Origin of the sequence: Pseudophaeobacter profundi (genome assembly GCF_029697505.1) — a bacterium.
Taxonomy (GTDB): domain Bacteria; phylum Pseudomonadota; class Alphaproteobacteria; order Rhodobacterales; family Rhodobacteraceae; genus Pseudophaeobacter; species Pseudophaeobacter profundi.
On the sequence record NZ_JARJEF010000016.1, the window covers coordinates 1 to 54,194 of the forward strand.

General features: G+C 58.6%; 43 protein-coding genes, 4 tRNA genes and 1 riboswitch. Of the genes, 15 read left to right on the forward strand and 32 right to left on the reverse strand.

The annotated features are described in order from the left end of the window. Nucleotides 1-224: hypothetical protein (locus tag P2081_RS18385; RefSeq protein ID WP_278924263.1), on the reverse strand; the 224-nt coding region annotated here is incomplete at its 3' end. A 436-nt stretch (nucleotides 225-660) separates the two neighbouring features. Here P2081_RS18385 and P2081_RS18390 point away from each other — a divergent pair. The 4 genes from P2081_RS18390 to P2081_RS18405 all read left to right on the forward strand — a co-directional run bounded on the left by P2081_RS18390 (nucleotide 661) and on the right by P2081_RS18405 (nucleotide 3,900). Beyond that, on the forward strand, nucleotides 661-1,203 hold the full coding sequence (locus tag P2081_RS18390) for an AAA family ATPase (protein WP_278924264.1): 543 nt from the start codon (nucleotides 661-663) through the stop codon (nucleotides 1,201-1,203). 711 nt (nucleotides 1,204-1,914) lie between these two features. Then, nucleotides 1,915-2,376: a DUF2852 domain-containing protein gene (locus tag P2081_RS18395; RefSeq protein WP_278924265.1), complete on the forward strand. Its 462-nt coding sequence runs from the start codon at nucleotides 1,915-1,917 to the stop codon at nucleotides 2,374-2,376. A gap of 92 nt (nucleotides 2,377-2,468) precedes the next feature. Beyond that, nucleotides 2,469-2,900 (forward strand): RDD family protein, encoded by a 432-nt coding sequence (locus P2081_RS18400; RefSeq protein WP_278924266.1) that lies wholly within the window; start codon nucleotides 2,469-2,471, stop codon nucleotides 2,898-2,900. A gap of 175 nt (nucleotides 2,901-3,075) precedes the next feature. Continuing rightward, entirely contained in the window at nucleotides 3,076-3,900 is an 825-nt protein-coding gene (locus tag P2081_RS18405) for an arginyltransferase (protein WP_278924267.1), read from the forward strand. Nucleotides 3,901-4,100: 200 nt separating this feature from the next. Here the strand turns inward: P2081_RS18405 and P2081_RS18410 are convergent, their stop codons facing one another. The 3 genes from P2081_RS18410 to P2081_RS18420 form a co-directional block, all read right to left on the reverse strand. Further along, nucleotides 4,101-6,455, reverse strand: coding sequence for a TRAP transporter large permease (locus P2081_RS18410; RefSeq protein WP_278924268.1), 2,355 nt, complete (start codon nucleotides 6,453-6,455; stop codon nucleotides 4,101-4,103). 17 nt (nucleotides 6,456-6,472) lie between these two features. Continuing rightward, on the reverse strand, nucleotides 6,473-7,399 hold the full coding sequence (locus P2081_RS18415; RefSeq protein WP_278924269.1) for a TRAP transporter small permease subunit: 927 nt from the start codon (nucleotides 7,397-7,399) through the stop codon (nucleotides 6,473-6,475). A gap of 154 nt (nucleotides 7,400-7,553) precedes the next feature. Beyond that, nucleotides 7,554-8,636 (reverse strand): TRAP transporter substrate-binding protein, encoded by a 1,083-nt coding sequence (locus P2081_RS18420; RefSeq protein WP_278924270.1) that lies wholly within the window; start codon nucleotides 8,634-8,636, stop codon nucleotides 7,554-7,556. 249 nt (nucleotides 8,637-8,885) lie between these two features. Here P2081_RS18420 and P2081_RS18425 point away from each other — a divergent pair, with 249 nt between their 5' ends. The 4 genes from P2081_RS18425 to ilvN all read left to right on the forward strand — a co-directional run bounded on the left by P2081_RS18425 (nucleotide 8,886) and on the right by ilvN (nucleotide 13,797). Then, a complete protein-coding gene (locus P2081_RS18425) occupies nucleotides 8,886-10,322 on the forward strand; it encodes a cache domain-containing protein (RefSeq protein ID WP_278924271.1) in 1,437 nt (478 codons plus the stop codon). Nucleotides 10,323-10,394: 72 nt separating this feature from the next. Beyond that, nucleotides 10,395-11,039: a response regulator transcription factor gene (locus P2081_RS18430; protein WP_278924272.1), complete on the forward strand. Its 645-nt coding sequence runs from the start codon at nucleotides 10,395-10,397 to the stop codon at nucleotides 11,037-11,039. A 331-nt stretch (nucleotides 11,040-11,370) separates the two neighbouring features. After that, nucleotides 11,371-13,122 carry an acetolactate synthase 3 large subunit gene (locus P2081_RS18435; RefSeq protein WP_278924273.1) on the forward strand — a complete coding sequence of 584 codons (1,752 nt, stop codon included), beginning with the start codon at nucleotides 11,371-11,373 and terminating at the stop codon, nucleotides 13,120-13,122. Nucleotides 13,123-13,236: 114 nt separating this feature from the next. Beyond that, nucleotides 13,237-13,797, forward strand: coding sequence for an acetolactate synthase small subunit (gene ilvN, locus P2081_RS18440; RefSeq protein ID WP_278924274.1), 561 nt, complete (start codon nucleotides 13,237-13,239; stop codon nucleotides 13,795-13,797). Between the two features lie 108 nt (nucleotides 13,798-13,905). On the opposite strand, the gene P2081_RS18445 is transcribed toward ilvN, so the two are convergent. Next, complete coding sequence (locus P2081_RS18445; RefSeq protein WP_278924275.1) at nucleotides 13,906-14,346, reverse strand: hypothetical protein; 441 nt, start codon at nucleotides 14,344-14,346, stop codon at nucleotides 13,906-13,908. A 254-nt stretch (nucleotides 14,347-14,600) separates the two neighbouring features. Between P2081_RS18445 and P2081_RS18450 the strand changes: the two genes are divergently transcribed. Then, nucleotides 14,601-15,359, forward strand: coding sequence for a helix-turn-helix domain-containing protein (locus P2081_RS18450; protein ID WP_278924304.1), 759 nt, complete (start codon nucleotides 14,601-14,603; stop codon nucleotides 15,357-15,359). 40 nt (nucleotides 15,360-15,399) lie between these two features. On the opposite strand, the gene P2081_RS18455 is transcribed toward P2081_RS18450, so the two are convergent. The 6 genes from P2081_RS18455 to P2081_RS18480 form a co-directional block, all read right to left on the reverse strand. Then, on the reverse strand, nucleotides 15,400-16,164 hold the full coding sequence (locus tag P2081_RS18455) for a DUF2189 domain-containing protein (protein WP_278924276.1): 765 nt from the start codon (nucleotides 16,162-16,164) through the stop codon (nucleotides 15,400-15,402). A gap of 62 nt (nucleotides 16,165-16,226) precedes the next feature. Further along, nucleotides 16,227-17,639: an amidase gene (locus tag P2081_RS18460; RefSeq protein WP_278924277.1), complete on the reverse strand. Its 1,413-nt coding sequence runs from the start codon at nucleotides 17,637-17,639 to the stop codon at nucleotides 16,227-16,229. A gap of 233 nt (nucleotides 17,640-17,872) precedes the next feature. Beyond that, complete coding sequence (gene prfB / locus P2081_RS18465) at nucleotides 17,873-18,997, reverse strand: peptide chain release factor 2 (RefSeq protein WP_278924278.1); 1,125 nt, start codon at nucleotides 18,995-18,997, stop codon at nucleotides 17,873-17,875. Nucleotides 18,998-19,449: 452 nt separating this feature from the next. Next, complete coding sequence (locus P2081_RS18470; protein WP_278924279.1) at nucleotides 19,450-21,954, reverse strand: penicillin-binding protein 1A; 2,505 nt, start codon at nucleotides 21,952-21,954, stop codon at nucleotides 19,450-19,452. Nucleotides 21,955-22,093: 139 nt separating this feature from the next. Continuing rightward, nucleotides 22,094-23,293, reverse strand: coding sequence for an N-acetylmuramoyl-L-alanine amidase (locus P2081_RS18475; protein ID WP_417701026.1), 1,200 nt, complete (start codon nucleotides 23,291-23,293; stop codon nucleotides 22,094-22,096). Between the two features lie 165 nt (nucleotides 23,294-23,458). Continuing rightward, entirely contained in the window at nucleotides 23,459-24,604 is a 1,146-nt protein-coding gene (locus tag P2081_RS18480; RefSeq protein ID WP_278924281.1) for a pyridoxal phosphate-dependent aminotransferase, read from the reverse strand. Here P2081_RS18480 and P2081_RS18485 point away from each other — a divergent pair. Both P2081_RS18485 and P2081_RS18490 read left to right on the forward strand, forming a co-directional pair. Continuing rightward, nucleotides 24,603-25,979, forward strand: coding sequence for a M48 family metalloprotease (locus tag P2081_RS18485; RefSeq protein WP_278924282.1), 1,377 nt, complete (start codon nucleotides 24,603-24,605; stop codon nucleotides 25,977-25,979). The genes P2081_RS18480 and P2081_RS18485 overlap by 2 nt on opposite strands. Next, nucleotides 25,976-26,746, forward strand: a complete 771-nt coding sequence (locus tag P2081_RS18490) for a DsbA family protein (RefSeq protein WP_278924283.1) — start codon at nucleotides 25,976-25,978, stop codon at nucleotides 26,744-26,746. Before P2081_RS18485 ends, P2081_RS18490 begins: the two co-directional genes overlap by 4 nt. A 115-nt stretch (nucleotides 26,747-26,861) precedes the next feature. On the opposite strand, the gene ispG is transcribed toward P2081_RS18490, so the two are convergent. The 3 genes from ispG to hemA form a co-directional block, all read right to left on the reverse strand. Next, the gene (gene ispG / locus P2081_RS18495; protein WP_278924284.1) at nucleotides 26,862-27,992 is read right to left on the reverse strand and encodes a flavodoxin-dependent (E)-4-hydroxy-3-methylbut-2-enyl-diphosphate synthase; all 1,131 of its coding nucleotides are present in this window, start codon (nucleotides 27,990-27,992) and stop codon (nucleotides 26,862-26,864) included. A gap of 256 nt (nucleotides 27,993-28,248) precedes the next feature. Beyond that, entirely contained in the window at nucleotides 28,249-29,472 is a 1,224-nt protein-coding gene (locus P2081_RS18500) for a helix-turn-helix domain-containing protein (protein ID WP_278924285.1), read from the reverse strand. 131 nt (nucleotides 29,473-29,603) lie between these two features. After that, nucleotides 29,604-30,827 (reverse strand): 5-aminolevulinate synthase, encoded by a 1,224-nt coding sequence (gene hemA / locus P2081_RS18505; protein ID WP_278924305.1) that lies wholly within the window; start codon nucleotides 30,825-30,827, stop codon nucleotides 29,604-29,606. Nucleotides 30,828-31,250: 423 nt separating this feature from the next. On the opposite strand from hemA, the gene P2081_RS18510 reads away from it, so the two are divergent. Both P2081_RS18510 and P2081_RS18515 read left to right on the forward strand, forming a co-directional pair. Continuing rightward, the gene (locus P2081_RS18510; protein WP_278924286.1) at nucleotides 31,251-32,639 is read left to right on the forward strand and encodes a M20/M25/M40 family metallo-hydrolase; all 1,389 of its coding nucleotides are present in this window, start codon (nucleotides 31,251-31,253) and stop codon (nucleotides 32,637-32,639) included. A 196-nt stretch (nucleotides 32,640-32,835) separates the two neighbouring features. Continuing rightward, complete coding sequence (locus tag P2081_RS18515) at nucleotides 32,836-33,057, forward strand: hypothetical protein (RefSeq protein ID WP_278924287.1); 222 nt, start codon at nucleotides 32,836-32,838, stop codon at nucleotides 33,055-33,057. Between the two features lie 171 nt (nucleotides 33,058-33,228). Here the strand turns inward: P2081_RS18515 and P2081_RS18520 are convergent. The 6 genes from P2081_RS18520 to P2081_RS18545 form a co-directional block, all read right to left on the reverse strand. Further along, nucleotides 33,229-33,305: transfer RNA gene (locus tag P2081_RS18520), tRNA-Asp, on the reverse strand. A gap of 42 nt (nucleotides 33,306-33,347) precedes the next feature. Then, nucleotides 33,348-33,424, reverse strand: a tRNA-Asp gene (locus P2081_RS18525). Between the two features lie 80 nt (nucleotides 33,425-33,504). Continuing rightward, nucleotides 33,505-33,581 (reverse strand) — tRNA-Asp (locus tag P2081_RS18530). A gap of 269 nt (nucleotides 33,582-33,850) precedes the next feature. Then, nucleotides 33,851-34,594 (reverse strand): hypothetical protein, encoded by a 744-nt coding sequence (locus P2081_RS18535; protein WP_278924288.1) that lies wholly within the window; start codon nucleotides 34,592-34,594, stop codon nucleotides 33,851-33,853. Between the two features lie 447 nt (nucleotides 34,595-35,041). Continuing rightward, nucleotides 35,042-35,117, reverse strand: a tRNA-Val gene (locus P2081_RS18540). 73 nt (nucleotides 35,118-35,190) lie between these two features. Further along, entirely contained in the window at nucleotides 35,191-35,763 is a 573-nt protein-coding gene (locus P2081_RS18545) for a histidine phosphatase family protein (RefSeq protein WP_278924289.1), read from the reverse strand. Nucleotides 35,764-35,982: 219 nt separating this feature from the next. On the opposite strand from P2081_RS18545, the gene P2081_RS18550 reads away from it, so the two are divergent. Continuing rightward, entirely contained in the window at nucleotides 35,983-36,630 is a 648-nt protein-coding gene (locus P2081_RS18550) for a glutathione S-transferase (RefSeq protein ID WP_278924290.1), read from the forward strand. Here P2081_RS18550 and P2081_RS18555 read toward each other — a convergent pair. Continuing rightward, nucleotides 36,620-37,186 (reverse strand): TetR/AcrR family transcriptional regulator, encoded by a 567-nt coding sequence (locus P2081_RS18555; protein WP_278924291.1) that lies wholly within the window; start codon nucleotides 37,184-37,186, stop codon nucleotides 36,620-36,622. The two genes, P2081_RS18550 and P2081_RS18555, sit on opposite strands and share 11 nt — an antisense overlap. A gap of 163 nt (nucleotides 37,187-37,349) precedes the next feature. On the opposite strand from P2081_RS18555, the gene P2081_RS18560 reads away from it, so the two are divergent. After that, a complete protein-coding gene (locus P2081_RS18560; RefSeq protein WP_278924292.1) occupies nucleotides 37,350-37,934 on the forward strand; it encodes an NAD(P)H-dependent oxidoreductase in 585 nt (194 codons plus the stop codon). Nucleotides 37,935-38,022: 88 nt separating this feature from the next. Here the strand turns inward: P2081_RS18560 and P2081_RS18565 are convergent, their stop codons facing one another. The 11 genes from P2081_RS18565 to metZ all read right to left on the reverse strand — a co-directional run bounded on the left by P2081_RS18565 (nucleotide 38,023) and on the right by metZ (nucleotide 53,557). Beyond that, nucleotides 38,023-39,648: an AMP-binding protein gene (locus tag P2081_RS18565; RefSeq protein ID WP_278924293.1), complete on the reverse strand. Its 1,626-nt coding sequence runs from the start codon at nucleotides 39,646-39,648 to the stop codon at nucleotides 38,023-38,025. Between the two features lies 1 nt (nucleotide 39,649). After that, complete coding sequence (locus tag P2081_RS18570; RefSeq protein ID WP_278924294.1) at nucleotides 39,650-40,810, reverse strand: acyl-CoA dehydrogenase family protein; 1,161 nt, start codon at nucleotides 40,808-40,810, stop codon at nucleotides 39,650-39,652. Nucleotides 40,811-40,892: 82 nt separating this feature from the next. After that, on the reverse strand, nucleotides 40,893-41,696 hold the full coding sequence (locus P2081_RS18575; RefSeq protein WP_278924295.1) for an enoyl-CoA hydratase family protein: 804 nt from the start codon (nucleotides 41,694-41,696) through the stop codon (nucleotides 40,893-40,895). After that, complete coding sequence (locus tag P2081_RS18580; protein WP_278924296.1) at nucleotides 41,693-42,154, reverse strand: MarR family winged helix-turn-helix transcriptional regulator; 462 nt, start codon at nucleotides 42,152-42,154, stop codon at nucleotides 41,693-41,695. Before P2081_RS18580 ends, P2081_RS18575 begins: the two co-directional genes overlap by 4 nt. Continuing rightward, nucleotides 42,151-42,906, reverse strand: a complete 756-nt coding sequence (locus P2081_RS18585) for an SDR family NAD(P)-dependent oxidoreductase (RefSeq protein ID WP_278924297.1) — start codon at nucleotides 42,904-42,906, stop codon at nucleotides 42,151-42,153. Before P2081_RS18585 ends, P2081_RS18580 begins: the two co-directional genes overlap by 4 nt. Continuing rightward, nucleotides 42,903-45,197 carry a bifunctional salicylyl-CoA 5-hydroxylase/oxidoreductase gene (locus P2081_RS18590; protein ID WP_278924298.1) on the reverse strand — a complete coding sequence of 765 codons (2,295 nt, stop codon included), beginning with the start codon at nucleotides 45,195-45,197 and terminating at the stop codon, nucleotides 42,903-42,905. The genes P2081_RS18585 and P2081_RS18590 overlap by 4 nt, the downstream gene beginning before the upstream one ends. Nucleotides 45,198-45,799: 602 nt before the next feature. Next, on the reverse strand, nucleotides 45,800-48,040 hold the full coding sequence (gene ptsP, locus P2081_RS18595; RefSeq protein ID WP_278924299.1) for a phosphoenolpyruvate--protein phosphotransferase: 2,241 nt from the start codon (nucleotides 48,038-48,040) through the stop codon (nucleotides 45,800-45,802). A 40-nt stretch (nucleotides 48,041-48,080) separates the two neighbouring features. Continuing rightward, nucleotides 48,081-49,319, reverse strand: a complete 1,239-nt coding sequence (locus P2081_RS18600) for an aspartate kinase (protein WP_278924300.1) — start codon at nucleotides 49,317-49,319, stop codon at nucleotides 48,081-48,083. 116 nt (nucleotides 49,320-49,435) lie between these two features. Continuing rightward, entirely contained in the window at nucleotides 49,436-50,884 is a 1,449-nt protein-coding gene (locus P2081_RS18605) for a TrkH family potassium uptake protein (RefSeq protein WP_278924301.1), read from the reverse strand. A gap of 184 nt (nucleotides 50,885-51,068) precedes the next feature. After that, nucleotides 51,069-52,172 (reverse strand): GTP cyclohydrolase FolE2, encoded by a 1,104-nt coding sequence (gene folE2, locus P2081_RS18610; protein WP_278924302.1) that lies wholly within the window; start codon nucleotides 52,170-52,172, stop codon nucleotides 51,069-51,071. Between the two features lie 194 nt (nucleotides 52,173-52,366). Further along, nucleotides 52,367-53,557 (reverse strand): O-succinylhomoserine sulfhydrylase, encoded by a 1,191-nt coding sequence (metZ, locus tag P2081_RS18615; RefSeq protein ID WP_278924303.1) that lies wholly within the window; start codon nucleotides 53,555-53,557, stop codon nucleotides 52,367-52,369. Nucleotides 53,558-53,617: 60 nt separating this feature from the next. Next, a riboswitch (SAM riboswitch) is annotated at nucleotides 53,618-53,696 on the reverse strand. Nucleotides 53,697-54,194: the final 498 nt, after the last annotated feature.

Consider the following 54,194-nt stretch of genomic DNA (forward strand, 5'->3'; position numbering starts at 1 on the left):
TGGCCGGAAAACGGCCCTTCTGGATTGCGACGTGCGGACTCGATTATTCTCTCAATCCAGCTATCATCTGTTTCATCTACAACCTGCGCCCAAGCTTGTTTAAGGAAAAGGTATCTATGAAGTTGCGGTATCTTCTCTTGAATTTGCGAACTGGCCCATTGTTCTGGTCGTTGCGCTCCTAATGCTCGAAAAAGTTCGGTGAGCTGGTGGTCTTGATCAGCCATATTTATGTTCTCCAGCAGAGGTCAAAATCTGGTATCACGTTGTCATTGAAAGACATTCTTCACAACACCAAAGGAGCCTTTTGTTCGAGCCGCGGCATTGGTTGTTTTGGGCTCACTGCCGACATTGATGGCAAAAAGCCGCATTTGACAGCTTGAATGTCCGCTTCCGAGAAGTCGAGACGCAATTTGTGCATGTGCAGCAATGAGAGTCAGCCTCCCTTCGCACTGGTCCGCTTTGGGCTGGCTGATGTTAGCTGGCGGTTGGGACCAGGTGAGGTGTCACTGCGACCCCAGTGCCGCAGCGCCGCAATGCGGCAGTGAGCACATTGCAGACCATCGCTGTTGACGCTAACCTGTAACCGCGCACATCAATAAAAGAGCCAGCATGGTCGGTGGTCTGCGCCTCCAGTCCCTTATCCAAGAGTTAGGATGGCACATGTGTGACCATATGTTTGTCATAACCGGTGGTCCTGGTTCCGGCAAAAGCACTCTGATCGACGCCCTGCACAGCAAGGGATTTGCGTCAATGCCTGAGGCTGGGCGTGCGATTATTCGCGACCAGGTCCAGATTGGTGGAACCGCATTGCCTTGGGCAGACAGAGCCATGTTTGCCGAACTCATGCTCGGATGGGAGTTGCGGTCGTGGCACGAAGCATCTGCGTTGGAAGGACCGGTCCTCATGGACAGAGGAGTTGCTGATGTCGTTGGCTATTTGACGCTTTGTAGCCTTCCTACTCCCGACCATGTGGAGGCCGCCGCGAAAAAATATCGCTACAACAGCACAGTCTTCATCACCCCATATTGGGAAGCCATTTTCTGTCAGGACGCCGAACGCAAGCAGGATCGAGAGGAAGCTGAAGCAACTGGCCGGGTCATGGCTGATACTTATGCCCGTTTCGGCTACCAACTTGTCGAACTTCCCAAGGTGTCAGTCGAAGAACGCGTTGCTTTCGTCGTGGATCACCTAAACGAGGAATGATCGCTCCGTCCGCGTCTGGACCGTTCGACCGTGATTTTAGGCTGCTCTTGCGGCGAAGGGCGGCTTTTCCCTGTGCGCCTGCGGCATAGACCTTCAGTCATGCCGCCAAATCCCGCGACTTTGCAAAGGTCGCTATCTGCGCTTCGCTGACATCGTTCCAGGCGCAGCATCGCCTGAGCCAACTGAGCGACTCGAAGGTCCGCTCTTCGGAACCGATTTGCGGCTGCAGCAGAGCCTTCGCTGCGCCTGGTTCGGATGTCGCGATTGGGCTGATTACAGTCACATCCAGGCCCGTTTGAAATGGGCCTTTCAAACTGCCTTTAACGCCCCATTTGAAACGGCCTTGCAAAGCCTCAGGTCAGTGCGCTAGCGGGGCGCGCGGGGCTATCTGCTGCCCAAAATCGTTTGCTGCAAATATCTATGTCCAAAGTTGCAGAAATCCGTGTCCCGCTACAGCGGGGCTATCTGCTGCCCAAAATCATTTGCTGCAAATATCTATGTCCAAATTTGCAAAAATCCGTGTCCCGCTACAGTCCCGCTACAAACATATAATGAATTAAATCAGAACCTTACTCGCATTATGTAAAAAAGATTTACATAGACCCTTGAAGCCAGCCCACCCAGATCCGATATGCAGTAATGTGAAAGGCATTTACATCGTGCCAAACACGACAAGCCCGGTCGCAAGACCGCATAACCTGGAGACGGAACATGACAGCTATTACCTCCCCCACCCCGCCCCACAGTCAGCAGGGGTGGTTCACTCGTAGCGAGGCCTGGTTGGACCAAAAAGGCAAAGGTGCCTGGATTGCCGCCATGGTGCTTGGCTTTGTCTTTTTCTGGCCAATCGGCCTTGCCCTGCTTTTCTACATGATCTGGAGCAAACGTATGTTCAACAAATCCTGCCGTAGCCGTAGCCGCAAAGCCTGGGCCAGCCATGGAATGTCGGCAATGAAACCCTCTGGCAACTCGGCCTTTGATGCCTACAAGGAAGACACGCTGCGTCGGCTGGAGCAGGAGCAGCATGACTTTGAGAGCTTTATGCAGCGCTTGCGTGATGCCAAGGACAAGGCTGAATTCGACCAGTTCATGGACGAACGCAGCGAAATGCCCGAAACTGCCTCCGAGACCGGTGAGAACGACGAAAACGATCACGCCGCCAAGGCCCACTAGGGCCGACCGCTGGCTCTCGATCTGCGCACCAAGGCCCAAAGGGGCGGTGCGCGGGTCAATCCCTACCCTGAAACAACCTTGAAAGACCGCTCATGACCGCCCTGCCCGATCCCGATTACCAGGCTGAATTCTATGCTTCTGTTGCCCCCAAACGATTGGTCGCCTGGGTCATCGACAGTATCCTTATTTTCGGGCTTTGCCTTATTACCGTCCTCTTGACGGCCTTTGTCGGCCTGTTCATCTGGCCGCTGCTTTATCTGGTTATTGGCTTTGTTTACCGCGCCGTGACCATCGCCAATGGCTCTGCCACCCTGGGGATGCGCTTTGCCGGGATCGAACTGCGCGCCCTGAACGGGCGGCGTCTGGATGCCGGGCAAGCAACGCTGCATACAACCGGCTATTCGCTGTCCTTGGCCATTCCGGTCTTGCAGGTGATTTCGGTGATAATGATGCTGACCACCGCGCGCGGCCAGGGGCTGAGCGATTCTCTCCTCGGGACTGTCATGATCAACCGCCGCGCCTGAGCGCGGGCAGAGGCCCGACAAAAGGAGCCGCGGGCGCCTGATTTGACCGCCTGGGATAACGCGGCAGCGGCCCGGCCTTAACCTTGTCTCAATGCAGGCTTGCACAGGGCTGGGCCATTGATATCCTGTACGGGCCTCTTATGATCAAGAAAACCCTCTGCACAACAAGGCCCAGATGCGCCATACACTTCCAATTGCTCCTCAGTTCTATGTTACTGCGCCGCAGCCCTGCCCCTATCTGGAAAACCGGATGGAGCGGAAGCTGTTCACGTCGTTGCAGGGGGATGGCGCCGAGCAATTGAACAACAGCCTGTCACAACAGGGGTTTCGCCGCTCGCAGAATGTGCTTTATCGGCCCTCCTGTTCCGAGTGTTCAGCCTGTATGTCAGCGCGGATCGATACCAGCGCCTTTACCATGACCCGCAGCCAAAAGCGCGTTTTGAAACGCAACGCCAACCTGCAGCGGCGCGCCACCTCGCCCTGGGCGACAGAGGACCAGTACAGCCTGTTTCGCCGCTATCTGGACAGCCGCCATTCCGATGGCGGCATGGCGGATATGGATGTCTTTGAATATGCCGCGATGATTGAGGAAACGCCGATCCGCACCCGCGTTATAGAATATAGCGAACCGCAGTTCAGCGAACTTGTTGCGGTGTCTTTGACGGATGTGCTCGAAGATGGGCTGAGCATGGTCTATTCCTTTTACAACCCGGATCAGCCGCAGAATTCGATTGGCACCTATATGATCCTTGATCATATCAGGATCGCGCAGGAAAGTGGCCTGCCCTATGTCTATCTTGGCTACTGGGTGCCGGGCAGCAGCAAGATGGCCTATAAGGAAAAATTTTCAGGCCTTGAGATCTATCATCAAGGCAGCTGGAAACAGATGCAGGATCCTACTGATTTTACCGAAAGCACCCATCCGCTGTCGGCAGATCCCATTGCCGAACAGGTGGCCAATATCCAGTTGCCGCAATCCCCGCTGCACCGCAGTCGCTAACCCGCCTCGCCTGGCGGCTGGCCTGCTATATCCTCCCCCCTAGACCTAATGTTGGCTGGCTGCGTCCGCTCGGGCGGCGCTGGGGTGCCTGTACCGCTCAGTAGTGCGGTATGCGGCGCGAACCTCAGGCGGGTCTCCGTCGGCATAGAAAAAGGGCCCCTTTCGGGGCCCTTTTGGGTCATGTCACACATGCCGACAGGTTAGTTCGGGATCAAAGCCGGCACGATGGTCACGATCGAAGGGAAGAACCACAGGATCGCCAGACCCGCCACCTGGATCAGCACGAAGGGCAGAACCCCGCGATAGATATGCCCCGTCGTCACCTCTTTGGGTGCCACCCCGCGCAGATAGAACAGCGCAAAGCCAAAGGGTGGGGTCAGGAAGGAGGTCTGCAGGTTCACCGCCACCATGATCGTCACCCATTTGGGGTCAAAAGACCCGCCATAGATTACCGGCCCGACAATTGGGATCACGATGTAGATGATCTCAAGGAAGTCGAGCACGAACCCAAGGAAGAACAGCACCAGCATAACGATCAGGAAGACCGTCAGCTCGTTGTCAAAGCTCTTCAGGAACTGCTGGATATAGTGTTCACCACCAAATGAAATCACCACCAGGTTGAGCAGCTGAGAGCCGATCAGAATGGTGAAGACCATGGAGGTCACCTTGGCAGTTTCCCGCACCACTGGGGTCAGCACGCCACCTTTGAACAACACCCAGCAGCCATAAAGCAGACCAAAGAGCGCATAAAGATAGGCACCATAGGCAAAGAAGAAGGCAATCCAGCTTTCAAAGCTGACATTTTCCTGATTGATCCGCAGATCAAAGTTCACCCCGATCAGGATTGCAATCATCACCGCAAAGGTCGCCCAGATGATGATCTTGCCGGAACGCCCCTCATCCTGCAGGCGACGATAGGCCGCCAGCATGATCGCCCCACCGGCCCCAAGCGCCGCTGCCGGCGTCGGGTTGGTAATGCCACCCAGGATAGACCCCAGCACCGCAACAATCAGAACCAGCGGTGGGAAAACCACCCGGATCAGGTCATTGCGGGCACATCGCGCCGCTGCTTCACGGGCGCCATAAAGCGCCAGCAGGAACGGCAAGGCCATCAGCAGAACCGTCACACCTGGTGTCGTCGTTGGTGCCACCAAGAGCACATCAACCAACAGAACCAGCAGCAGGCCAATCGCCCCCAGGATCAGTGGTTTGACATCCCTTGACGGCGCCACACCGCGACCGATCGCCAGCACAAGCCCCAGCATGACCACAAGAATGGTAATCCCAGTGCCAATTGGCGCGGCATTTGCAATCTTGTCGACCTGGGCCTGGGCGAACTCTTCCTCTGTCAGCTTGGTTGCCTGGGCAACCCCACCAGAGGCGTCGATCGCCACCTGTTCCGCAACCGCTGCATCCCAGGCCTCTTGGCCGTGCAGATCGATCATGGCGGCCTGACAGTCAGGCCCCACATTGGTCCGCAGCGACGCGGTCTGCCCCGCATCGGAAAAGGCCGAAACCGTGATATTCTGCGACCCGATCACGCCGAAAGAGCCGAGAAGCATGGCACCACCGATGATGGCAGCAGGTGCGCCGAGGAACCACAGCAGGGCCTCATTGCGGGTGACCGGCTCGTTCGAGCTGGCTTCCAGCGCCACAGCCGGGGCCTTTTCCGGGTTCAGCATCGCATAGCCAAAGGCATAGAGCGCATAGAGCAGCGCCAGCATGATCCCCGGCAGCAGCGCCGCCTGGAACAATGTCCCCACCGAAACCACGGCAGGTTCACCCAGATAGGTCAGGGCGTCGGAACAGCCGACATCCATCGCACGGCTTTCCTGCGCGGTAGAGTAGAGATCCCCCGCCAGGGTGCCCAAGAGAACGATGACGATTGATGGCGGAATGATCTGCCCCAATGTGCCAGAGGCCGCGATGACCCCGGTAGCCAGTTCCGGCGAGTAGTTGTTGCGCAGCATGGTGGGCAGAGCCAGCAGGCCCATGGTCACCACAGTTGCCCCAACAATCCCGGTAGACGCGGCAAGGAAGGCCCCAACCACAACAATGGAAACCGCCAGACCACCAGGCAGTGGGCCAAAGACCCGCGCCATTGTGGTCAACAGGTCATTGGCGATTTTTGACCGTTCCAGGGTGATCCCCATCAGAACGAACATCAAAACCGCCAGCAGGGTTTCAATGGAGGCCCCCGCCAGAACCCGTTCGTTCATCCGGTTCACGATGAAGGAAACGTTGCGGTCCATCGCATATTCCCAGCCCTGCGCAAAAACAGGTTCTGCAATGCGTGGGAGCTCTGGATAGCGGAAGACCGAAATGACATCGGGTTTCACCCCGCTGTTCACCAGATCCTGATACACCGCAGACGATGTATCAATAGCTTGGTGGATCAGCAGCCCGGCGCTGTCGAGCGCCGCGATGATCCCGAAGGAGATGATACCAGCACCGCCGATGGCAAAGGCCACCGGGAAGCCGGAGAGGATGCCTCCGAAAAGGCATAGGAATACGATGAGCAGGCCGAGTTCGACGCCATCAAGACCGAAAAGCATATCAGCTGTCCCTTAGGTTAATGAGCGCCTTCATAGGCTTCTTCGCCCTCTCCAAGGGTATCCTTGTCGAGGTATTTATTTTCACTGCCCTGTCCTTCGATGAACTCCAACAGGGAGCGATAGAAGAAGGCGGCAGCATGTACAAAGACGATGCCAGCGAATGTCACCAGCAAGATCTTGAAGAGAAAGTAACCGTTAAAGCCATTCGGGCTAAAGCCGATGGTTTCAACGTTCCAGCGCAGCGCGCGGGCCTTCATCACCAGGCGTTCCAGGCTGTCAGAGGCCGAAGGCTTCGGCACGATGAGATGGCGCCACAGGAAGTACCAGCCATACATCCAGGTCAGCACGGCCGCAGGCATCATGAAGATCAGAGACCCTACCATGTCGACCACCTTCTTGGCGCGGAAACTGATGCCGGAATAGATCAGATCCACCCGCACATGCCCGCCCTGCACAAAGGTGTAGGTCACACAAAGGCAGACCACCAAGGCATTGTAGAGCTTCAGTTCTTCGGCAAACCAGCTGATGTCTTTTTCAACCGCAATGCCAAGACCAAAACTCATCTCTGGGCGCGCAAAGATCCGCTGCATAAAGACGATGATGATCTGCTGGATCACCATGATCAGACCCGCCCAGGCAAAGAACCGCCCGATGCCGTTGGCAAAGCCTTCCAGCACCCGAACCATGCCCCACATGAACTGGCGTCGATAGATACCAATAGCCGTCAGGATCAGAAACAGGGTGAAGACCACAAAAAAGAACTCGACCGAGCCGCCATAGTAAACAAAGCGCATGATCGAGGCCTTGTCAGACCAATCAAGCCAGAGCTGCGGGTGGGTTACGGCGTAGCCGAAATTATAAAAGGCGCCGGCGATGTTCTGGACCAGCCAGATCAGGCCGTTGAACAGAGCGCCGAAAAAGGAAATGCCTGTGTCGTCCTGCATTGTTCCCTCGGATGATTGCATGCGGCGGGTTGGAGGCGCGGTTTGCTCAGCATGAGCATCCTATGGGAATGACCCCTGCCTTCTGGCCTGCGGCAAAAATGAAAAAGGGACCCCCCGCGCCCGGCGGGGGGTCCAAAAGATGCGTCAGGGGCGATTAGCCCAGAACGCGGTCGCGCTGTGCGGTGTACACACCGGACGACAGGTTCTGCCAAGCGGAAGAAGACTTCATCGACTTCATCGCGCTGTCGTGGATCTTCTTGAACAGGTCGTCGCCCATGTTTTCGTCCATGACTGCTTTCGAAGCCGCACCGAAAGCATCCCAGACGGAGTCAGGGAATTCCATGACCTTGACGCCACCAGCCTGCAGACGCTGCAGCGCAGCACCGTTGTTGGCCAGGAACTGTGTCAGGTTCCACTGGTGGCATTCACCAGAGGCGATTTCGATGATCTTCTGATGCGCAGGCGACAGGCTTTCAAAGACGTCACGATTGGTCGCAACCGACAGACCGGCACCTGGCTCGTGGAAGCCGGCGGTGTAATAGGTCTTGGTGATTTCCTGGAAACCGGCTTTTTCATCCGCCCAGGGGCCGATCCACTCGGTGCCGTCGATGGCACCGGAAGACAGTGCCTGATACACTTCGGAACCAGGGATGTTCTGAACCGAGGCACCCAGTTTACCCAGGGCTTTGCCGCCGAGGCCAGGCATACGGAACTTCAGACCGTTGAAATCTTCGGGGCTGTTGATCTCTTTCGAGTACCAGCCGCCAGCCTGGGCGCCGGTGTTGCCGCCGAGGAAGGATTTCAGACCAAAGATCTGGCCCAGCTCGTCGTGCAGCTCCATGCCGCCGTCCTGGTAGTACCAGTTGGCCAGCTCGGTTGCTGTCATGCCGAAGGGCACAGCGGTAAAGAAGGCATAGCCTGGGTGCTGACCAACAAAGTAGTAGTCGGCGCCGTGATACATATCGGCCTGACCGGAAGACACCGCGTCAAACACTTCAAACGCGCCAACCAGTTCACCGGCTGCTTTGATGTCAACGGTCAGCTGACCATCGGACATGGCGGTGACATTGTCGGCAACGCGCTGCGCGGCGTCAAACACGCCTGCCAGACCGCGGCCCCAGGTGGTGACCATGGTCAGGGTGCGCTTACCCTGTGCATAGGCCGGTGCGGCCAGAGTGGTTGCAGCTGCGGCGGTCCCGCCCAGCGCAGAGGTTTTCAAAAAAGAACGACGATCCATAATAGTGCTCCTCCCATAAGTAGTCCCTATGTCCGGCTTTGGCCGAACGGATCTATTCGAGTGGCGTCAGCCTAGCGGCGGAATGGCGCTTGTGAATACCTAGTACTGCGTAGGCGACGCAAAAACTGGCCATTCCTGAATGCTGGACCGCCAATTTTTGCGAATCCGTCGCGATTTCACGACCCGACATGGCAAAATGCCAATGCCAGGTCTTTGATTCGGTTGCGAGATTGCGTAACGATTCGGCGCATGGCTAATTTTCGCATGATTTTTCGACCAAACTACGCACAGAAGCTCTCAATTCTGGCGACGCTGCCGCTTGTGGTTGCGGTGGCGGCGATTGCCCTGCTGATCGCGTTTGAGTCGCGCAGCTCTGCCGAGCGCGAAATTCAGGCCCTGCAACAGCAGCTCTTGGCGGCCAAAAAGGCCGAGCTGCGTAACTATGTGACCCAGGCGCGCAACGGGTTTTCCTTTATCTATGGCCGCGCCGCGCCCGACGACGAAGAGGCCAAGCAACAGGTGACGCAGATCCTGTCTTCTATGATCTATGGCGCCGATGGTTTTTTCTTTGTCTATGATTACGACGGCACCAATCTTGTCAGCCCGCGTCAGACAGAGTTCATAACCCGCAACTGGACCGGCCTGAAGGACAGCCAAGGCACCCCGGTGGTAGATGAATTCATCCGTCTGGCCCGACAGGGGGCGGGCTGGCATAGCTTCATGTGGCAAAAACCTTCGACCGGAGAAGAGGCGCGCATGATCGCCTATGTTGTCGGCCTGCAAGACTGGCAATGGGCCGTCGGCACTGGCGTCTTTATCGACGATGTGCTGGCCACGGTTGCAACTGCCCGTGCCGAGGTGGAATCGCGGGTGCAGCGCACGTTCTACTATACCGGGGCAATTGCGCTGGCAGCGCTGGTCGTTGTCTTTGCCTCGGGCATGGTGCTGAACATCCGCGAACGCCGCCTTGCCGATGTCAAACTGAAAGAGCTGACCCAGCGGGTTTTTGACACCCAGGAGGAAGAGCGCAGCCGGGTGGCGCGCGAATTGCACGATGGTATCAGCCAGATCCTGGTCGGCGTGCGCTATACCCTCGACACGGCCAGTCGGCAGCTCAAGCGTGGCGAACTGCAGCGCGCCCTCCCGCCACTGGACAAAGGGATCGAAAACCTCGCCACCGCCATCACCGAAGTGCGCCGGATCAGCCGTGATCTCCGGCCCGGGGTGTTGGATGATTTGGGGCTGGGGCCAGCGCTACAGGCGCTGACGGATGATTTTGCCCAGCGCACCGGTATTGCCTCCAACTTCAGCACGGTGGTATTTCGCAACCGGCTGGATGCCGAAGCCAAGATCGCGCTCTACCGGATTGCCCAAGAGGCGCTGATGAATATCGAACGCCATGCAGACGCCACAGAGATGTCGATGGATCTGCGCGGCCACGCCAAGGGGGCGACGCTGCGGATTTCTGACAATGGCACCGGCCTGCCCCCCGAACAGGACCGCACCGGGGCGGGCATTGGCCTGCGCAATATGCAGGAACGCATAGAGCAACTTGACGGCACCTTACGCATTCTGTCATCACGTGGCACCCAGAGCGGCACAATGATCGAAGCCATCCTGCCCCTGAGCCACCTGCTGGCACCCGGGGAAAGCCTAAGCGATGAGCCGCGGGTCAAATCATCCTGACGTCACCAGCCCCGGGGGTCGGCGACTGGCGATACCGCTACCAGCGGCCAGAGAAAGGCCAAAGGAAAAGACATGACTGATGTAACGCGCGTTTTGATCGTCGATGACCACCCCATGGTGGCCGAAGGCATCCAGTCCATTCTCGAGAGCTATGACGACATCGAGGTGCTGGCCTGCCTTGTGGATGGGGTCGAAGCAGTGGAACAGGCCGCCGCCCTGGCACCGCATGTTATCCTGATGGATCTCAACATGCCGCGCCTTAGCGGGCTGAGCGCCACCGAGCTGATCCTGGAGCGCCTGCCCGAAACCCGGATCGTGATCCTGTCGATGCATGACAGCCCCGAATATATCTCAACCGCGCTGAGCCATGGCGCCATGGGCTATATCCTGAAGGATGTACCCACCGAAGAAATCAAGCAGGCGATTGACGCGGTGGTGCGCGGAGAGCGTTATCTCTGTACCGGAGCGGAAGGCTCGCTCAAACCCAAAGATGGCGAGACACGCGAGGCCCTTACCGGGCGCGAACAGACCATTCTGCTTGAATTGGCGCAGGGAAAATCCAACAAGGCAGTCGCGCTAACCCTGGATATCTCGGTACGCACGGTCGAAACCCATCGCAAGAACATCAAGCGCAAACTGGGCATTTCCTCGACCGCAGGCCTGACCCGCTATGCCCTGGAACACGGCGTTTTGCAGGGCACCGGACACGAGTTTTAATCCGGCGCAGGTGTTTTCAGCCGAAATGGCCCGCACATTTTTCCACTAATTACAATAAAAACCTTCACCACGCAACAAAATGTCCCAAATCAACTCTTTTTCAGTGTCTTTGCCTGTTGACGCCCCGTTCCAGCAGACATAATGTCCGCTGCAACGTAGTACAGTAGCACACAGGGAGAGCCTGGCCATGACCAGCCTAGTCGTAATTGTAGGAACCAAGCGCATGGGCCGGTAACGGTAGACCACAATCAAACCCATGCGCCTCCCCTTGAATAAGCGGAGGCTTTTTTTATGCGTAATGGACGATGCCGCCAATTGGAGCAAAAAGCAGATGACACGTGAAATGACCGGCGCAAAAATGGTAGTCGAAGCCCTGAAGGAACAGGGCGTGGACACAATCTTCGGATATCCCGGTGGCGCCGTACTTCCGATTTATGACGAAATTTTCCTGCAAAATGACATTCGCCACATTCTGGTGCGTCACGAGCAGGGCGCGGTCCATGCCGCCGAAGGCTATGCCCGCTCCACCGGCAAGCCCGGCGTTGTCTTGGTGACTTCGGGGCCTGGGGCCACCAATGCGGTGACCGGGCTGACCGATGCGCTGCTGGATTCCATTCCGCTGGTTGTGCTTACCGGCCAGGTGCCAACCTTCATGATCGGCTCTGATGCCTTTCAGGAGGCCGACACCGTTGGCATCACCCGCCCCTGCACCAAACACAACTGGCTGGTGAAAGACACCGACAAGCTGGCTGCAACCCTGCACGAAGGCTTTCATGTCGCCACCTCTGGTCGGCCCGGCCCCGTTTTGATCGACATCCCCAAGGATGTGCAGTTTGCCACTGGCACTTATCAGTCGGCGAAACCAACCGGTTCGCGCTATCAGCCGACCGTCAAGGGCGACATGGATGAGATCACCGAGCTGGTCGCCGCCATCGAGACCGCCGAGCGGCCCGTATTCTATACCGGCGGCGGCGTTATCAACTCTGGTCCTGCCGCCTGTCAGCTGCTGCGCGAACTGGTCGATGCCACCGGCATTCCGATCACTTCGACCCTGATGGGGCTTGGTGCCTATCCGGCCTCGGGCGACAACTGGTTGGGTATGCTGGGGATGCATGGGCTTTATGAGGCCAACCTGGCGATGCACGACTGCGATCTGATGATCAATGTCGGCGCCCGGTTTGATGACCGTATCACTGGCCGCATCGACGCCTTCAGCCCCAATTCGCAAAAGGCCCATATCGACATCGACCCCTCTTCGATCAACAAGGTGATCCGCATCGACATTCCCATCGTTGGCGATGTGGGCCATGTGCTTGAAGATGTGCTGAAAGTCTGGAAATCGCGTGGCCGCAAGGTCAACCGCGAGGCCATTGCCAAATGGCAGGAACAGGTCAGCGAATGGCGCAAGGTCAACTGCCTGGCCTATGTTGGGTCGGAAAAAACCATCAAGCCGCAGTATGCCCTGCAGCGGTTGGAGGCCCTGACCAAGGACCATGATCGCTATATCACCACCGAAGTGGGCCAGCACCAGATGTGGGCAGCGCAGTATCTCAACTTTGAAGATCCCAACCGCTGGATGACCTCCGGTGGCCTGGGCACCATGGGCTATGGCTTCCCGGCCTCTATCGGGGTGCAGATGGCGCATCCGGATGCATTGGTGATCAACGTCGCCGGCGAGGCCTCTTGGTTGATGAACATGCAGGAAATGGGCACCGCCGCCCAGTATCGCCTGCCGGTGAAACAGTTCATCCTCAACAATGAACGCCTTGGCATGGTACGCCAGTGGCAGGAGCTGCTGCACGGGGAACGCTATAGCCATTCCTGGTCTGAATCGCTGCCCGATTTTGTGAAACTGGCCGAAGCTTTTGGCGCCAAGGGCATCATTTGCTCAGATCCGGCAGATCTGGACGATGCGATCATGGAGATGATCACCCATGATGGCCCGGTGATCTTTGATTGCCTGGTGGAAAAGCACGAAAACTGCTTCCCGATGATCCCATCGGGCAAGGCCCATAATGAAATGCTGATGGGAGAGGCCGACACCCAGGGCGCCATCCAGGCTGGCGGCGCGGTTCTGGTTTAGGCCTGCCATTCACCACATGCGCCGGGCGATCACGCCCGGCGCCCAGTTTGGCCCCCGTTGGCCGCCCTTCGAGGCCCATAGGCCCCATGGCATGAATTTTAGAAAGGGACATCAATGTCTGCCCTACACATCAAAAAAGGCTCTACCCGGCATTCTGCCTATAACCTACGCCCAACCTTTTCCGACCAGGAAGAAAGACACACCCTGGCCGTTCTGGTCGAAAACGAACCCGGCGTCCTTGCCCGTGTGATCGGCCTGTTTTCCGGGCGTGGCTACAACATCGAAAGCCTGACCGTCGCCGAGGTCGATCATACCGGCCATATGTCACGCATCACCGTCGTCACAACCGGCACGCCGCAGGTGATCGAACAGATCAAGGCGCAGCTGGGCCGGATCGTCTCGGTACACGAAGTGCATGACCTCACCGTTGAGGGTGACTCGGTTGAACGAGAGTTGGCGATTTTCAAGGTGGTGGGCGATGGCGACAAGCGGGTCGAAGCCCTGCGTCTGGCCGATATCTTCCGCGCCAATGTCGTCGACAGCACCCTGAACAGCTTCATTTTTGAGATCACTGGCGCGCCGGAAAAAATCGATGCCTTTGCCGATCTGATGCGCCCGCTGGGCCTGACCGACGTGGCACGCACCGGCGTTGCCGCCCTGCTGCGCGGTAGCTGAGACACTGCAACCGCTGCCTTTTCCAGTATCAAGGCCAGTCTTCGGACTGGCCTTTTTCATTGGGATTTTGGCCGATACGCGCCAGCGCATCAAGCGCAGGATGAGCCGTCAGGCACTGCGCCGCCGTCTGGTATGCCGGGTGGGAAAGCGCACGACCTTCGGGTCGTCACGCGCCAGAGCTGGCCCCTGCGACCAGGACGTCGGCGGCACCGGAAAGCCGCCCTGCCCTGCATCACAGACCGCAATGTCCAGGCTGTGATCTTCCCAAGATGCAACAAGGTCATCCGCAGGCAGCGGCATGCCACCGCGCCCACAGGCAACAAGATCGGCAACCAGCTCTGGGCAACCAGGTTCCTCTAGAACCCGGAGATCGCGCGCCAAACGCAGATCAGAAGCCAGGATCAACTCAAAGCTCACCCAATCGCCAATACCTAATTTGTGGTCTTCACAGGTGCCCCGATGGATATAGAAGGCCAGGTCTCCCTGGTCTTCACACCAGATAACACCCTTCCCGGCGGCAGCATCACTCCAAAGAACTATTCCAATCATTTCGGACCTCGTATCTTGGGTAATACAAGTGTGCTGCAAATGAAGGGATTAAACATCGTCAAAACTGCGTCGAACCATTGCTTTTTGTGTCACCCCGGCTAGTCTTCTGACACAGAATTGAACCAGGATGTCACGAATTCGTATCCACTAGACCCCGACAGCAACAGGACACATAGCGCCAGATGCCAGAACCCCACGACGGAAAAGATCAAACCGATGGCGGTCGGGTCCGGTCGCCAGTGCAGTTGCGCAATATGTTTGGCACCAATCTGCGTCAGCTGGCGCAAAACTATCCGTCGATTTCTGAACTGGCCCGCCGCCTAGAGATCAACAGAACCCAGTTTAACCGCTACATGTCCGGCGAAAGCTTTCCGCGCCCAGATACACTGGACCGGATCTGCGCCTTCTTTGACGTGGACGCGCGCATCCTGCTTGAGCCGGTCGACACAATCGGGCGTCAACCGGTGGTGCTGGACAACCCCTTTCTCGCCGGTTTTCTGGGCCATGGTATCTCTCAGTTGACTGAGGCCATGTTCCCAACCGGATTTTACCGCTTTACCCGGCGCAGTTTCATTCACAGTGACAAATTCATCATTGGTCTTGTCTATGTGTTCCATTCAACCAACACAGCCACATTCATCAAAGGCTATGAGGCCCGCGACTCCATGCGCTTTCAGGGCTTGCCGGAAACGCCGAGGATGCGCGAATTTCGCGGCCTTGTAACCGCGCATGAAGATGGTGTCGCCTTTGTCCTCTCGCGGCGCAATGCGATGACCTATTCTTTCAACTATCTGTCACGGATCAGCTCGATTGAGAATAACTTCTGGCTTGGCTATGTCGCGCGCACCGTACGCGATGGCAGCGGAGAGCGGGTCACCCGCATGGTCTACGAACATCTTGGCCAGAAAATGGGGCCGGCGTTGAATACCGCCCGCAGCGCAGGCTTTGCCGATGCCGAAGATCTGCAACCCTATCATCGCCATCTGTTGCGCCCGGACGATCCGTTTTACTGACCTGCCGCTCTGGCACATCGGGGCAGCGGTCAATGCGTTGTCAGTGGGCGATCAACCGGTAGAGGTGCCAGGTTGCATGCCCCAGCAGCGGCAGAACAAGGAACAACCCGGCAAACCCCGGCAACAGCGCCGCAAAGGTCAAGACCGCGATCCCCAGCCCCCAAAGCATCATCAGCAGAAAATTGCGCTGCACATAGGTAAAACTGGCAATCATTGCAGTGACAAAATCCACCTCCCGGTCCAGCAGCAGCGGCAGGGAAATCACCGTAATCATATAGAGAAGCAGCGCAAAGAGGGCGCCAACCAGGCTGCCAGCCGCCAGCATCATCAGGCCATTGGCGGTCAAGAACACCTCTAGCGAGCTGGAAATATTGGTCATCGTTGTCAGCCCCAGAAACAGGGCAAAAATCATGTGGCCAAGGAAGAACCAGAACAGAAAGACCACGATGATGATCGCACAGATCGAGGGCAACTGGCGGCGGCTCTGATGCAGGATCACCCCCAGAATGGCAGAGGGGTTCATCGGTTCGCCCTGCTCCAGCCGGTGCGACACTTCATAAAGCCCCACGGCGGCAAAGGGGCCAATCAGCGGAAAGCCAATGGCCGCAAGCACCAGCCAAAAGGTGGTGCCCGTTTGCAGGGTGATCCAGCTCATCAACCAGCCCGCCGCCACATAGACCCCGGCAAAAAACAGCCCATAGGCGGGCTTGCGGCAAAAATCCTGCCAGCCAAGGACCAGCGCCTGTTTCAGAATATTCGCCTGCATTGGCCGCAGCTCTGGCAGGCCAAAGGGTTTTTCCGCCATCTGTGTTCTCCTCCCCAGAAGATTTGATCTCTATCGGCCTGGACTGTGGGTCTTTGGCCGCATCAACTGTTCGGCGCAGATCCTGGTGGTGGCGACTTTTGTGGCCAGCCGGTTGCCTGATGATAGGCTTGGCCCAGCGCCAGCAACTGGCGATCCTGCCCCTGGCGCGCAAAGATTTGCAGCCCCATTGGCAACCCAGCCGCACCAAAGCCGGCAGGCACCGCCAGGCAGGGCAGCCCCAGAAGGCTGACCGGGGTGACCACCTGCATCCAGCGATGATAGCTGTCCATCTCTGTGCCTGCGACCTCGCGCGGGTAATCCTGGGTCAGCGCAAAGGGCCAGCACTGTGCCGTGGGCAGCACCAGCGCATCAAAGTCTTGAAACAGCTCGCTCGCCCGGCGCTGCCAATTGGATCGAATATCAGAGGCCGCCTGGATCTGCTGAGCACTGAAGGCAAGGCCGCGCTCCAGCTCCCATATGGCGGTGTCTTTCAGCGCTGCGCGCTGCTGGTCATCGAACAGGCGTAGCCCCGCTGCCACCGCAAAAGAGCGCAGGGTGATCCAGGACTGCCAGATTTGCTCTGCCGGAAAGGGCGGCGCCACGGGTTCAACCCGGTGACCCAATGCTCTCAGATCCTCCAACGCGGCGCTACAGGTCGACAGGATGCCTGCCTCCATCGGGAAGGCACCGCCCCAATCGCCCAGCCAGCCAATGCGCTGCGGCTTGGCATCCGGCAGCGGCAGGGTGGCAGAACTGCCCCGCGCCTGCGGTTGGCGCGGATCCGGCCCCGCCATCACATCCAGCAACAGGGCAATGTCCTGCGGACTGCGCGCCATCGGCCCCACGGTGGACAACGGGTGTAAAAACAGATCGCCCTGCGGCTCTGCCGGGATCCAGCCCCAGGTCGGGCGAAACCCGTAGACATTGCACCAGCCCGCCGGATTGCGCAGGCTGCCCATCATGTCAGATCCATCCGCCAGCGCCACCAGCCCGGCTGCCAACGCCACCGCCGCACCGCCCGACGATCCGCCACAGCTGCGCGCCGGATCATAGGGATTGCCGGTGGCACCATAGACCGGGTTGAAGGTCTGCGAACCCAGGCCAAATTCCGGCGTATTCGTCTTGCCGATCATAATCGCCCCCGCAGCCCGCAGCCGCGCCACGAACAGCTCATCCGCATCAGGGATGAAATCCTTGAACAACGGCGACCCCTGGGTCGAGGCAATGCCCCGCACATTGGCCAGATCCTTGATTGCCAGGGGCAGCCCGTGCAGCGCGCCGCGCTCGGCCTTCTGATCCGCAGCTGCAGCCTCGGCCATCAGTTCAGCGCGCGGGCGCAGGGCAACAACGGCGTTCAGGGCGGGGTTCAGCGCGTCGATCCGATCCAGTGTCGCCTGCATCACCTCTACTGCGCTCAGGGCACCAGTATTGAGTTGCTGCACCAATTCTTGCGCGGATCCATAGGGGTCGTACATTGCAGTCCTGCTCCTGACTTATTTGAAAATCAGCCTAGCGGGCAAAGGCACGCCTGAAAAGCCGCACCCGCGCTGCAGCTTTCATTTTCACTAAAAATCAGTGTGATGCGCCGCCGAGCTGACGACGCGCCCGAGGCAGATAAAAACGGGCGCAAGAGTTTCCTCACGCCCGCCAGGTCGTCCCCAAAGCTGTACCGGGGCAAACCCCGGCGTCACACTGCGCCCGCTTGGCGCTAGTCGCCCTGCGCTTCAGAACGGCTCTTGCCGGCCACGTTCAACGCCAGGGTTGCCGCCATGAAGCCATCCAGATCACCATCCAGCACCCCCTTGGTGTCCGAGGTTTCATGGTTGGTGCGCAGATCTTTGACCATCTGATAGGGCTGCAAGACATAAGACCGGATCTGGCTGCCCCAGCCTGCATCGCCCTTGTTTTCATGCGCTTCGTTGATGGCAGCGTTACGCCGGTCCAGCTCTTGCTGGTACAGCCGCGATTTCAGTGCCTTCATGGCAATATCACGGTTCTGATGCTGCGATTTTTCCGACGAGGTCACCACAATCCCGGTGGGGTGGTGGGTGATCCGCACCGCAGAATCGGTGGTGTTTACGTGCTGCCCCCCCGCACCAGAGGAACGATAGGTATCAACACGGATATCCGCCGGGTTCACTTCGATGTCGATATTGTCATCCACCACCGGATACACCCAGACAGAGCTGAACGAGGTATGACGCTTCGCAGCCGAGTCATAGGGCGAGATACGCACCAAGCGATGCACGCCGCTTTCAGATTTCAGCCAACCATAGGCATTATGGCCAGAAATCTTGTAAGCCGCTGATTTTATACCCGCTTCTTCGCCCGCGCTCTCCGATTGCAGCTCAACCTTATAGCCCTTTTTCTCAGCCCAGCGCACATACATCCGCGCCAGCATAGAGGCCCAGTCGCAGCTCTCAGTACCACCGGCACCAGAATTGATCTCAAGGAAGGTGTCATTACTGTCAGCCTCACCGTCCAGCAGGGCCTCAAGCTCTTTCTCCGCCGCCGTCTCCTTCAGCGCCTTCAGCGCCTCTTCGGCATCCGCGATGACCTCGCCGTCCTCTTCCATCTCCCCCAGTTCGATCAACTCGATATTGTCCGCCAGATCCTGTTTGATGCCCTTATAGGTATCAATGGCATCGACCAGGTTCTGCCGCTCGCGCATCAGTTTCTGCGCCGCCTCGGCATCATCCCACAGATTGGGGTCTTCGACCCGCGCGTTGAACTCCTCCAGGCGATATTCGGCCGTTTCCCAATTCAGACGCTGAGCCAGAAGCTCCAGCGACTTCTCGATCTCGGCCACGGTGTTTTGGGTTTCAGCGCGCATGTCATGTCCTTGAACTACGTATCAAGCAAGGGTGATAGACCACGCGGCCCCTGCGGGCAAGCAGCGCACCGCCCCCGGCCCAGGGAATTCAAACCGCCCCCGGCGTCATGGCCTCGCAAAACCCGACAGCTGGCTTTGCAAGCTTACCAATAGTGACACCCCAACATGACGGATGGCAAGCCGACTGGCCTTTCTGGAAAAAGCGGCTTTCGAAGTGGCAGCAACGGCAATGATTCGCGCCCTTGTCAGGATGGGAACATCGCTGATCGCCAGCTCTGACAAGGACAGCCTGCCTCGCCGCAGCGCGAGGCAACACAGATACAGGCCTTATGCCGTACGGCCCAACGCAGCCTGCACCTACCGCTTTCATCTTACCAGAAATACCTCCGCCGGAGGCATGAAAACGTCGCACGCCGCAGGCGGGCGCAGGCAGGATGGCTTGTCCCCTGCCCTTAGTACTGCCCGCCCGACGTGATGGTACCAAAGGTGGCCTTGGGGCCCAGCACCGCAGTGCCACCGCTTGAGGTGGTGACCTGACGGCCAGACTGTTGCACCTCTTCCAGCAGCGGCAGATCCGATCCCATCGCAAAACCACCATCAAAGGCGAGACCAAAGATCGGCTCGGCGCCATCGCGGAAATACTCTGCCACCACATAGGCACCAGAGGCGCTGTCGGGCAGACGTGCGCCTGTGTAGCGGTCGATCTTGATGAAATGACCGCCCTCAGGCACCTCAAACGGGCCACCGCCAAATTTCTCAGTCGCGACCTCCATGAATTGCTGGAAAACCGGGCCACACATGGTGCCACCATAGGCACCGCGGCCCATCGGCCGTGGCTGGTCAAAACCCATATAGCAGCCGGCGACGATATTGGAGGTAAAGCCAACAAACCAGACATCGCGGGAATCATTGGTGGTGCCAGTCTTGCCCGCCGTTGGCACCGGCAGGTCGATCACGCTAGAGGCCGTGCCGCGATCCACCACCCCCTTCATCATAGAGCTGAGCTGATAGGCTGTGATCGGGTCCATCACCCGTTCGCGATTGGTGACAATACGTGGTGCCTGCCCCGCTGCCAGGCCGGGGGCGGAACAATCGACGCAGTCGCGATCATCATGGCGATAGATGGTGCGGCCATAACGGTCTTGCACCCGGTCCACCAGGGTCGGCTGCACCCGCTCGCCGCCATTGGCAAACATCGCATAGGCCGCCACCATTTTATACAAGGTGGTCTCTTCCGCCCCCAGCGAGTTGGCAAGGAAAGGCCCCATATCATCATAGACGCCAAAGCGTTCCGCGTAGCCCGCGACCACCGGCATGCCAACCTCTTGTGCCAGACGAATGGTCATCAGGTTCCTGCTTCGCTCAATCCCGGTGCGCAGCGGTGTAGGGCCATAAAACTTGTTGGAAGAGTTCTTGGGGCGCCACAGGCCCTGCGGGGTGTTGATCTCGATCGGGGCATCCACAACGATGGTCGCCGGGCTATAGCCGCTGTCCAGTGCCGCCGCATAGACAAAGGGTTTGAAACTGGACCCCGGCTGTCGCTGCGCCTGGGTGGCGCGGTTGAACACCGAATGCTGGTAGGAAAACCCGCCCTGCATCGCCAGAACCCGGCCAGTGTTGACATCCATGGCGACAAAGCCGCCCTGCACCTCTGGCACCTGCCGCAGGGACCAGTGTTTCAGGCTGCCGTCTTCGCCACGCACGGCGCGCACCAGTACCACATCGCCGCGGCTGATATTGTCCTTGAAGCTGCCCTTCATCCACTTGATATCATCGCGCGGCACCTCACCGGTGCCCTCTTCGCCTTCGACGCCAACCACCAGGGCCTTGTCGCCCACCTCCAGCGCAACCGCTGGCAGCCATTTGCCGCCAAGGGTGATGTCGCGTGGAACCTCTGCCGACAACAGCGCCGCGCGCCAGCTGGCTTCATCCGCCAGGTCTGCCTCTTCCAGGGTCACACCAGTGCCAATCCAGACACCGCGTGAGCGGTCGTATTTTTGCAGGCCGGTGCGCAGCGCATCTGCCGCTTCGGTCTGCATCTCGGCATCAATAGTGGCCCGCACAGACAGGCCACCGGTGAAGAATTCTCCCTCGCCAAAGTTTTCCGACAACTGGCGGCGAATCTCATCCGAGAAATAATCGCGCGGCGGCAATGTGGTGCGGAAACTGGGGAAATCGCCATTCTGCACTGAACGCAGCGGCTGTTCGACTTCAACGTCATACACCGCCTGAGAGATGTAGCCGTTCTCGCGCATCTCGCGCAGCACATAGTTGCGGCGCGCCAGCAGACGCTCCCTCTGGCGGACCGGGTGATAATCCGACGGCGCCTTGGGCATAGAGGCCAGCGCCGCCGCCTCATGTGGGGCCAGCTCGCCCAGGGTTTTGTTGAAATAGGTCTGCGCCGCAGCCGTCACACCGTAGGAATTCTGTCCCAGGAAAATCTCGTTCAAATAGAGTTCCAGAATCCGTTCCTTGTCGAGCGTCTCCTCCAGCCGAGTGGCCAGGATGATCTCCTTGATCTTGCGCGCGGCACGGCGGTCGCCGGACAACAGGAAGTTTTTCATCACCTGCTGGGTAATAGTCGAGGCCCCGCGCACATTATCCCCGCGCGAGCGTACCGCCTCGAAGGCGGCGGCGGCGATACCGCGGGCGTCATAGCCATGGTGGCTATAGAAATTCTTGTCCTCGGCGGAAATAAAGGCCTGCTTCACCAGATCGGGAATATCCTCTGACGGGGTGAAAAGGCGCCGTTCCTTGGCAAATTCGTCAATCATCCTCCCCTCGCCCGAATAGATCCGGCTGATGGTGGGCGGTTGGTACTGCGACAGGGATTCATGGCTGGGCAGGTCGCGACCATAGATCCAGAATACCGCCCCAAGGGTCAGCGCCACCATGGCAATGCCAAGGGTGATGGTACTAAAGATGGATCCAAAGAAGGATAGTATAAACCTGAGCACGGATGCGGCCTTTCTCGCGAGGTGTCGCCTATATAGGAGCCCGGGGGCGTGGGGTCAAAAGCACAAACAGCGGAAAAATGCCATAGAAGGGGGAAAAACCGCCTCAGACGCCCCGCGGATCATATCTAGACTGCTGCGGCTATTGCCGGACCAGGGCGCGCTGCGCGTCATCCCGGATACGCCAATCGATCAACCCCTTCAACATTGCCGCCGCAGTCTGGCGGCGCCAGGCGGGGTTTTGCAGGTTGGCCAGGTCGCGGTCGCTGGACAGAAAGCCGATTTCAACCAGAACCGATGGGATATCTGCCGATTTCAATACCGAAAAGCCGGCCGAGCGCTGTGGTTTGCGGTTGAGAGGACCACCCTGCGCCTGCAACCCGGCCACCAGCGCCTGCGCCAAGGCAATGCTGCGCGGCTGGGTTTCCTGCCGGGCCAGATCCAGCATCACCCCGGTTACCTTGTCATCGGTATGGCTCAGATCGGTGCCCGACAGCAGATCGGCCCGGTCATGGCGTTCGGCCAGGCTTGCCGAGGCTGCATCCGTTGCCTCGGCTGACAGAGTATAAACGGTTGTGCCCTGCGCGTGGCCTTGGGTCAGGGAATCCGCATGCAACGAAATAAACAAATCTGCCCCGGCCTGATGGGCCAGCGCCGTGCGCCGCTCTAGCGAGACAAAGTAATCGCCATCGCGGGTGACCTGCACCGCAAATTGACCGGATCGGACCAGAACCTCGCCCAGCTCCAGCGCGAATTGCAGCATCAGATCCTTTTCCATAATCCCGCCTGCCGCCTCGGCACCGGGATCAATGCCGCCATGACCGGGATCAAGAACCACCAAAAGGGGGGCGTTTTCATCTCGTTGCGGGACAATATCCAAGGCCTGCGGCACCGGAAGATCCCAGCGTGCATCATGTGGCGCCCCTGATACTCTGGCAAAATCTTCTGCATCGCTTGGCGCCAGCGAAATATCCAGCACCGCCGCCGATGTCACCGGATCCACCGCAAGCGCCGCCGCCTCTACCGCCATCGGCCCAGACAGGGCCAGCACCATGCGCGACCAGCCCGGCACATAGGTGCCAAACTTGACCGAGGTAATCTGCGCCCCCGACAGCAGCTCGTCAGATTTCAGCCCGGTCCAGTCGACCTCTTGAAAATCCAACACCAACCGGGGCGGCCCGTCCAGGGTGAACAGCCGATAGGGCACCCCCTGGCTCAGCCCAAGGCGGATATCAGCCCCAGCTCCCGCATCGGCAATACGCGACACTGCGGGATCGACACGGGCCAGACCGCTAAAGACTTGCCCGGCAGCGGCCCCCTGCGCGCGGGCCTGCGATATCATCAGCCCACCGCTGCCCCCCCCCATGCAAGCCAGCAACGCTGCCATCAAAAATGCCTTCACTATGACTTTGCCCATGCTTTGCTTTCTCTGTTTCATGGCTGCACCCTAGGCCAGAACCTGGCGCAAGCACAGCATCCCTGCGCCCGACATCACCGCACGCGGATTTCAGCCACGCGTTGCCATGAACTGGGCCAGCCGCGCCAGCCCTTCCGTGATATCTTCGGTTGACCGCGCATAGGAAAACCGCAGCGTCGTTGCGCCGCGTACTGGATCAAAGTCCAGCCCAGGAGTCACGGCAACCCCAGCCTTTTCAAGGATTTCCGCCGCAAAGCTGCGGCTATCAGAGGTCAGATCCGCCACATCGGCATAGACATAAAATGCCCCGTCCGGCGGCGCAATCTTGTCAAAGCCCGCCTTTGGCAGCCCCTCAAGCATCAACCGGCGATTACGCGCATAAACCGCCAGATTTTCGCGCATCTCATCCTGACTGTCCAAAGCCGCAAGCGCGGCCACCTGGCTGGCATGCGGCGCACAGATGAACATATTCTGCGCCAGCCGCTCGACCACCCGCACGTGATCTTCGGGCACCACCATCCAGCCGGCGCGCCAGCCAGTCATGGCAAAGAACTTGGAAAAGGAGTTGATCACATAGCAGTCGTCGGTCAGCTCCAGCGCGGTGACCGCCTTGGCCTCATACTCTAGCCCGTGGTAGATTTCATCGGAAATGAACGCAGCCCCCTGGGCCTGCGTTGCCTCGATCAGAGCCCCCATGGCTGCACGGTCCAGCATGGTGCCGGTGGGGTTGTTGGGCGACGCAACCATCAGCCCGGCCAGATCAAGCCCCGCCAGATCGGCGGCCACCGGTTGCAGCCGGTTTTCAGCTGCAGTTTCAATATCCACCGGGGTCAGCCCCAGCGCCTTGAGGATCTGGCGATAAGACGGATAGCCCGGCGCGCCAATGCCAACCCGGTCTCCGCTGTCAAACAGCGCGGTAAAGCTGAGCAGAAAGGCGCCGGAAGAACCCGGTGTTACCACCACCCGCTCTGGGTTCAGATCGACGTTGTACCATTCACCATAAAGCTGCGCGATACGTTGCCGCAGGGCGGGTAGCCCCAGCGCCACGGTATAGCCCAAGGCATTGTTTTCCAGCGCATCCGCCAGCGCGCGCCGCGCCGCCATTGGCGCACCGGTTGACGGTTGGCCCACCTCCATGTGGATGATGTGGCGACCCTTTTCTTCGGCCTGGCGGGCGGCCTCCATGACATCCATCACAATGAAGGGATCAACGTTTGACCGGCTTGAGTTTCGCATGCTCATCTCCCATGGTGCGCGCATGACTTTTGACCGCTTCTCCCGCCTGGCGTCAATCCCGGCCCTGATGTTTTGTGCCCTGCTGTATACTGCCGCCGCAGTGCAGGCGGCCTCTATTACCTTGTTGCGGGATGCGGATATCGAACAGGGCCTGTCGAGACTGGCCGCGCCTGTGCTGCAGGCCGCAGGGTTGAATGCAAAACGGGTGCGTGTGCTGGCGGTGAACGACTCACAGTTCAACGCCTTTGTCTTGGACAGCCGGACGATTTTTTTGCATTCTGGCCTAATCCTCAAATCCACCAGCCCCGAAATGCTGCAAGCGGTGATCGCCCATGAGGCGGCCCATATCAGCAACGGCCATCTGGCGCGGCGGATGCAGAACATGCGCTCTGCAGGATCGGCGGCCGGGCTTGGCTTGGCGCTGGCCGCGCTGGCCGCGGCAAGCGGTTCTCCCGAGGCCGCAGCGGGAATCGCTATTGGCAGTCAAACCTCTGCACTGCGGGGGTTTTTATCCCATACCCGCGCTGAAGAATCCTCGGCTGATCGGGCAGCTGCCAGCTATCTAAGAGCAGCCGGGATCAATCCGCAGGGTCTGGTCGATGTACACCAGCTCTTTGCCGGACAAGAGGTCCTGAGCGCCGCCCACCAGGATCCCTACATGCGCTCGCACCCGCTTAGCCGGGATCGGATTCGCGCTGCCAAGGCCTTTGTTGCCGCCACTGGTGCCGCCCCTCATCCCAACCCGCAGGCAGACTATTGGTTTGCGCGGCTACGCGGCAAGCTATCGGGCTTTACCCGCGCGCCGAAATGGAGCCTGCGTCGCGCCACGGATGAGAGCCATAAAGACATCCAGCTTATGCGCGAAGCCATCGCCCATCACAGGCGCCGCAACCTGTCAAAGGCGCTGCGCGCGATCAATGCTGCCTTGGCAATCCGGCCCAATGATGCCTATTACCACGATCTCAAGGGGCAGATTCTGTTTGAACACCGCAACTGGAACGCCGCCAAGAATAGCCTGGCACGGGCGGTGCAGCTGGTCCCGTCAGATGCGTTGCTCCTGGCCAGCTATGGGCGGGCGCAACTCGCCGCCGGAGCGCCGCGCGAGGCCCTGAAGACGATGGAAAAATCCCGCAATCTGGATTTTCGCAATACGCTTTTGCTGCGGGATATGTCACAGGCCTACGCCAAGACCGGTCAAAACGGAATGGCAGCCGTGGTAACCGCCGAACGCTATGCCCTTGCCGGGCGTCTGGACGATGCAGGCCTGCACGCCAAACGTGCCACCGCCCTCTTGCCGCGTGGGTCTGCCACCTGGCGGCGGGCCCAGGATGTCTTGGTGGCCTATGAACAAAGTCAGAAAAGGAAACGACGATGAAATCTCTCTCACGCAGGGTCACTGGGGCCACAACCGCCCTGATGCTGGGGCTGGGCAGCCTGCCGGCGCAGGCCTTTGATCTGGGTGCCATGTCCAAAGATGAACGCGCGGCCTTTGGCGCAGAGGTGCGTGCCTATCTGATGGAAAACCCCGGTGTCATCATCGAGGCCGTCAACCTGCTGGAACAACAGCAGGCCGCGCAAGAGGCCAACCGCGACGAAGCCATGGTCGCGGCCAATATGGAAGAGCTGTACAATGACGGCTATTCTTGGGTTGGTGGCAACCCCGAGGGCGATATCACCCTGGTTGAATTCATGGATTATCGCTGTGGCTATTGCCGCAAGGCCGCCCCCGAGGTTGCCAAGCTGTTGCAGACCGATGGCAACATCCGCCTGATCGTCAAGGAATTCCCGATCCTTGGCGAAGCCTCTGTCTTTGCCTCGCGCTTTGCGGTGGCGGCCAAGCAGGTGGCGGGCGACGACGCCTATGAACAGGTGCATGACGCCCTGATCGCGATGGGCGGAGAGCCAAACGAGGTCACCCTGCGCCGTCTGGCCGACGGGCTCTCGCTGGATGCAGATGCGATTATTGCCGCAATGGATACCGAGGCCGTCACGGAAGAACTGCGCCGCACCCGCGCCCTGGCGCAGAACCTGGCGATTTCGGGCACGCCGACCTTTGTTCTGGGCGACCAGCTGCTGCGCGGCTACCTGCCGGCCGATCAGCTGAAAGCCCTGGTCGACGAACAGCGCGAAGAAAACAGCTGATCGCGACCTCTATCAACAAAACAAAAGGGCGCTGGTGTGGCGCCCTTTTCGTATAATTCTTTGATTTCATGTAGGGCACCGGCGCAAAACCCCTGCCCCGCTACGCTGGCACCAATCAGGCCTCGGCAGCCTGGGCGGCCTCTTGCGCGTCGATGGCTGCAGCCTTCTTCTCTACCTCTTCGACGATATGGTCCACCATGGCAGCATTGCTCATCTTATGGCTGGCCTTGCCCGCCAGATAAACCATGCCAGAGCCAGCGCCGCCGCCAGTAAAGCCCACATCCGTCATCAGGGCCTCACCAGGACCGTTCACAACACAGCCAATAATCGACAGGCTGAGGGGCGTGTGGATATGGGCCAGCCGCTCTTCCAGCGCTTCGACCGTCTTGATCACGTCAAACCCCTGGCGCGCACAGGACGGGCAAGAGATAATGTTGACGCCACGATGGCGCAGGCCAAGGGATTTGAGGATCTCAAAGCCAACCTTGATCTCTTCGACCGGATCCGCCGACAGGCTGACGCGCAGGGTATCGCCAATGCCCATCCAAAGCAGCTGACCCAGGCCAATGGCGGATTTTATCGTCCCCGAGACAAAGCCACCCGCCTCGGTAATGCCTAGATGGATCGGAGCATCCGTCGCTTCGGCCAACTGTTGATAGGCAGCGGCAGACATAAAGACATCCGAGGCCTTGACCGAAATTTTGAAGTTGTGAAAATCGTGATCTTCCAGGATCTTGATATGATCCAAGCCGCTTTCGACCATGGCTGCAGGACAGGGTTCACCGTATTTTTCCAGCAGGTGCTTTTCCAGCGATCCGGCATTGACGCCAATACGAATGGCGCAGTTGTGGTCGCGCGCCGCCTTGATCACCTCGGCAACCCGCTTTTCATCGCCAATATTGCCCGGATTGATCCGCAGACAGGCAGCCCCGGCTTCGGCCGCCTCAATCCCGCGCTTATAGTGAAAGTGAATATCAGCCACGATCGGCACCGGGCTTTCGGCGACGATTTCTTTCAGCGCCTTGGAAGAGGCCTCATCCGGGACAGAAACCCGAACCAGATCCGCCCCCGCTTCGGCGGCGGCCTGCACCTGGGCAATGGTGCCGGAAATATCGGTGGTCAGGGTATTGGTCATGGTCTGCACCGCGATGGGCGCATCGCCGCCAATGGCCAGGTTGCCAACATGGATCTGGCGACTTTTGCGGCGCTCGATATTGCGCCAGGGGCGAATGTGATTCATCGACATGCAGACTGATCCCGGTTGATCCTCATTACCGGTTAGATACGGGCTCCGCCCCGGCGCTGCAATGGGGCGACCAACGGGCAAGCCCGGCAAAAGCACTTTCTTTGGCCGAAAAGACCAAGCCCCCCTGGATGAAACAGATCAACAGGCGGGCAACACGGCACAGCCTGGACCCGCGATCACAACAATAAGACATGGGTCGATGCATCGAAAGCCCGCGCAAAATCCCGATAAGGGGTCGGCACAGCCGTAAGGCAATTTATTCGCTGGCAGGTTTCTGGGTTTGCAATGATGCCACCATGGTGGCCAGGGCGCTGTTTTTCACATCCGCCAGATCAGCCACTTCAAACCGATCCAGCACACCGTCAACCGAGAGATCGATGTTCTTGCTCACCTGGCCACGATCGCCCACCGGGCCAAAGTGATTGCCGTTGACGGCAAAGTAAATCGCGCCGCTTTCGCCGGTGCGCAGCTTTGGCGCCTCTTCGGTGAGCGGCACTGTGAAGCTGTCACCGGCGTTCATGATTGTTTCATAGATGACCGAGCCATCGGCGACGGTCACCTGCACCCAAGAGGGGCGCACCGCAACCATTTCAACCCCAGGAGAGACGGTTTCGACAACCTGTGGCACGCCCGCCCCCGCAGGGCCGTCGGCTGGCAGGCTGGCATCCGCCAGGAGCACACTGGGCAGTTCTTCGGGCACGGCAAAGTTACCCAGGCTGCGCGGATCAAGCGTTGCGATGGGGGCATCACGCGCTGTCAGAACCGGCACATCCAATGCCTGCGGACGATACAAACGATCCAGGGCCTCGGTCGCGGGGTCGCTGACAGCATTTGCCGCCGTCATCGCATCGCCAAGACGGCGCGCGGATTGCAGCGGGTCGACATCTGCCAAAACCAGCGGCGTCTGTTCCACCGGGGCGAATTGCACCTGCTGCACTTCTTTCAGGATGCTCAGCCCACCATAGCCAATACCGACGATAAGGCCGACAAGCACCAGCAGAGAGCCGATAGCGCGCGGTTCAATATGGCTGAAGACCCCAGCATCCGCCGGTGCAAAGGGTGTGGTTGGGGTGGTAAAGGCACCACTGCCCAGACCACCGCTGGTGGTGGTGACCGGACGGGGCAGTGCTTTACGCGACGAAGCCTGGGAGGACATGCCATGCGCAACAGAAAAGCCGCTTTCGCGGCAAAACGTTTCAAAAGCAACCTCGGGATCCATGTTCAGATAGCGCGCGTAAGAACGCACATAGCCGGCGATAAAGCCTGGCGTATCAAAAACGGAGGGTTCGGAATTTTCAATGGCAGCGACGTAAGAGGCCTTGATGCGGAGTTCGCGCTGCACATCGAGCAGGGATTTCCCCATGGTCGCCCGCTCGCCACGCATCATATCCCCGAGGCGCATCTCATAATCATCGAAGCTCTTCAGAGCAGGAATCTCTTCATGCTCCTTCGACTTGCGCAAAGTGAGGCGCCTCATCATGCCCGCTGTCCCATCATAGCCTGCCGCAATCGACATCTCAGGGCACTCACCGAATCACATCGAGATTCAGCTGTACCTTTTCATTGAGTAAGACATAACACACTCAACCGCTTTGAACACAAAACTGTGCTTTAACCGGCCAGTTCGGCACGATTCAGCGCACAATGCGCCCAAAGACTGTCCATTGCCTGGACCAGGTGGTCGATTTCTTTTGGCCCATGCACCGGCGAAGGCGTGAAGCGCAGCCGTTCGGTGCCCCGTGGCACAGTTGGGTAGTTGATCGGCTGCACGTAGAGGCCGAACTCTGACAGCAGCATATCGCTGAGTTTCTTGGTATGCACAGGATCGCCAACAATCACCGGCACGATATGGCTGCCGTGGTCGATGATCGGCAGGCCCAGACCTTTCAGCCGCAGCTTCAGCGCCTTGGCCAATGCCTGGTGTTCGTCGCGCAGCTCGGGGTGCTCTTTCAGATAGGCGACCGATGCCGCTGCCCCGGCTGCAACCGCAGGCGACAAAGAGGTGGTGAAGATAAAGCCCGGCGCATAAGAGCGGATCGCATCGCACATTTTGTTCGAAGCCGCGATATAGCCGCCCATCACACCAAAGGCCTTGGCCAGGGTGCCGTTGATGATGTCGATACGGTGGGCCAGATTATCGCGTTCAGTCACACCGCCACCGCGCGCCCCGTACAAACCCACGGCATGCACTTCGTCGATATAGGTCAGGGCACCAAATTCATCCGCCAGATCGCAGATCTCCTGAATTGGTCCAAAATCGCCATCCATGGAATAAACCGATTCAAAGGCGATCAGTTTTGGCGCGCCCGGATCGTCTGCCTCTAGCAGCTGGCGCAGATGCGCCACGTCGTTGTGGCGGAAAACACGTTTGTCACCACCATTGCGCCGCACCCCTTCGATCATCGAGGCATGGTTCAGCGCATCAGAGTAGATGATCAGCCCCGGAAACAGCTTGGGCAGCGTCGACAGGGTGGCATCATTGGCAATATAGGCGGAGGTGAACAACAGCGACGCCTCTTTGCCGTGCAGGTCAGCCAGCTCTGCCTCTAGCCGTTTGTGATAGACCGTGGTCCCAGAAATATTGCGCGTCCCACCAGAGCCTGCCCCGGTGGCATCAATGGCGTCGTGCATCGCCTGCAACACGACGGGGTTTTGCCCCATGCCAAGATAGTCATTGCCACACCAGACCGTGATGTCCTGGCTGCTGCCATCCGGGCGGGTCCAAACGGCATGAGGAAACTGGCCATTTCGGCGCTCGATATCGATAAAGGTGCGATACCGCCCCTCTTCGTGAAGGCGATCAATGGCGGCATCAAGTTTCGCGGAATAGTCCACCGGCTTCTCCATAGCTATCTCAAGGCGCCGATCCGGCAGCGCTGGCTGTGTATCTGGAACGCAGTTGGCTGGTCGCAAACTCATTCATATTAGTGAATAGGTACCAAATGCGTATCGTCTCTTCAAGCTGATAGGCCGCAAGACGCGTAACAACTTTGATGTAGGTCAAATAAACCTATAGCAATCGCCCGGCAAGAAGCTCAGCGCCCGCTTTCCCCCCTAAACCGGCAAATCCGCTGCGACAAAAGTTCCAAATGCAGCTGATTGGAAACCCAATGGGGTCATTATCGCTGCCGCAGCCACGTCCCGCGCAGGCCAAACGCACAGGCTGGCAGATCTGGCTGGCAGATCTGGCCCCCGGCATTTGAGGCTGCTAGGGTCCCGGCATCACTTCTCAATTCCCACCAACTGCCGGAGAAAACAATGTCGCTGAACGACGTGCTTGATCGGATTGACACAGAGCTTGACGCCGCCACAGAGCGCCTGCTGGAGCTGCTGCGCATCCAATCCATTTCCACTGACCCCGCCTTCAAGGCCGACTGCGACAAGGCCGCCGATTGGCTGGTTGCAGATCTCAACAGCATCGGCATCCCGGCGCAAAAACGCCCCACCCCCGGCCACCCGATGGTGGTGGGCCATATCGGTGAAGAAAATACCGAAGCGCCGCATGTGCTGTTTTATGGCCACTATGACGTCCAGCCAGTTGACCCGCTGAACCAGTGGACCACGCCGCCCTTCGAACCACAGCTGGAAGAGACGGAAAACGGCACCGTCATTCGCGGTCGCGGTGCCTCGGATGACAAGGGGCAGCTGATGACCTTTGTCGAAGCCTGCCGCGCCTGGAAAGCAGTCCATGGCTCTCTGCCCTGCCGCATCACCTTCTTCTTTGAAGGCGAGGAAGAAAGCGGCTCTCCCTCGCTGGTGCCCTTCATGAAAGAACACGCCGCCGAGCTGAAGGCGGATCTGGCGCTAATCTGCGACACCTCGATGGTGTCGCGCGGGGTGCCGTCGATTTCCTCGCAGCTGCGCGGCATGGTCAAGGATGAATTCACCCTTGTTGGGCCACGCATCGACCTGCATTCCGGTCATTACGGCGGACCCGGCCTGAACCCCCTGCGGGAAATGTCACGCATCATCGCCTCTTTCTATGACGAAGACAGCGGCGCGGTTGCAGTGGAGGGCTTTTACGAGGGGGTCGAAAAGGTGCCAGCCGAACTGCTGCGCCAATGGGAGGCCTCGGGCTTTGATGCCAAGGATTACCTGGGCAATGCAGGCTACACCCAGGCCCATGGGGAAAAAGACTACACCATCCTTGAACAGCAATGGGCCCGCCCGACGCTGGAAATCAACGGCATCTGGGGCGGCTATAACGGCGCGGGCTCCAAAACCGTGATCCCATCCGAAGCCCATTGCAAGATCACCTGCCGTCTGGTCGGCGACATGAATCCAGATGCCGTGCGCGACAGGTTGCGCAAACATGTCGAAGCCCAGGTGAAACCGGACTGCAAAGTGGTCTGGAACAACGATCTGGAAGGATCTCGTGCCTCGGTGATGGATATTTCCCGCCCCGAATTCGAAGCCGCCCGCGGTGCGCTCAGCGATGAATGGAAACGCGAAGCCGTCTTCTGTGGCATGGGCGGCTCTATCCCGATTGCTGGATTCTTCAAATCGATCCTGGGCATGGAATCGATGCTCGTCGGCTATGCCAACGAGGATGACGCGATCCATTCGCCCAATGAAAAATACGACCTCAAGAGCTTCCACAAGGGCACCCGTTCCTGGGCGCGCATCCTGGATGCCTTGAGCAAATAACGACCATCAGGAGGGGCCGCCACATCGGCCCCTCTACCACAGGCGCCCCGGCTGCGTCGTACCAAAGCCTCTGCACCTCTCCTACAGGGAAATATGTGCGATATTCGCCCAGATCCCAGCCTGCTTTAAGACTTGCTTAGCCAGATCTTGCGAGACTGGGCAGGAATATTACTGCCCTTGCGAATGGAGACAGACAATGCCGCATAGCAAATTCAAACGTCCTGCCGGTTTTGAAGGAATCCAGAGCGATCCGGAAGAAAGCTACCGCGCGGGCTATCAACACGGGGTGCGGGTCATGCTGCGCCACCTGGAAGCAAAGCCGACACCAGACATGGAACGCCTGACAGAGTGGGTCAACTCAGAATTGACCGCCTGGCGCCACGATACCCAGGCCGAACCCACGCCCCCTGCCCCCTGATCCCGGCGGCATCCCTGATGCGGTGAAACAGATTGTCCAGCCCCTGCACGGGGCTGTTTGCCCATCTAGGGCTTTGCCGCGCAGCGCCCGGAATATGCCGTGCCCAGGGTGGGCATCGCTTCCAGTGCGGCTTTTCCGCAAGAAAATTATATGATCATATATGGTGAAAAGTGGCGCGGTTGACGGGGCTCGAACCCGCGACCCCCGGCGTGACAGGCCGGTACTCTAACCAGCTGAGCTACAACCGCGCATCTATGCCTTTTCAGGCCACCCAAAGGGCACAAGGAAAGTGGCGCGGTTGACGGGGCTCGAACCCGCGACCCCCGGCGTGACAGGCCGGTACTCTAACCAGCTGAGCTACAACCGCGCATTTTCCTTCTTCTGTGGCTTGCGCCACATTCCCCATCCGGAGCGGGATTTGATATGCTCAAATCAAACAGGCAGCAGTGGCGCGGTTGACGGGGCTCGAACCCGCGACCCCCGGCGTGACAGGCCGGTACTCTAACCAGCTGAGCTACAACCGCGTGCTGCCCATCCAGCGTTGCTGCTGAATGTTGGGCTGTAATATTCCCAGCACTCGGGGATCGTCAAGCGGTGTTTTGGCATTTTCTCCGCTTTGGTCGAAAAAAATAGCCAAAACATCCTAACTATTTGATTTTCATAACTTCGATTGCGCTCACCCGGACCGCCAGCGCCATTTCAGATGCGGTAGCCCAGAATCGGGCACAGCCCGCACAGCGGCGCTGGTCGGGATTTACCAATCCGGAGTGCGGCCTGATGCAGCAAAAGCCGATCAATCGATGCAGACTTCCTTCAGGGTCGTCATCATCGCGTCGTAATTCGGGACGAAATCCTCAATATGATGCGAGCTCTGCTTGCCCTTTTCATTCAGCTTGTCGAGGTTGTCCCCCTCGCCAGACACATCAATGCCGATCTGCCGCGCCAGATTTGCCGCATGCACAGAAACTGGCTGTTCCCCTTTGTAGATTTCTTCAAACACCAGCCATTGGTAGGAAACATTCTGATACCGCAGCACCGAAAGCATACGCCCCAACATCAGCTGGTCATTCCAGTATTGCCTTTTGACCTTCTCCAGGTTGACGGGCGTTGCCTTGAATTCCCCGGACAAAATCCCCGGATAGCGCGCCTCTTCCTGCTCTGGCCCCCAGGCACCTGTCGACATCGCCATAAAGAGAGACCGCAAGCGGCGCACGCTATCGCGACGCGTCAGGACAATGAAGAAATACCCCCGCTTTTTTGCGCATTTGATCAGGGTTTTTGTTACCTCGGGGGGCACAACCTCGATGCAGTGTTTTACATTGACCTCTGCCTCCAGCAGCGCGTCAATATCCGCCTCAAGCGCGACCAGGTCCCTGCCGTCCTGGAATTTTTTAACAACATGCCCCCACATCCTGTCAGGATTGAACGGTTCGTGTTCAACACTTCGGAACGGCGAGACCTGCGCGAGAAAGCTTTGCAGAGAGGTCCCGCCAGTGCGGCGCAACGTCAGGGTTAAAGTGGGACGAGGTTCAGGCAAGCGTCTCTCTCCTATGGATATGAACATCCGGTGGTTTTAGATTTTGCCGAAACTTAGCACTGGCTTACAGGGGCAGCAACACGCAGATGCCCCCTGCCCAGCCGCCCAGAAATGGGCGAACGGCCCGCCAGTTCCCGTCCGGGAGCTGCACGCCTGGCTGGACGACGTGACCCTGCACACGATTCGCCACTCTGCGCTGCTGCAATGGTCTCAAATGCGGGGCCACTGGAAAGGTTACCCAACGCCCTGGGCAGTCCAGCAGGGCGCCCCCCCACTGTCAAACCGACGCCAGATCTGCACCGGATCAGATTCAAGATACGGCAAAGATACTGGATTGCGCTCTGATCCGAAAATTCAGGTAATACAGGACGCGGTTCGGGGAGCTGCGGCACATTTTGCAGGCCAGCCCCAACCCCTGAATCTAATTAAATTTATCAAGGGGTTGGATGGTGGGTGATGAGAGGCTCGAACTCCCGACATCTTCGGTGTAAACGAAGCGCTCTACCAACTGAGCTAATCACCCGATATGCGGGGATTTAGACAAAGAGCGGGACGGACGCAAGAGGGGAAAAGGCATTTCTTTCAAAAAAAACCGCTTACTTCAAAAGTTCTTCTTTGCCGTGCTCCAACACATAGACGCAGCCCTGCTCATTCGACAGCGCCGCCATCTCCTCGCGTGACAATCCCTGGGCAATGCCGCGCAGCACCTGCCCCAGCAATCCATGCGCAACCACCACAGAAGGGCCTGTCAAAGACTGCATGAACGACAGGATCCGGGCGTGGAAACGCCCATAGCCTTCGCCATTGGGCGCGGCGCAGAACAGATCCAGATGCCTGGGATTGCTGTCCCAGATGGCGGGATAGCGCGCTGCGACCTCTGGCAGTGTCATGCCTTGCAGATCGCCGGCATGGGCCTCGGCCAGGCGGGAATCGGTGGCATAGCCCTTACCGCCAAGGGCGATCTCGGCCGTTTGTTGCGCCCGCCCCAACGGCGAGACAAAGCAGGCAGGCGACTGAGCCAGAATCGGGCCCATCACGGTGGCCTGCTGCTGTGCATGGGTCAGGCCCAGGGGGCTCAGACAAGATTCCAACTGCCCCTGGATGCGCAATTCGGCGTTCCATTCGGTTTGCCCATGGCGCAGAAACCAGATTTTTGGAAAAGTCGTCATTGGCTGCCTATCCCCGTGGCTTGATTGAATTTCCATACTGTTAGCGCCGCCTTGCCAAGAAAGAAAGCACCCCCCGCACCAAGCCAAGCCGCACAGGTCTCGCATCAAGCCCCCTGCGCCTCTCGACAGCGGTGCAGAAAATCTATTTGTTGCCAGCCTCCACCCACAGATGGCCCGCCCTTCCTCGGCGCGGTGCTGAAACACACTGGCGATACCGTGATGACCTGCACGCTCTACTCTTTTCGCAGATGCCCCTATGCCATGCGCGCCCGGCTGGCCCTTGCCGCAGCCCAGCAACAAGTAGAGCTGCGAGAGGTGGTGCTACGCGACAAGCCCGCAGCCTTTTTGCAGGCTTCAGACAGTGCGACCGTGCCCTGCCTCGTGACACCTGAAGGCGCAATCGACGAAAGCCTCGACATCATGGCCTGGGCTCTGCGCCAGAACGATCCAGAGCGCTGGCTGGACATGCCACAGGCGGGATGGGATTGGATCAACCGCGCCGACGGACCGTTCAAACAGGCGCTGGATCGCACAAAATACGCCAGCCGCTACCCCGAAGAGGACAGCGCAGAGCAGCGAGAACTGGCCGCAGAGTTTCTGGCGCAGCTGAACGATCAGATCGAGGATTGGATCTTTGCCGAGGCCACGCTAGCGGACTATGCGATTTTGCCCTTCGTGCGTCAGTTCGCATTCATCGACAAACCCTGGTTTGACAGCCAGCCCTGGCCCGCCCTGCAGGCCTGGTTGCAGCGTTTTCTGATCAGCCCCCGTTTTGCGGCTATCATGCATAAATACCCGCAATGGCACGCAAGCGATGCGCCGACGATCTTTCCTGACGCTGAAGGCCCTGCCCAGCCTACACGTTAGGCTGCAACCAGGCCTGCAAGTAAAGCTGCATCCGTTGCGCCATGGGCTGGCTGCGATGCAACGCACAGAAATGCAGCGCCATGGCCTGGGTAAGAAAGGCCTGCAACCCCTCTGCCTGTAGCTCTGCATCAATGTCGCGGCGAAAATGACCCGTTTCAAACCAACGTGTTGCCAAGCGGTGATAGCGTTCAAAGGTGGTGGCAATCACACCGATTTCAGCAATTGCAGCGGCCCCTGACAGCCGCAGAATCACATCAAAGACATAGCGTTCCTGCGTCATCACCGTCAGCAAAGGCGCATGCAATGCCACCAGATCCGCCACCGTTTCAGGCGCGGCTTTCTGCGCCATCTGATCCAACTGCCGGTCAATCGCGGTGCCGATCAAGATGTCCATCAGGGCGTCTTTATCCTTGAAATGGGCAAAGAAAGTGCCCTTGGCAACGCCTGCACGCTTGACCACTTCCTCGGTGCGCAGCGCTGCATAGCCCTGCTCGGCTACCAGATCGGTGGCCACCGCCACAAGCCGGGCGCGGGTCTCTAGGGTTCGTTTCTGCAACTGTTTTACCATGAAGCCTTAGGTGCCACGTCCAGGCCACAGGGTCAAACCGGGTCACGACTCCTCTGGCACGGCTCACATATAAATTGACCTTAGTCATTTAAATGTTGACCGCAGTCATTAATGTCGAATAAATGACCGCAGTCAATTACTGGAGATACCGATGACCCGGATCTATATCTTGAATGGCCACCCTGCCGAAACCTCTCTCTCAAAGGAGCTGAGCCTCACCTATGCACGCAGCGCCAAAGCCAATGGGCATGAGGTCCGTATCAGCCATCTGCATGACCTGACCTTTGATATGGATTACGGCTTTGCCGGTTACGCCCAGACCAAACCCCTGGAACCCGACCTGGAAACCTTTGTCAGCCAGCTGCAATGGAGCGAGCATTTTGTCCTGACCACGCCAATGTGGTGGGGAGGAATGCCCGGAAAATTGAAAGGCTTGTTTGATCGCGCCCTACTGCCGGGAACCGCCTTTGATCCGCGCAACACCAAGATGGGCCTGCCAGCCCCCCTGCTGCAAGGACGCAGCGGCCGGGTCTTCATGACCTCGGACACCCCAAAATGGGCCATGTCCCTGATGTATAACAACGCCATGCTGCGGCAGACAGAACGTCAGATCCTTGGCTTTATCGGGCTAAAGCCGGTCAAGACCTCATTCTTTGCCCCGGCGTCGCAGCCAAAACCCAAGGCGGTCGCGGGCTGGCTGGCGCAGGCGCAGAAACTGGCGGCAAAGGCCGCCTGATCCGGCACCTTTCCGCATAATAGGGGCCGGGCCTTGCGCGATATTCCCACGCAGCCCGCCCCCCCAGTTCAGGCCCCCAGTTCAGGCCCTACCCGCGCGACGTGTCTTTCAAACGAAACCGCTGGATCTTTCCGGTCTCGGTCTTTGGCAACTCTTTGGTAAAAACCACCGAGCGAGGATATTTGAAGGGGGCAATGCTGGCCTTGACGTGATCCTGCAACAGCTTGACCAGATGGCCCGAGGGCACCTCTCCGGTCGAAAGCACCACATGCGCCTCGACGATCTCTCCGCGGGCCTCATTCGGGACCCCGATCACCGCGCATTCCGCCACGGCCTCATGCGACAGCAGCGCCGCTTCGACCTCGGGGCCGGCAATATTATAGCCAGACGAGATGATCATATCGTCATTGCGGGCGGCAAAATGCAGATACCCGTCTTCATCCATGACAAAGCTGTCGCCCGTGACGTTCCAGCCGTCCTTAACATAGATCTCTTGCCGGTCGTCGGCGAGATAGCGACAACCGGTCGGACCCTTGACCGCCAGGCGGCCAACCTCGCCGCGCGGGGCCTCGTTGCCGTCAGCATCCAGCACCCGCACCTGATAGCCCGCCACCGGCTTGCCGGTGCAAGCCGGGCGGTGGTCGGAAAAGCGATTGGTGATAAAGATATGCAGCATCTCGGTGGCACCAATACCATCCAGCATCGGCTTGCCAGTCTTGGCAATCCAATCCTCATAAACCGGCGCTGGCAGGGTTTCTCCCGCCGAAACCGCCGCCCGCAGCGATGACAGATCCGCCCCCTCCTCCATCGCCTGCAGCATCACGCGATAGGCCGTCGGTGCAGTAAAGCAGACCGTTGCGCGATATTTCTCGATGATTTCAATCAAGCTGGGCGGTGAGGCATTTTCCAACAGCGTCGCCGCCGCGCCAAAGCGCAGAGGAAAGATCGCCAACCCGCCCAGACCAAAGGTAAAGGCCAGCGGCGGCGAGCCGACAAAGATATCTTCGGGCTGCACATCCAGCACTTCGCGGGCATAGCCATCGGCAATGATCAACAGATCGCGATGAAAATGCATCGTCGCCTTCGGCGATCCCGTAGTCCCCGAGGTAAAGCCCAGCAACGCCACATCATCCCGCCCGGTTTCAACCGCATGATAGTGAACCGGTTTTTCCAGCGCCAGCCGGTCCAGCTCGGCATCATGATTGGATGTCCCGTCAAAACCGACAACCGATTTCAGATAGGTCGACTCTTTGGCGCAGGTGACCAGTTCGTCCATCAGCCTGGTATCGCAGAGCGCATGGCTGATCTCTGCCTTGTCGACAATCTGTCCCAGCTCTCCGGCGCGCAGCATAGGCATGGTATTTACCACCACCGCGCCCACCTTGGTCGCCGCCAGCCAACAGGCCACCATGGCAGGATTATTGGCCGAACGGATCAACACCCGATTGCCCGGCTTCACGCCAAGATCCTCCACAAGCACATGGGCCAGCCGATTGGTCCAATCGCTCAGCTCCTTGTAGGTGCGGCGACGTCCATTGCCGATCAGGGCGGTGCGATCACCAAACCCCTTCTCGACCATGGCATCGGTCAGTTCGACGCCAACATTGATCCGCTCGGGATAGTCAAACCCCTCCAGCAGGAATTCCGGCCACTGTGCCTCGGGGGGCAGGTTGTCACGGGTAAAGGTATCAGCATGGGCACTTGCGCTCAGCATCTCACTTGCCCCCCTGATAGGCACCTAGGGTTTGCCGGGCAATCACCACCCGTTGCACATCCGATGCTCCCTCATAGATGCGCAACGCCCTGATATCACGATATAGCTCTTCGACCTTTTGACCATGACGCACGCCATCACCCCCATGCAACTGCACCGCTTTGTCGATGACCTGCTGCGCCTGATCAGTGGAAAACAGCTTGGCCATAGCAGCCTCGCGGGTGACGCGCGCTGCACCGCTGTCCTTCGCCCAGGCCGCGCGGTACACCAGCAGCGCCGCCGCATCCACATCCAGCGCCATATCCGCGATATGGCCCTGCACCATCTGCAATTCAAACAGCGCCGCCCCCTGAACCTGCCGGGATGACACCCGCTCCAAGGCCTCATCCAGGGCGCGCCGGGCAAACCCCAACGCCGCCGCAGCGACAGTCGACCGGAACACATCCAACACCGACATGGCAATCTTGAACCCCCCCCCCGGCTGCCCCAGAAGGGCGGATTTGGGAATGCGACAGTCGGTAAATCGCAGGGTGGCCAAGGGATGCGGCGCAATGACCTGCTGCCGTTCAACCACCTCAAACCCAGGCAGACCCGCCGGTACAACAAAGGCCGACAGCCCCTTGGCACCCGGTGCCTCTCCGGTGCGGGCGAACAGAGTGTAGACATCGGCGATGCCACCATTGGAGATCCAGGTCTTTTCCCCATTCAACACATAGTCATCGCCATCCAAATGCGCCGTCATCGTGGAATTTGCCACATCGGATCCAGACTGCGGCTCGGTCAGGGCAAAGGCCGAAATCGCCTTGCCACTGCGGGTCAGCGGCAACCATTCCGCCTGCTGTGCCGCCGACCCAAAGAGAGAAATGGCCCCGGTTCCCAGCCCCTGCATCGCAAAGGCAAAATCGGCCAGCCCGTCATGGCGCGCCAGGGTTTCACGGATCAGGCAGAGGCTACGCACATCCAGGCTCTCGCCCGTCATTGCGCCGCTGTGCTGCGCCCAGCCGCCCGCACCCAAAGCAGCAACCAGACTGCGGCAGGCCTCATCGACATCACTGTGATCAATGCCGCTCAGGTGCTGCTCGGCCCAAAGGTCCAACTCATGCGCCAGCGCCCGATGCCGGTCCTCAAAGAATGGCCAGCTCAAATATGTACGGTCTGCCATCTGTCACCCCTTCTCTTCATCTTCCCAAAAATACCTCCGCCGGAGGCATCCAACCGCTGCACCACGTGCTGCGGCTTGCCGATCAATCGCCCTCAAAAACCGGTTTTTCCTTGTTTACAAAGGCATGATAGGCACGTTCGAAATCTGCCGTCTGCATGCAGATCGCCTGCGCCTGGGCTTCGGCCTCGATGGCCTGCTCGATCGACATCGACCATTCCTGCGCCAGCATGGTCTTGGTCATCATATTGCCAAAGTTCGGCCCGGCCGCGATCCGCGCTGCCAGGGCCGCAGCCTCGGCGTTTAGATCTTCGCCCGGCACCAGCTTGTTATGAAACCCCCAGGCAGCGCCCTCTTCAGCGCTCATGGATCGGCCTGTATACAGCAGCTCCGCTGCGCGGCCCTGACCAATAATCCGCGGCAGGATCGCACAGGCCCCCATGTCGCAGCCAGCCAACCCCACGCGGGTGAACAAAAACGCGGTCTTTGCCTCTGGCGTCGCGATCCGCAAATCAGACGCCATGGCAATAATGGCACCAGCCCCGACGCAGATGCCATCAATCGCCGCAATGACCGGCTTGCCGCAGTTGACAATCGCCTTGACCAGATCCCCGGTCATCCGGGTGAAGGCCAGCAACTCTTTCATGCTCATCTTGGTTAGAGGGCCAATGATTTCATGCACATCCCCCCCCGAGCTGAAGTTGCCACCATTGGACGCAAAGACCACGGCCTTGACCGCGTCATTGTAGTGCAGATCGCGGAACCAGTCGCGCAGCTCAGCATAGCTGTCAAAGGTCAGCGGGTTCTTGCGCTCTGGCCGATCCAGAGACACCGTGGCGATGCCCTCTTCAATCTTGCAAAGAAAATGCTGTGTATCCACCTGGGTCATTGCGTTTCATCCTTGTTTTCCAACCGCCGGGCCACTGCATCCAGCGCCTCGGCCATGCCCTGTGCCGCCTCAGGCGCCACATCGGCAAAAATTCCATCAATCCACTGCTCATGCGCGGCTGCCTGGCGGGCAAATTCCGCCTCCCCCTCCGGGGTCAGGCGCACCCGGCTGGCGCGCCGGTCTCCGGGCACTTTTTCGCGCAGCACATGGCCATCCTCTACCAGACGCTCAACAATGCCGGTCACATTGCCATTGGACACCTTCAGCACGCTGGACAGTTCGCTCATCTTCAGCCCGGTGACATGCTGGCTCAGCGCTGCCATCACGTCAAAGCGCGGCAGCGTGGTAGCAAACCCCTGCCGCAGGTTTTCGCGCAGTTCGGTTTCCACACTGCGCGTCGCCTTAAGCACCCGCAGCCACAGCCGCAGCCGGTCTTTTGCAATATCCGTCTCGCTCAAATCTCACCTCCTGAAATCGGCAGCGCCGCCCCATTCACCGAAGAGGCGCCAACGCTTGCCAGCCACAATGCGGCCTCGGCCACTTCACCCGGTTGGATAAAACGATCCTGTGGGTTGCCACGGCGCAGTGATTTTGCGGCTTGTTCCGGTGACATGCCAGTGGTTTTCACGATGGTCTCAAGCGAGTTCTGGAGCAAGGGTGTCTCGATAAAGCCCGGACACAGCGCATTTGCCGTCACCCCCGTCTTGGCCAGCTCAATCGCCAGGGCGCGGGTCAGGCCCAGCACCCCATGTTTGGCCGCACAGTAGCCTGACACATAGGGATAGCCCTTTAGCCCGGCTGTTGAAGCAATGGCGATCAACCGCCCCCAGCCTGCCTGCTTCATCATCGGCAGACAGGCCTGCCACAGATTGAACACCCCCAACAGATTGACCCCAAGCGCACCGGTGAAATCTTCCGGTGTCATACGCTCAAACGGTTTTGACGGCGCGGCCCCCGCATTGGCCAGGGCAATATCAACCCCGTCCTGCTCGGCTGTGGCCGCCTTGATCGCCTGATCAAGACTGTCCCGCACCGTGACATCGCAGGACAGCGGCAGGGCGCCGGTTTCTGTTGCCACATCCTGCAGGGCCTCTGCGCGCCGCCCAAGGATGGTAACGCGGGCCTCTTGCGCAGCGAACTGGCGCGCAAGTTCCGCCCCCAGCCCCGACCCACCACCAGTGATAACAACATGTTTGCCAGCAAAGCTCATGCGCGGATAACCTCTGCTTCGCGGTCAGCCAGTCGCCAGGCCTGATCGCGGCCGGCAAGATAGGGCAGCGGCCATGTGCCCGCCCGATCCCCTAGTTTGCTGGCCTCATGCAGGGTCCAATAGGGGTCCGCCAGATGCGGACGCCCGACACAGACCAAATCGGCCCGCCCCGCCATCAGAATGGAATTGGCGTGATCGGCCTCGTAGATATTGCCCACCGCCATGGTGGCCAGGCCCGCCTCGTTGCGGATCCGGTCGGAAAACGGTGTCTGGAACATGCGGCCATAGACCGGCTGACCTTCAACCGAGGTCTGCCCGGCAGAGACATCGACAATATCAACCCCCGCTTCAGAGAAGGCGCGCGCGATATCGACCGCCTCTTCCGGGGTGACCCCATCCGCCCCCAGCCAATCCGTGGCAGAGATGCGCACCGACATCGGCTTGTCCGTCGGCCAGACCGCGCGCATGGCAGAAAAGACCTCTAGCGGGTAGCGCATCCGGTTTTCCAGCGACCCGCCGTACTCATCCTGCCGAATGTTGGATTTGGGAGAAATGAACGATGAAATCAGGTAGCCGTGCGCCGCATGAAGTTCGATCATGTCAAATCCACAACGCGCTGCCATCTCGGCGGCGGCGGTAAATTCGCCTTTGACCTGGTCCATTTCAGCGCGGTTGATCGCACGCGGGGTGGTGTTTTGATCCGACCATGGCAACGCCGAGGCAGAGACCAGATCCCAGTTGCCGCTCTGCAGTGGCGCATCCATGGTTTCCCAGCCAACCTGTGTTGACCCCTTGCGCCCGGAATGGCCGATCTGGCAACAGATCTTGGCATCGGTTTCCTGATGAACAAAATCTACCAGACGCGTCCAGGCCGCTTCATGTTCGGGCGCATAAAGACCCGGACAGCCTGGCGTGATCCGCCCCTCGGGGCTGACGCAGGTCATTTCGGTGTAAACCAGTCCGGCGCCCCCCTTGGCGCGTTCACCATAATGGATCAGGTGCCAATCGGTGGGGCAGCCATCTACCGCCTTGTACTGCGCCATCGGCGAGACCACGATGCGGTTTTTCAGATGCATATCGCGCAGCTGGTAGGGGGCGAACATCGGCGCACGCACTGGGGCATCCGCAGGCACACCAGCCTTGTGTTGAAACCACTTTTCCGCCGATTTCAGCCAGTTCGGGTCACGCAGGCGCAGGTTTTCATGGGAAATACGCTGGCTGCGCGTCAGCAGGGAATAGTTGAACTGGACCGGATCCATATCCAGGTAGCGTTCCACATCCTCGAACCATTCCAACGAATTGCGCGCCGCCGATTGCAGCCGCAATACATCCAGGCGCCGCTCTTCCTGGTAACGCTCAAAGGCGCGCTCCAGGCTGTCCTCGCAGCTCAGCAGCTCTGCCAGCGCAATGGCGCTATCAAAGGCAAGCCGCGTACCAGAGCCAATCGAGAAATGCGCGGTCGCAGAGGCATCCCCCAACAGCACCACGTTTTCATGGTGCCACTTATCGCAGAGCACCCGCGGGAAGTTGATCCAAACCGCGGACCCACGCAAATGATCCGCATTGGAAATCAGGTTGTGGCCACCCAGATGATCGGCAAAGATTTCCTCGCAGGTGCGGATAATCTCTTCCTTGGACATATCCTCAAAGCCCCAGCGATCCCAGGTCTCGCCCGAACATTCGACAATCACCGTCGCGGTGTTGTCGTCAAATTGATAGGCATGGATCCAGACCCAGCCATGTTTGGTCTTTTCAAAGACAAAGGTGAAGGCATCATCAAATTTCTGATGCGTTCCCAGCCAGATAAACTTGCAGGGGCGCACATCAACATTGGGTTTGAAGTGATCGGCAAACTCGTTCCGCACCGCCGAGTTCAGCCCATCGCACCCCACCACCACGTCATAGTCTTTCTGATAGTCTGAGGCGGGTTTCGCACGGGATTCAAAGCGCAGGTCAACGCCAAGCGCCAGGGCGCGCTCTTGCAGGATCAAAAGCATCTTTTTACGGCCGATCCCGGCAAAGCCATGCCCCTGAGAGACCGTGCGGACGCCTTCTTGCACCACGGCAATGTCATCCCAATAGGCAAAATTCTCTTTGATTGACTGGGCGCTGGCAGGGTCATTCTTGCTCAGGTTCTCTAGCGCGTCATCAGACAGAACCACGCCCCAGCCAAAGGTGTCGTCGGCCTTGTTCTGCTCGAACACCGTGACCTCGGCCTCGGGCTGCCGCAACTTCAACGAGATTGCAAAATAGAGCCCGGCTGGCCCGCCTCCTAAACATGCGACTTTCATGACCCATTCTCCCTGGAAGTAGATTGTGTAGTCAGGATAGGTTGGCGCGTTAAAACTTCAAGCTTAAAGTTTCAGGCTTGAAGTTAATTCGATGATCAGGCCCGCAAGGCGCCCCAGCCAAAATTTGCCCGCGCGGCGTGGCAGCCCAAGCCCCCCGGGTAAAACGGCTGTTTGAAATATCCACAGCCCCCTATGGGTATTTTCATTTTAACTATCTTTAACAATATTTTAAGAGACACTCTTAAGTGCAAAATCTGGCAGGGAAATGGAATAACCCATAATCATCACCGCGGCATGAAGCATAAAATACAGCAAATTTCGGGCAGCACCCAGGTTTTTACCCCCCTTGCTCACCGCAAGCTTCGACCAGAGAAGCCAAGATCACCAGAAAAGTTGAGAAATGGTAATTTTTTGCCACTTTTTTGCGCAAAGCGCGCAGATACCTACGACAAAAGACAACCCCGCCACCCAGGAAATCAGACGAAAAGCGTGAATAGGCGACAATAAAACCGGATAATACCCCCCCGCGCGCCGCAGAAAACTGACGCCAGACCAGGCGGGCGACGCAGAATTACCTCGGGGCGATGAGCCTGGGGCGCAGGTCAGATTTCGCGCAGGTAGCGCATAACCGCCTCGCGAACCGATTGGTCGCCACGATGACGTGAGGCAAAGATGACGCGCCGCAGATCAGCCAAGTTAACTCTCATTAACAAAGACTTAACGGGCCCAATTGAAGCAGGCCGCATTGACAGCGTATGCATCCCCATTGCCGCGAGGCAGACTGCCTCGATGGGGCGGCCGGCATCCTCACCACAGAAACTCAGTGGGGTACCCGAGATGGCGCAGCGCTCAACAATCTGCTCTATCAGGCTCAGGAAGCTCACATTCAGGCTATCATACCGCTTGCGCACACGTTCATTCTCGCGGTCGGCTGCAAAGAAAAACTGCTTCAGATCATTGCCGCCCACCGAGACGAAACCAACATCGTCAAAGAACTTTTGCGGGGCAAAGGCCAAAGATGGGGTTTCCAGCATTGCGCCGATCTCAAGGCTCTCTGGCAGAGCATGGCCAAGAATGCGCTCGCGCTCCAGTGTTTTGGTCACCTCATCGCGCGCCGCGCGGTATTCTTCGGCCTGGGCAACAAAGGGAAACATCACTGTCAAAGGCCGCCCATCTGCGGCCCGCATCAAGGCCTGCAACTGCATCCGCATGATGCCAGGCTTGTCCAGCCCCACCCGGATCGCGCGCCACCCCAAAGCCGGGTTCGGCTCGTCGTTGGGCTTCATATAGGGCAGCACCTTGTCAGAGCCGATATCCAAGGTTCGAAAGACAACCCGCTTGCCATGCGCCGCATCCAGCACCCGTTTATACAGGGCCACCAGTTCCGAACGCCGGGGCATCTGGTTCCGTACCAGAAATTGCAGCTCGGTGCGGAACAGGCCAACACCCTCGGCCCCCGAATTTTCCAGCGACGGCAGATCCGCCATCAGCCCTGCGTTCATCACCAGGTTGATCTTCTGACCATCCAGAGTTATCGCCGGTTTGTCGCGGATCGAAGCATAGCGTTGCTGTGCCTGGGCCAACATGGCGATCTTGTCACGAAAAGCCCCGACCACGGTATCGTCGGGGCGCAGGTGCACCACGCCCTGCTCGCCATCCACCATGATATGATCGCCGTTCAAGGCCTCGGTGCTGATCCGTTTGGCATTGACTACCAGTGGAATAGCCAACGCCCGTGCCACGATCGCCGCATGCGATCCAACCGAACCTTCCTCAAGCACGATGCCCTTGAGGTTGCGGCCATATTCCAGCAGTTCCGCCGGGCCAATGTTGCGCGCCACAAGAATCGGATCTTCTGGCAGATCAGCCCCGGTTTCGGCCCCCTGCCCGGTCAGAATGCGCAGCAACCGGTTGGACAGATCGTCCAGATCGCTCAGCCGTTCTCGCAGGTAGGCATCCTGCGCCTGCGACAGCCTGGCGCGGGCCTGGGATTGTTCCTTTTCCACCGCCGCCTCGGCGCTGAGCCCGCGTGCGATATCTTCCTCCATCCGCCGCATCCAGCCCTTGGAATTGGCGAACATGCGATAGGCCTCAAGGACTTCCAGCTGTTCCTTATCGCCGTTTTGCGAGATCTCCAGCATCTTGTCGACGCCCATGCGCAGGTGTTCCACTGCCTCGCACAGCCGCACCTGCTCGCGCTCGGGGTCGTCGGCGAATGGGTTGGTGACCAGCACACGTGGTTCATGCAGCCAGACATGACCCTCTGCGGCGCCTTCCTGCGCGGCAGTACCGGACAACAGAACTGCCTGCTGGTGCAGCGGCGACAACGCCGCCCCCTCGCCGACAAAGGCCCCAAGCTCTGTCATCTCGGCGATGACCATGGCCACCACCTCTAGCGCATAGACCGCATCTGACGAAAATTCACGGGCATCATTCGACTGTACCACAAGCACGCCAAGCATTTCGCCAAGCCGTTGGATCGGCACACCAAGAAAGGAAGAAAACCGCTCTTCTCCGGTTTCCGGCATATAGCGGAACCCCTTGGCGTTGGGGGCATCTGGCGTGTTGATCACCTTGCCAAATTTGGCAACCCGGCCCACCAGACCTTCGCCAATGCGCATCCGGGTCTGGTGTACGGATTCGACATTCAGACCTTCACTTGCGCAGAGCTCAAGCGTGTCATCATCGCGAAACAGATAGACCGAGCACACCTGGGTGCCGATGCTGTCGGCAATCAGATGGGTGATCTTGTCCAAACGGGCCTGGCCAGGGTTGTCCCCGGCCATAGCCTCGCGCAAGCGGCCAAGCAGCTTGCGACTTTCAGATTCAGTACTTTCGACCATGGGCCCTGTTCACATTTTTTTGTGGCAGGCAGCCCCGTGATCAGGCTGCCTTGTCCAATTCAAAAGCATCATGCAGTGCTTGGACTGCAAGTTCCATGTATTTCCGATCAATAAGAACGGAAATCTTGATCTCAGAGGTTGTAATAACCTTGATATTGATCCCCTCATCAGAGAGTACCTTGAACATTTTGGCCGCAACACCTGACTGCGAACGCATGCCAATACCCACAACAGAAACCTTGGCGACATCCTCATCGGCCACCAGTTCGGCGTAGTTCAGCTCACCCTGTTCCTTGATCCTCATCAGCGCCTGATCGGCACGGCCCACCTGATCGGTTGGGCAGGAAAAGGTCATATCCGTGCGGCCATCTTCCGAGATGTTCTGCACGATCATGTCGACGTTGACGCCCCCATCAGAGAGCGCATTGAAAATGGTCGCGGCGATGCCTGGACGGTCAGCAACCGACATCAGCGTCACCTTGGCTTCGTCGCGGGAATAGGCCACACCGGCCACAACATTGGATTCCATGATTTCCTCCTCATCGCAGACCAGCGTACCCGCCGCGTCGGATTGTTCTTCAAAACTAGAGAGAACGCGCAGTTTCACCTTGTAGCGCATCGCCAGCTCTACCGAGCGGGTCTGCAGCACCTTGGCCCCCAGCGAGGCCAATTCCAGCATTTCTTCAAATGAGATCTTGTCGAGCTTGCGCGCCTTGCCACAGATCCGCGGGTCGGTGGTATAGACCCCATCCACATCCGTGTAGATATCGCAGCGCTCGGCCTCGAACGCGGCGGCAAAGGCCACGGCGGTGGTGTCAGACCCGCCTCGGCCCAGGGTGGTGATGCGCCCCTCGGGGCTGATCCCCTGAAAGCCTGCCACCACAGCAACACGCATGCCTTCGCCAAACTTGGCGTTGATGTTTTCCGGCGGGATCTCTTCGATCCGGGCCTGGCTGTGGGCGCTGGTGGTTTTCAACGGCACCTGCCAGCCCTGCCAGCTGCGGGCGGGAATATCCATTTCCTGCAGGGTCAGCGCCATCAATCCGGCTGTGACATTTTCCCCGGATGACACCACGGCATCATATTCGCGGGCGTCAAACAGCGGCGAGGTCTCATTGACCCAGCCAACCATTTCATTGGTCTTGCCAGACATGGCAGAGACGATGACAATGACGTCATAGCCCTTTGCCACTTCGACGCCGACACGTTTGGCCGCGCGTTTAATCCGGTCGAGGTTGGCAACCGAGGTGCCGCCAAATTTCATTACTAGAACGGGCATGGGCAAAAGTCTCCGTGCGCTCGCTGTTTCCGATCAATGCCTCATAGGGGCTTGTGGTTTCAAGGGCAAGGCTATGGATTGTAGCGATACAAGCGCGCAATGACCCACTGCGGCGCCTAGGCGCGCCAAAACCGCACTGTAAGAATAGCATAAACCGCCATCAGCTCTAGCCGACCAATCAGCATGGCGCTGCTGAGGATCCATTTTGCCGCATCGTTCAGCGAGGCGAAATTGCCCGCCGGACCGATGGTATCCCCCAGGCCAGGCCCCACATTCGCCACCGCCGTGGCGGCACCGGAAATCGCGGTGATGAAATCCAGCCCAGTCAGCGCCAGCGCCCAGGCCACAATCCCCATTGTCACCACAAAGAACATGAAAAAGGAAATCACCGAGCTCAGCACATCTGGCCCGACAGTGCGGCCCTGAAACCGCAGGGCAAAAACCCCATGCGGCGATCTGATACGCTGGATCTGCACCCGGATAGAGGCAAAGAGCAGCTGATAGCGAAAGATCTTGACCGAACAGGCGGTAGAGCCCGCACAGCCGCCGATCAGCCCGACAAAGAAGAACACCATGATCAGAAAGCTGCCCCATTTCATATAGTCGACACTGGCATAGCCGGTGCCGGATATGATGGAGGTGATGTTGAACAGCGCTTCACGCACCGCCTGCTCGGGGTGATGCGGAAATATGCTGACCAGGACGGCGGCGGTCACCACGACCAGGATGGCAATCGTGCCAAGGAATGCCCGCACCTGACTGTCACTAACCAGCGGGTTCGCCTGGCCATTGATCATCTGTACATAGCGCACGAAAGGCAACGCCGCGAGGATCATGAAAACAGAGGCTGCATATTCCGGCGGGCCGGAAAAGGCGCCGAATGATGCATCATAATTGGAAAACCCACCGGTCGACATCGTGGTCATCGCGTGAACCAGCGCATCAAAAGAGCCCATGCCCAGCGCCATATAGACCACCATACAGGTCACAGTGAGGCCCAGGTAGATCAGTGCGATCTGCTTTGCAATCGCCTGCGCCCGAGGCAGGATCTTACCCATTGTATCAAAGGCTTCAGACTTGAAGATCTGCATCCCCCCGACGCGCAGCTCCGGCAGAAAGACCATGGCGACCACAATAATGCCGATGCCCCCCAGCCATTGCAGGATACCACGCCACAGCAACAGCCCCTTGGGCAGATCATCCAGACCGGAAATCACCGTTGACCCGGTTGTGGTCAAACCGGACATGGCTTCAAAAAACGCATCGGTAAAGCTGAGCTCGGTCGCCCCAAGGATAAGGGGTAGCGCACCAAATATCGGCAGGGCAACCCAGACCAGGGTAGTCAGCAAGAAGGTCTGCTGAATGGACAGCCCTTTTTGTGTGGCGCTGCCACAGCTGAGCGCGATCAGCGCGCCCCCCAGCATGGTAATGATGCCGCTTTCCAAAAACACAGGCCAGTGGCCCCGCCCCTCCAGAAGATCGGCAACAAACGGGAACACCATCATGCCCCCCAAGATCACAACCAGAAGGCCGATCACATATCCAACGGGTCGAATATCCAACATAAGAGGGAGCGTTGGCCCGCCACGGCGAAACTGTCAAGGCACAGGCGGCGCATCCACTGTGTCACGTGCAGCCGGGCAACGCTGCAAAGCAGATGCCATCACCCGCCCAAACAGGGCCGCACAGCGGTTAAAAGCGCCAATAATAGGCCTTTCAGGTCCGGCGCCTGTAAATTCCTGTACAGGATCAGCCCTGATGGATCAGGGTTGAAAACAGTTTCGGATCCAGGCTCTGCTGCGCAAACAGCGTCCCTTGGGTCAAGATGCTGATCGCGTCGTGGCTGTGCAGGCTTTCCTGATGGCTGGCAACGACCCGGAAATCACCAATGCGCGAATCTCCTTGCAGGGCCTCGCAGAACAGCCGGGCGGCATCCTCAACAAAGATCGGATTGGCGGCGTTCAGCTCGGCAAAGGCCTGCTCATCCTCTCGTTTGACCATGACCTGAGTCTCGGTTGGTACCGCCTGGCGACAATGGCCAATCAGGTCCTCGAACCACAGGCATCCGCCTGTGGGATTCAGCGCCACCGAAACCCGCGCCACAGAACGTTGCGAATGCGGCGTTGCCAACTGGCCGCGCGCCTGTCGGGCATGTTCGCTCAGCTCCAGCGAACAGGGGCAGGTCGAAGAATAAACATAGTCCAGATGCATGATTTTGTGGCGCTGCCCCCCAGTCTGCACCAGTTCCAGCGCGATGTCGTAATACTGATAACCGGACAGACCAGAACGCAGGCTTTCAATCCGCATCGGAAAGGAAAACCGCATTTGCAGCCGCGCATCCATACTGTCCAGATCCGTAAGGTAATCGCTCAGCGTGGCCTCCATCACCTCAAAGCTAAAGGTTTTTTCGGCGTGTTTGTAAAAGGATCGCATGATCCGGGACATGTTGATGCCCTTTTTACCGGCCTCAAGGCTGACAGATCCGGTTATGCTGGTTTCCAATGTATGATCGTTCCCATCACGACTGTGGAACCGGATCGGCAGGCGGAAATTGGAAATGCCGACATGCTGGATCTGCTCTTTCGCGCCACGGATCAGGCTGGCAGGGCCATTTTGCAGATCGGGCAGGGTCGCGCGATAGGCCTCGTCCGATTTGAAATCCTGTGGGTAGCTGCGTGCCAGATCGGGATAATTGCTGACCGCACGCCCCGGCAAAAGCCGCGCCAGGGCCGGATCCAATTGTGCCAGCTCGGTCGGCGTGACTGTTTTAGCCCACTTGCGCAGCAGCGCCAAGGCGGCCTCGGCCTCTTGCTGATCCGGGACATCAGGCAGATCACGGTTGAGGATATTCATTGCACACAGCTCTCCGATTTGGCCACGCAATGCCCGCAGCCACCTAATCTATTTATACCTTTACGTGGCAAACTTCAAAATGGATCACGCAAATACGGCAGGTTCACCCCCGGTTCTGACGCCTTGGGTGAAAACAGGCTCACCAAGCGGCGCCCCCTCTCGCGTGAAAAGAGGGCGCCAAAGATGGCTGTAACCTAGCCCTGCGACGCTACCAGCGCCTGGGTCAGATCCGCGATCAGATCGCCCGCATCCTCCAGTCCGACAGAGAAACGCACCAGGCCCGAGGTGATACCCAGCTCAGTCTTTTGTGCATCGGGCAGCCGCTGGTGGGTGGTGGTGGCCGGATGGGTGGCGATGGATTTTGCATCGCCCAGGTTGTTTGAAATCACCGGGATAGTCATCGCGTTGAGGAACCGAAAGGCCGCTTCCTTGCCGCCCTTCAGATCCAGCGCCAACACCGTGCCGCCATTGCCCTGCAGCTGGCTTTGCACCAGATCATGCTGCGCATGGGTCGCAAGACCTGGATAGATCATCCGCTCCAGTGCCGGATGACCAGTCAGCTCGGTTGCGATCTTCAGCGCAGTTTCAACCTGTGCCCTGACCCGCAGGTCAATGGTTTCCAACCCCTTGAGCAATGTCCAGGCGTTGAACGGGCTGAGACTGCCACCGGTGTGTTTCATGTAGGGTTCAACCGTGCCGCGGATGAAATCACGCGTGCCCAGGATCACCCCGCCCAGCACCCTGCCCTGGCCGTCGATATGTTTGGTAGCCGAATAGACCACCACATCCGCACCCTGCGCAATGGCATCGGAAAACACCGGAGTCGAAAAGACATTATCCACCACCACCGTGGCGCCAACCGCATGCGCGATGCTGGCCACGGCAGTGATGTCGATCACCTCCAGGGTGGGGTTGGACATGCTTTCAAAGAACACCGCCTTGGTGTCTGGGCGCACCGCGGCGCGCCATTGCTCCAGATCGGTGCCATCGACAAATGTGACCTCGACCCCATAGCGCGACAAGATGCCTTCGAGGATATACAGACAGGAGCCAAACAGCGCCTTGGCAGAAACGACGTGATCGCCAGCCTTAAGCATCGAGGTCAGCGCCCCGTTGACCGCCGCCATACCCGAGGCGGTGGCAAAGGCATCCTCGGCCCCTTCCAACAGGGCGATACGCTCTTCGAACATGGCCACGGTCGGGTTGCCATAGCGCCCATAGATGAATTCATCCGGGCCAGTCTCGATAAAACGTGCTTCGGCCTGTTCGGCGCTATCGTAGACAAACCCCTGTGTCAGAAAGATCGCCTCGCTGACTTCGCCATACTGGCTGCGGCGCGTGCCCCCGTGCACCAGTTTGGTGCGGTTGTTCCAGCTCTCACTCATGTCATGTCCTCCTGCGCCTGTCGCGCAACAAAAAACCCCCGTCCGGCCAAGCGAAAGGGGGTCCTTCACGTCCTGACCTCTTTAGCGGATTATTTATAGTGGCCCGCAATCCGGTTACAAATCTACCACGCCCAAAAAATCATTCTCTGGAGAATTTAATTTTATCAATATCAGTAGCTTGCATGATCAATGAAAGCTCCTCATCACGATATCTCAACCCTGAGATTGGGCATTGGTATGCCTCGAAGGCATCCCAAAGTCCCCAAGACATACCCTAAAGCTACACAGCGAGAAGCTTTGCAGTCAGGAGAACTAAACGAATTTTTTGCTTTAAGGCAATAAACAGCATCAACGCAAGTCTGAAATCTTTCAAACACGTTCTTGCAACCTCATCAACAACGAATCCATAATTTCAAGAGTACCGCTTCAGCCCAGAAAGCGGACGTTCAATGCCCAGTATCCGTACTTGTCTTTTCGGTCGCGGGACGCTTGTTCGCGGCGTTGCTTGGCCTCGTGAATGTTGATTGTCACTGAGAACTGACCCGGTATTTTCACCGAGATTTGACCCACCTTCAGTTATGCGCTGTAGTTTATGATGTGGTCAATGTTGCGGTCTCCTTTCCTGTTTTCTTTGCAG

Excerpts from the sequence above, each read along its gene's own strand:
- P2081_RS18390 (WP_278924264.1), top strand. The coding sequence starts at position 661 with ATGTGTGACCATATGTTTGTCATAACCGGTGGTCCTGGTTCCGGCAAA.
- P2081_RS18395 (WP_278924265.1), top strand. The coding sequence starts at position 1,915 with ATGACAGCTATTACCTCCCCCACCCCGCCCCACAGTCAGCAGGGGTGG.
- P2081_RS18400 (WP_278924266.1), top strand. The coding sequence starts at position 2,469 with ATGACCGCCCTGCCCGATCCCGATTACCAGGCTGAATTCTATGCTTCT.
- P2081_RS18405 (WP_278924267.1), top strand. The coding sequence starts at position 3,076 with ATGCGCCATACACTTCCAATTGCTCCTCAGTTCTATGTTACTGCGCCG.
- P2081_RS18410 (WP_278924268.1), bottom strand. The coding sequence starts at position 6,455 with ATGCTTTTCGGTCTTGATGGCGTCGAACTCGGCCTGCTCATCGTATTC.
- P2081_RS18415 (WP_278924269.1), bottom strand. The coding sequence starts at position 7,399 with ATGCAGGACGACACAGGCATTTCCTTTTTCGGCGCTCTGTTCAACGGC.
- P2081_RS18420 (WP_278924270.1), bottom strand. The coding sequence starts at position 8,636 with ATGGATCGTCGTTCTTTTTTGAAAACCTCTGCGCTGGGCGGGACCGCC.
- P2081_RS18425 (WP_278924271.1), top strand. The coding sequence starts at position 8,886 with ATGGCTAATTTTCGCATGATTTTTCGACCAAACTACGCACAGAAGCTC.
- P2081_RS18430 (WP_278924272.1), top strand. The coding sequence starts at position 10,395 with ATGACTGATGTAACGCGCGTTTTGATCGTCGATGACCACCCCATGGTG.
- P2081_RS18435 (WP_278924273.1), top strand. The coding sequence starts at position 11,371 with ATGACACGTGAAATGACCGGCGCAAAAATGGTAGTCGAAGCCCTGAAG.
- ilvN (WP_278924274.1), top strand. The coding sequence starts at position 13,237 with ATGTCTGCCCTACACATCAAAAAAGGCTCTACCCGGCATTCTGCCTAT.
- P2081_RS18445 (WP_278924275.1), bottom strand. The coding sequence starts at position 14,346 with ATGATTGGAATAGTTCTTTGGAGTGATGCTGCCGCCGGGAAGGGTGTT.
- P2081_RS18450 (WP_278924304.1), top strand. The coding sequence starts at position 14,601 with ATGTTTGGCACCAATCTGCGTCAGCTGGCGCAAAACTATCCGTCGATT.
- P2081_RS18455 (WP_278924276.1), bottom strand. The coding sequence starts at position 16,164 with ATGGCGGAAAAACCCTTTGGCCTGCCAGAGCTGCGGCCAATGCAGGCG.
- P2081_RS18460 (WP_278924277.1), bottom strand. The coding sequence starts at position 17,639 with ATGTACGACCCCTATGGATCCGCGCAAGAATTGGTGCAGCAACTCAAT.
- prfB (WP_278924278.1), bottom strand. The coding sequence starts at position 18,997 with ATGCGCGCTGAAACCCAAAACACCGTGGCCGAGATCGAGAAGTCGCTG.
- P2081_RS18475 (WP_417701026.1), bottom strand. The coding sequence starts at position 23,293 with ATGATATCGCAGGCCCGCGCGCAGGGGGCCGCTGCCGGGCAAGTCTTT.
- P2081_RS18485 (WP_278924282.1), top strand. The coding sequence starts at position 24,603 with ATGCTCATCTCCCATGGTGCGCGCATGACTTTTGACCGCTTCTCCCGC.
- P2081_RS18480 (WP_278924281.1), bottom strand. The coding sequence starts at position 24,604 with ATGCGAAACTCAAGCCGGTCAAACGTTGATCCCTTCATTGTGATGGAT.
- P2081_RS18490 (WP_278924283.1), top strand. The coding sequence starts at position 25,976 with ATGAAATCTCTCTCACGCAGGGTCACTGGGGCCACAACCGCCCTGATG.
- ispG (WP_278924284.1), bottom strand. The coding sequence starts at position 27,992 with ATGTCGATGAATCACATTCGCCCCTGGCGCAATATCGAGCGCCGCAAA.
- P2081_RS18500 (WP_278924285.1), bottom strand. The coding sequence starts at position 29,472 with ATGATGAGGCGCCTCACTTTGCGCAAGTCGAAGGAGCATGAAGAGATT.
- P2081_RS18510 (WP_278924286.1), top strand. The coding sequence starts at position 31,251 with ATGTCGCTGAACGACGTGCTTGATCGGATTGACACAGAGCTTGACGCC.
- P2081_RS18515 (WP_278924287.1), top strand. The coding sequence starts at position 32,836 with ATGCCGCATAGCAAATTCAAACGTCCTGCCGGTTTTGAAGGAATCCAG.
- P2081_RS18545 (WP_278924289.1), bottom strand. The coding sequence starts at position 35,763 with ATGACGACTTTTCCAAAAATCTGGTTTCTGCGCCATGGGCAAACCGAA.
- P2081_RS18550 (WP_278924290.1), top strand. The coding sequence starts at position 35,983 with ATGACCTGCACGCTCTACTCTTTTCGCAGATGCCCCTATGCCATGCGC.
- P2081_RS18560 (WP_278924292.1), top strand. The coding sequence starts at position 37,350 with ATGACCCGGATCTATATCTTGAATGGCCACCCTGCCGAAACCTCTCTC.
- P2081_RS18565 (WP_278924293.1), bottom strand. The coding sequence starts at position 39,648 with ATGCTGAGCGCAAGTGCCCATGCTGATACCTTTACCCGTGACAACCTG.
- P2081_RS18570 (WP_278924294.1), bottom strand. The coding sequence starts at position 40,810 with ATGGCAGACCGTACATATTTGAGCTGGCCATTCTTTGAGGACCGGCAT.
- P2081_RS18575 (WP_278924295.1), bottom strand. The coding sequence starts at position 41,696 with ATGACCCAGGTGGATACACAGCATTTTCTTTGCAAGATTGAAGAGGGC.
- P2081_RS18585 (WP_278924297.1), bottom strand. The coding sequence starts at position 42,906 with ATGAGCTTTGCTGGCAAACATGTTGTTATCACTGGTGGTGGGTCGGGG.
- P2081_RS18590 (WP_278924298.1), bottom strand. The coding sequence starts at position 45,197 with ATGAAAGTCGCATGTTTAGGAGGCGGGCCAGCCGGGCTCTATTTTGCA.
- ptsP (WP_278924299.1), bottom strand. The coding sequence starts at position 48,040 with ATGGTCGAAAGTACTGAATCTGAAAGTCGCAAGCTGCTTGGCCGCTTG.
- P2081_RS18600 (WP_278924300.1), bottom strand. The coding sequence starts at position 49,319 with ATGCCCGTTCTAGTAATGAAATTTGGCGGCACCTCGGTTGCCAACCTC.
- P2081_RS18605 (WP_278924301.1), bottom strand. The coding sequence starts at position 50,884 with ATGTTGGATATTCGACCCGTTGGATATGTGATCGGCCTTCTGGTTGTG.
- folE2 (WP_278924302.1), bottom strand. The coding sequence starts at position 52,172 with ATGAATATCCTCAACCGTGATCTGCCTGATGTCCCGGATCAGCAAGAG.
- metZ (WP_278924303.1), bottom strand. The coding sequence starts at position 53,557 with ATGAGTGAGAGCTGGAACAACCGCACCAAACTGGTGCACGGGGGCACG.